The 57,671-nt window shown below is 51.9% G+C and carries 51 protein-coding genes (1 of these 51 running past the window's edge); 21 read left to right on the top strand and 30 right to left on the bottom strand.

Annotated elements, in window-relative coordinates; all coding sequences use genetic code 11:
* A protein-coding gene (locus tag VB741_RS07105) for a glycoside hydrolase family 10 protein (RefSeq protein ID WP_323364461.1) crosses the window boundary here: on the bottom strand, window positions 1-1,372 show its 5' portion. It extends 728 nt beyond the left edge of the window; 1,372 of the gene's 2,100 nt are visible here — the first part of the coding sequence; it begins with the start codon at window positions 1,370-1,372; the stop codon falls past the left edge of the window.
* Between the two features lie 710 nt (window positions 1,373-2,082).
* Between VB741_RS07105 and rpsO the strand changes: the two genes are divergently transcribed.
* Together rpsO and VB741_RS07095 are read left to right on the top strand one after the other, a co-directional pair.
* Entirely contained in the window at window positions 2,083-2,352 is a 270-nt protein-coding gene (gene rpsO / locus VB741_RS07100) for a 30S ribosomal protein S15 (RefSeq protein ID WP_323364460.1), read from the top strand.
* A 69-nt stretch (window positions 2,353-2,421) separates the two neighbouring features.
* Window positions 2,422-2,922 (top strand): PAM68 family protein, encoded by a 501-nt coding sequence (locus tag VB741_RS07095; protein ID WP_323364459.1) that lies wholly within the window; start codon window positions 2,422-2,424, stop codon window positions 2,920-2,922.
* 49 nt (window positions 2,923-2,971) lie between these two features.
* Here the strand turns inward: VB741_RS07095 and VB741_RS07090 are convergent, their stop codons facing one another.
* From VB741_RS07090 to VB741_RS07040, 11 genes are all read right to left on the bottom strand, one after another.
* Window positions 2,972-4,219, bottom strand: a complete 1,248-nt coding sequence (locus VB741_RS07090; protein ID WP_323364458.1) for a hypothetical protein — start codon at window positions 4,217-4,219, stop codon at window positions 2,972-2,974.
* Between the two features lie 123 nt (window positions 4,220-4,342).
* Complete coding sequence (locus tag VB741_RS07085) at window positions 4,343-5,467, bottom strand: HetZ-related protein 2 (RefSeq protein WP_323364457.1); 1,125 nt, start codon at window positions 5,465-5,467, stop codon at window positions 4,343-4,345.
* 396 nt (window positions 5,468-5,863) lie between these two features.
* Window positions 5,864-6,883, bottom strand: coding sequence for a UDP-glucose 4-epimerase GalE (gene galE / locus VB741_RS07080; protein ID WP_323364456.1), 1,020 nt, complete (start codon window positions 6,881-6,883; stop codon window positions 5,864-5,866).
* Between the two features lie 111 nt (window positions 6,884-6,994).
* Window positions 6,995-8,185, bottom strand: a complete 1,191-nt coding sequence (gene proB, locus VB741_RS07075) for a glutamate 5-kinase (RefSeq protein ID WP_323364455.1) — start codon at window positions 8,183-8,185, stop codon at window positions 6,995-6,997.
* A 345-nt stretch (window positions 8,186-8,530) separates the two neighbouring features.
* Entirely contained in the window at window positions 8,531-9,061 is a 531-nt protein-coding gene (locus VB741_RS07070) for a YqeG family HAD IIIA-type phosphatase (protein ID WP_323364454.1), read from the bottom strand.
* Window positions 9,062-9,226: 165 nt separating this feature from the next.
* Complete coding sequence (mltG, locus tag VB741_RS07065) at window positions 9,227-10,285, bottom strand: endolytic transglycosylase MltG (RefSeq protein ID WP_323364453.1); 1,059 nt, start codon at window positions 10,283-10,285, stop codon at window positions 9,227-9,229.
* Window positions 10,286-10,427: 142 nt separating this feature from the next.
* A complete protein-coding gene (locus VB741_RS07060; RefSeq protein ID WP_323364452.1) occupies window positions 10,428-11,003 on the bottom strand; it encodes a DUF3727 domain-containing protein in 576 nt (191 codons plus the stop codon).
* Window positions 11,004-11,087: 84 nt separating this feature from the next.
* Entirely contained in the window at window positions 11,088-11,510 is a 423-nt protein-coding gene (ruvX, locus tag VB741_RS07055) for a Holliday junction resolvase RuvX (protein WP_323364451.1), read from the bottom strand.
* A 22-nt stretch (window positions 11,511-11,532) separates the two neighbouring features.
* Window positions 11,533-12,708, bottom strand: a complete 1,176-nt coding sequence (locus VB741_RS07050) for an N-acetyltransferase (protein ID WP_323364450.1) — start codon at window positions 12,706-12,708, stop codon at window positions 11,533-11,535.
* 34 nt (window positions 12,709-12,742) lie between these two features.
* Window positions 12,743-13,915 carry a F420-0:Gamma-glutamyl ligase gene (locus VB741_RS07045; protein WP_323364449.1) on the bottom strand — a complete coding sequence of 391 codons (1,173 nt, stop codon included), beginning with the start codon at window positions 13,913-13,915 and terminating at the stop codon, window positions 12,743-12,745.
* Window positions 13,916-14,078: 163 nt separating this feature from the next.
* Window positions 14,079-14,543, bottom strand: a complete 465-nt coding sequence (locus VB741_RS07040; protein ID WP_323364448.1) for a CRR6 family NdhI maturation factor — start codon at window positions 14,541-14,543, stop codon at window positions 14,079-14,081.
* Window positions 14,544-14,778: 235 nt separating this feature from the next.
* On the opposite strand from VB741_RS07040, the gene wecB reads away from it, so the two are divergent.
* Window positions 14,779-15,900: a non-hydrolyzing UDP-N-acetylglucosamine 2-epimerase gene (gene wecB, locus VB741_RS07035; RefSeq protein WP_323364447.1), complete on the top strand. Its 1,122-nt coding sequence runs from the start codon at window positions 14,779-14,781 to the stop codon at window positions 15,898-15,900.
* A gap of 430 nt (window positions 15,901-16,330) precedes the next feature.
* Here wecB and VB741_RS07030 read toward each other — a convergent pair whose 3' ends face one another.
* Window positions 16,331-16,564, bottom strand: coding sequence for a DUF7219 family protein (locus VB741_RS07030; RefSeq protein WP_442786315.1), 234 nt, complete (start codon window positions 16,562-16,564; stop codon window positions 16,331-16,333).
* A gap of 405 nt (window positions 16,565-16,969) precedes the next feature.
* On the bottom strand, window positions 16,970-18,544 hold the full coding sequence (locus tag VB741_RS07025; protein ID WP_323364445.1) for an ArnT family glycosyltransferase: 1,575 nt from the start codon (window positions 18,542-18,544) through the stop codon (window positions 16,970-16,972).
* 184 nt (window positions 18,545-18,728) lie between these two features.
* On the opposite strand from VB741_RS07025, the gene VB741_RS07020 reads away from it, so the two are divergent.
* The 3 genes from VB741_RS07020 to VB741_RS07010 all read left to right on the top strand — a co-directional run bounded on the left by VB741_RS07020 (window position 18,729) and on the right by VB741_RS07010 (window position 24,008).
* Window positions 18,729-20,486 (top strand): ArnT family glycosyltransferase, encoded by a 1,758-nt coding sequence (locus tag VB741_RS07020; protein ID WP_323364444.1) that lies wholly within the window; start codon window positions 18,729-18,731, stop codon window positions 20,484-20,486.
* 152 nt (window positions 20,487-20,638) lie between these two features.
* Window positions 20,639-22,378: a hypothetical protein gene (locus VB741_RS07015; protein ID WP_323364443.1), complete on the top strand. Its 1,740-nt coding sequence runs from the start codon at window positions 20,639-20,641 to the stop codon at window positions 22,376-22,378.
* 118 nt (window positions 22,379-22,496) lie between these two features.
* Window positions 22,497-24,008 (top strand): hypothetical protein, encoded by a 1,512-nt coding sequence (locus tag VB741_RS07010; RefSeq protein ID WP_323364442.1) that lies wholly within the window; start codon window positions 22,497-22,499, stop codon window positions 24,006-24,008.
* Window positions 24,009-24,071: 63 nt separating this feature from the next.
* Here VB741_RS07010 and psb29 read toward each other — a convergent pair whose 3' ends face one another.
* From psb29 to hemF, 3 genes are all read right to left on the bottom strand, one after another.
* The gene (gene psb29, locus VB741_RS07005; protein ID WP_323364441.1) at window positions 24,072-24,815 is read right to left on the bottom strand and encodes a photosystem II biogenesis protein Psp29; all 744 of its coding nucleotides are present in this window, start codon (window positions 24,813-24,815) and stop codon (window positions 24,072-24,074) included.
* 213 nt (window positions 24,816-25,028) lie between these two features.
* Complete coding sequence (locus VB741_RS07000) at window positions 25,029-25,391, bottom strand: STAS domain-containing protein (RefSeq protein WP_323364440.1); 363 nt, start codon at window positions 25,389-25,391, stop codon at window positions 25,029-25,031.
* 417 nt (window positions 25,392-25,808) lie between these two features.
* Window positions 25,809-26,846 carry an oxygen-dependent coproporphyrinogen oxidase gene (hemF, locus tag VB741_RS06995; RefSeq protein WP_323364439.1) on the bottom strand — a complete coding sequence of 346 codons (1,038 nt, stop codon included), beginning with the start codon at window positions 26,844-26,846 and terminating at the stop codon, window positions 25,809-25,811.
* Window positions 26,847-27,270: 424 nt separating this feature from the next.
* On the opposite strand from hemF, the gene VB741_RS06990 reads away from it, so the two are divergent.
* The 3 genes from VB741_RS06990 (at window position 27,271) to rodA (ending at window position 30,550) form a co-directional block, all read left to right on the top strand.
* Window positions 27,271-27,828 (top strand): SRPBCC family protein, encoded by a 558-nt coding sequence (locus VB741_RS06990; RefSeq protein WP_323364438.1) that lies wholly within the window; start codon window positions 27,271-27,273, stop codon window positions 27,826-27,828.
* Window positions 27,829-28,116: 288 nt separating this feature from the next.
* Window positions 28,117-29,184, top strand: a complete 1,068-nt coding sequence (locus VB741_RS06985) for an Mrp/NBP35 family ATP-binding protein (protein ID WP_323364465.1) — start codon at window positions 28,117-28,119, stop codon at window positions 29,182-29,184.
* A gap of 109 nt (window positions 29,185-29,293) precedes the next feature.
* Entirely contained in the window at window positions 29,294-30,550 is a 1,257-nt protein-coding gene (gene rodA / locus VB741_RS06980; protein ID WP_323364437.1) for a rod shape-determining protein RodA, read from the top strand.
* Between the two features lie 24 nt (window positions 30,551-30,574).
* Here the strand turns inward: rodA and VB741_RS06975 are convergent, their stop codons facing one another.
* Window positions 30,575-31,438 (bottom strand): inositol monophosphatase family protein, encoded by an 864-nt coding sequence (locus VB741_RS06975; protein WP_442786314.1) that lies wholly within the window; start codon window positions 31,436-31,438, stop codon window positions 30,575-30,577.
* 115 nt (window positions 31,439-31,553) lie between these two features.
* Window positions 31,554-32,234: a HEAT repeat domain-containing protein gene (locus VB741_RS06970; RefSeq protein ID WP_323364435.1), complete on the bottom strand. Its 681-nt coding sequence runs from the start codon at window positions 32,232-32,234 to the stop codon at window positions 31,554-31,556.
* A gap of 182 nt (window positions 32,235-32,416) precedes the next feature.
* Here VB741_RS06970 and VB741_RS06965 point away from each other — a divergent pair, with 182 nt between their 5' ends.
* Window positions 32,417-33,109: a lysophospholipid acyltransferase family protein gene (locus VB741_RS06965; protein ID WP_323364434.1), complete on the top strand. Its 693-nt coding sequence runs from the start codon at window positions 32,417-32,419 to the stop codon at window positions 33,107-33,109.
* Here VB741_RS06965 and ald read toward each other — a convergent pair.
* Window positions 33,106-34,185: an alanine dehydrogenase gene (gene ald, locus VB741_RS06960; RefSeq protein ID WP_442786313.1), complete on the bottom strand. Its 1,080-nt coding sequence runs from the start codon at window positions 34,183-34,185 to the stop codon at window positions 33,106-33,108. The genes VB741_RS06965 and ald overlap by 4 nt on opposite strands.
* Before the next feature lie 231 nt (window positions 34,186-34,416).
* Between ald and VB741_RS06955 the strand changes: the two genes are divergently transcribed.
* Complete coding sequence (locus tag VB741_RS06955; RefSeq protein WP_323364432.1) at window positions 34,417-34,566, top strand: hypothetical protein; 150 nt, start codon at window positions 34,417-34,419, stop codon at window positions 34,564-34,566.
* A 481-nt stretch (window positions 34,567-35,047) separates the two neighbouring features.
* Here the strand turns inward: VB741_RS06955 and VB741_RS06950 are convergent, their stop codons facing one another.
* The 4 genes from VB741_RS06950 to VB741_RS06935 all read right to left on the bottom strand — a co-directional run bounded on the left by VB741_RS06950 (window position 35,048) and on the right by VB741_RS06935 (window position 40,456).
* Window positions 35,048-36,490, bottom strand: coding sequence for an iron uptake porin (locus VB741_RS06950; RefSeq protein WP_323364431.1), 1,443 nt, complete (start codon window positions 36,488-36,490; stop codon window positions 35,048-35,050).
* Between the two features lie 677 nt (window positions 36,491-37,167).
* Window positions 37,168-37,419: a hypothetical protein gene (locus tag VB741_RS06945; protein WP_323364430.1), complete on the bottom strand. Its 252-nt coding sequence runs from the start codon at window positions 37,417-37,419 to the stop codon at window positions 37,168-37,170.
* Window positions 37,385-39,298 (bottom strand): molecular chaperone DnaK, encoded by a 1,914-nt coding sequence (gene dnaK / locus VB741_RS06940; RefSeq protein WP_323364429.1) that lies wholly within the window; start codon window positions 39,296-39,298, stop codon window positions 37,385-37,387. Before dnaK ends, VB741_RS06945 begins: the two co-directional genes overlap by 35 nt.
* Before the next feature lie 240 nt (window positions 39,299-39,538).
* Window positions 39,539-40,456 (bottom strand): NAD-dependent epimerase/dehydratase family protein, encoded by a 918-nt coding sequence (locus VB741_RS06935; RefSeq protein WP_323364428.1) that lies wholly within the window; start codon window positions 40,454-40,456, stop codon window positions 39,539-39,541.
* A 556-nt stretch (window positions 40,457-41,012) separates the two neighbouring features.
* Here VB741_RS06935 and VB741_RS06930 point away from each other — a divergent pair.
* Complete coding sequence (locus VB741_RS06930; protein ID WP_323364427.1) at window positions 41,013-45,008, top strand: magnesium chelatase subunit H; 3,996 nt, start codon at window positions 41,013-41,015, stop codon at window positions 45,006-45,008.
* A 211-nt stretch (window positions 45,009-45,219) separates the two neighbouring features.
* Here VB741_RS06930 and VB741_RS06925 read toward each other — a convergent pair whose 3' ends face one another.
* The 3 genes from VB741_RS06925 to VB741_RS06915 all read right to left on the bottom strand — a co-directional run bounded on the left by VB741_RS06925 (window position 45,220) and on the right by VB741_RS06915 (window position 47,744).
* The gene (locus VB741_RS06925; RefSeq protein ID WP_323364426.1) at window positions 45,220-45,381 is read right to left on the bottom strand and encodes a hypothetical protein; all 162 of its coding nucleotides are present in this window, start codon (window positions 45,379-45,381) and stop codon (window positions 45,220-45,222) included.
* Window positions 45,382-45,654: 273 nt separating this feature from the next.
* A complete protein-coding gene (locus VB741_RS06920) occupies window positions 45,655-47,169 on the bottom strand; it encodes a hypothetical protein (protein WP_323364425.1) in 1,515 nt (504 codons plus the stop codon).
* Window positions 47,170-47,429: 260 nt separating this feature from the next.
* The gene (locus VB741_RS06915) at window positions 47,430-47,744 is read right to left on the bottom strand and encodes a hypothetical protein (RefSeq protein WP_323364424.1); all 315 of its coding nucleotides are present in this window, start codon (window positions 47,742-47,744) and stop codon (window positions 47,430-47,432) included.
* 341 nt (window positions 47,745-48,085) lie between these two features.
* Between VB741_RS06915 and VB741_RS06910 the strand changes: the two genes are divergently transcribed.
* The 7 genes from VB741_RS06910 (at window position 48,086) to mdh (ending at window position 53,858) form a co-directional block, all read left to right on the top strand.
* On the top strand, window positions 48,086-48,919 hold the full coding sequence (locus VB741_RS06910; protein WP_323364423.1) for a photosystem II manganese-stabilizing polypeptide: 834 nt from the start codon (window positions 48,086-48,088) through the stop codon (window positions 48,917-48,919).
* A 417-nt stretch (window positions 48,920-49,336) separates the two neighbouring features.
* Window positions 49,337-50,134, top strand: coding sequence for an RNA polymerase sigma factor SigF (locus tag VB741_RS06905; protein WP_323364422.1), 798 nt, complete (start codon window positions 49,337-49,339; stop codon window positions 50,132-50,134).
* 64 nt (window positions 50,135-50,198) lie between these two features.
* On the top strand, window positions 50,199-51,080 hold the full coding sequence (locus VB741_RS06900; protein ID WP_323364421.1) for a hypothetical protein: 882 nt from the start codon (window positions 50,199-50,201) through the stop codon (window positions 51,078-51,080).
* Between the two features lie 236 nt (window positions 51,081-51,316).
* Window positions 51,317-51,505: a photosystem I reaction center subunit IV gene (locus tag VB741_RS06895; protein WP_323364420.1), complete on the top strand. Its 189-nt coding sequence runs from the start codon at window positions 51,317-51,319 to the stop codon at window positions 51,503-51,505.
* Between the two features lie 56 nt (window positions 51,506-51,561).
* Window positions 51,562-52,404 (top strand): DNA-formamidopyrimidine glycosylase, encoded by an 843-nt coding sequence (locus VB741_RS06890; RefSeq protein WP_323364419.1) that lies wholly within the window; start codon window positions 51,562-51,564, stop codon window positions 52,402-52,404.
* Window positions 52,405-52,474: 70 nt separating this feature from the next.
* On the top strand, window positions 52,475-52,690 hold the full coding sequence (locus VB741_RS06885) for an NAD(P)H-quinone oxidoreductase subunit O (RefSeq protein WP_323364418.1): 216 nt from the start codon (window positions 52,475-52,477) through the stop codon (window positions 52,688-52,690).
* A 175-nt stretch (window positions 52,691-52,865) separates the two neighbouring features.
* Entirely contained in the window at window positions 52,866-53,858 is a 993-nt protein-coding gene (mdh, locus tag VB741_RS06880; RefSeq protein ID WP_323364417.1) for a malate dehydrogenase, read from the top strand.
* Between the two features lie 15 nt (window positions 53,859-53,873).
* On the opposite strand, the gene lipA is transcribed toward mdh, so the two are convergent.
* The gene (lipA, locus tag VB741_RS06875) at window positions 53,874-54,761 is read right to left on the bottom strand and encodes a lipoyl synthase (RefSeq protein ID WP_323364416.1); all 888 of its coding nucleotides are present in this window, start codon (window positions 54,759-54,761) and stop codon (window positions 53,874-53,876) included.
* 214 nt (window positions 54,762-54,975) lie between these two features.
* On the opposite strand from lipA, the gene VB741_RS06870 reads away from it, so the two are divergent.
* Window positions 54,976-55,581: a L,D-transpeptidase gene (locus VB741_RS06870; protein WP_323364415.1), complete on the top strand. Its 606-nt coding sequence runs from the start codon at window positions 54,976-54,978 to the stop codon at window positions 55,579-55,581.
* 293 nt (window positions 55,582-55,874) lie between these two features.
* Window positions 55,875-56,210: a hypothetical protein gene (locus VB741_RS06865; RefSeq protein WP_323364414.1), complete on the top strand. Its 336-nt coding sequence runs from the start codon at window positions 55,875-55,877 to the stop codon at window positions 56,208-56,210.
* Window positions 56,211-56,258: 48 nt separating this feature from the next.
* Here the strand turns inward: VB741_RS06865 and tsaB are convergent, their stop codons facing one another.
* Both tsaB and VB741_RS06855 read right to left on the bottom strand, forming a co-directional pair.
* The gene (tsaB, locus tag VB741_RS06860) at window positions 56,259-56,930 is read right to left on the bottom strand and encodes a tRNA (adenosine(37)-N6)-threonylcarbamoyltransferase complex dimerization subunit type 1 TsaB (protein ID WP_326522184.1); all 672 of its coding nucleotides are present in this window, start codon (window positions 56,928-56,930) and stop codon (window positions 56,259-56,261) included.
* Window positions 56,931-57,013: 83 nt separating this feature from the next.
* On the bottom strand, window positions 57,014-57,427 hold the full coding sequence (locus VB741_RS06855; RefSeq protein ID WP_323364412.1) for a hypothetical protein: 414 nt from the start codon (window positions 57,425-57,427) through the stop codon (window positions 57,014-57,016).
* Window positions 57,428-57,671: the final 244 nt, after the last annotated feature.

The following is a 57,671-nucleotide window of genomic DNA, read 5'->3' as shown; positions in this document are numbered from 1 at the left end:
GCCGGAGCATTTGGGAGGCCTCTGCCACAAATGAGCTCACCTGCTCTACCCGAAACTCTGTCCAAAGTTGCCACAGCTGTTGCTGTCGCCGTTGTTCTTGTGATGACAGGGATGGGTTGTTCCGAGGAGACAGGAGCGCTGGGTCTATGCCGTTCATATCCCGAAAGCGTAGCCGGGCGGCTGTGCCATAGCCGTAGGTCTGATCCGCCGCCGGGTCTTGAAAGGGATAGCGCACATAGTCAAAGTGAATGCCATCCACATCGTAGTTATTGGCCAGTTCCTGCAGCATGCGCATCAAATAGCTACGCACCTCTGGATTGGCCGGGTCCAAAAACGGTTTATCCTGGCCCACGGGGATGGCACGGCCCTGGCGGTCATAGGCAGCCCAGCCCGGATTGGCATTGAGCAGTGGCCCTGGATAGTTAGCGGGTAAATTTAACAGGTGGTTGTGACGACGGTTCCCGGCTGCAAATAGCCATACCCAAGCATGGACTTCGATGCCCCGCTCTTTGCCCAGTTTGACCGCTGAAGCTAAGGGGTCCCAGTGGCGGGTGAGGGGATTTTGCTGGGGAGCAATGCGACTCGGATAGATGGGATAGCCCGCATTGATCGTTTCAAAGAAAACCGTATTAATGCCCGCCGCCGCCAACCGATCAAACACCTGGGCTAAGTTGGCCTCGGAACGTGCCCGGACGATAGTGCCGCGATCTAACCACATGGCCCGAATTTCGGGTTGGGCCAAGGATTGCTCCACTGGAAAAGCATTCCAGAGGCCTTGCCGCGCTTCAATCCATCGACGGCGAGCCGTACCATAGTCACGCCGGGCGATCAACTCAGGCCAATCACTCAGGGTCTGCTGTGCGGTTTCAAGGGCTGGATGGGTGAGTGGGGTGGCAAGACTAGCCGCCCCCAGACTCGCGTTGAGGCTGCCTTCGGTACGAATAGATGTGAGGGCTAACTCTGTGGGTTGAGTACTGGCATAGCCCTGGAGCAATGCCCCTTCAAACCGGCCCATCAGGTGCTTCAGTTCATCCTGCATGGCCCGATCGAGATAGGGGCTAATGGCCGCATTGCCTGAACGAATATCTAACCCAGGGGGTTCAACATTATTGGCTGGATCCAGCGCGTCTAGAGCCAGTTCCTCACCGTTTAGTCCACCGTTTAATCCATCGCCTAACCCTGCCCATGAGTCATCGGAGGCCAAAGATCCTAGCGCCAGGCTGTCTGGAGTCACCTGAGATGATTCCCCTAGGGACAATGGTGACTGAGTTGCCTTAGCCGTACTAGGGACAGCCAGTAGCAGACCCCCTAACAAAATAGCCATAGTATGGCTGGCCAGAGGATGGGAGATAACAAGCGATGGATGAATCATGGGCAGGGGTAACAAGCTAAGCAAGATGATTGACGCAGCAAAAGCAATAGGGTGCCAAAAAACCTATGGGTTGGGATATTTTCAGTAACGAAAATGACGAAATTACGTAATTCCCAAAAGGACTATACCGAAGGAAGGCACCGTTCTGGCACAGGGTTTACCTGTTTGAAACGGCAAAATTTAGGAAATCTAATCAAATGGCTGAAAAAATCGGTTCATTACGCTGAACTAATGCCTAGGTGTCTGGACAATGCCTTGAGAAACTTTTTAGCAGGGAATTATTAAGGTATCTGCAACGGTGCCATTTTGTTCTTAAAATAGAACAAAATGGCACCGTTGCTATCCCTCTTTACATTCTCTGGCGGATTAGCCAGAACATAAGGCATATTTTTTCGTTGGCTGATTCCGTAAAGTTTCCGGTGGGCTGCCTGGGAAAAAGCTGTTTCATATTCAATCCGTTATCAGTCATTCGGTTAGTCTATGGCTTAAGCATGCCCAGATCCTTTAGCCCATGGTGCCTTTTGCGGCCTCGGTTCGGCTGAACCGAAGGAGTCATTTCTTCGCAGCATCGGCAGCCGTACAAGTTCTATAAATATCCAAATTGACTGGCGTTGCTGTAGTAAAATACAAAATCCTGCGTTGAATAGTGCTACTGTGCCTGTTCAAGCAAGTTCATTAATTCGTTTAATCGGCTGTAATCGGTAAGCTATATGGCGCTCCTGCAAGAACAAAAGCAAACAATTATCACTGACTACCAGGTGCATGAAACAGATACTGGATCTGTCGATGTGCAGGTAGCCATGCTCACTGAGAAAATTAACCGCCTGAGCAAGCACCTACAGGTTAATAAGAAAGATCATTCATCTCGTCGGGGGCTGCTGCGTATGATTGGCCGCCGTAAGCGCCTATTGGCCTATTTGATTCAGCAAGATGCTGAGCGGTATCGGGCTCTGATTAAGCGTTTGGGCATTCGCGGCTAAGGACCCGATAGTGCCCCGATAGTTGAAAGTCACGGCCCCATCTGCCCCATCTAGCATCTCAGGTGTTTTATGCCTTCGGAGTCTCAGCGTGAGCCGCTGCCCTTTGAACCTAAGTCCAGTAAGCAGTCGAGTGGTAAGGCGACCTCGTCTAATGATAAGCCCTTGCCTAAATCGTCCCCTAGGTCTCCAGGGAAAACGTCTCCGAGGAAGGAATCTGCTGCTGGTTCCGAGCGGGTTAGCAAGGTTGATGCTGGCATTCCCGAGGTGGTTAGCCGCCGGATGATGCGGCGCATGGCTGTGTTTTCTGGGGTACCTACATTTTTAGGTATGTCTTCGTTTGTCGTGGCTTATATCCTGCTGACCCGGCATATTGTTGAGTTTCCCAATGTCGTTGTGCTGCTGGTTTCCTTGGGCTTTTTTGGCCTTGGGGTGATGGGTTTGACCTATGGCGTCCTATCTTCTTCCTGGGAGGAAGAAGAAGCTGGTAGTTTGCTGGGGTGGTCCGAATTTTCCGTCAACTTCCGGCGTATGGTGCAAGGTCTGCGCAAGAAGCCATCTGCATCTGAGTAGCGAGGACTAGAGCCGGATTAGCCTAGCTTAATTAACTGAGGGCTAGTGTTTAGTCTGGCTCATCGATAATATCGTGCAGCTGTTGCTCCATCTGCTTCAGCATGTTCATAATTGCTGGCAGGGTTTTTTGTTTTGTATCTTGGGTATCTAAGTTTCGTTGTGCCTGGGTTCGGAGTTCATCGATGCGCTGCTGTAAGTCGTGGGCAATGCCTAGGGCATCGCGGCTAATGTTGTCAATTTGCTGCTGTTGGTAAAACTTGAGGGCTGCGCCGCGCAGTATTTGTAGGGTGGCTGCTTCACCATGCTCCCCTGGCGTGACTCGAAACCTCAGTAGGATGCGTTTCTGGTTGTGGATGCGTTCGATCTCGATTTGCTTGGGTTTTCGTACGGGAATCAATGAGAGGCTCATCATCCGTTTGAGTTCATTGATCACCCCTTGAAAGAGCTGGGGGGACACATCATCGACTACAGACTGCACCACACCGTCCTTGCTCCAGAGGATGCGGCAGGTTGCATTTTGGCGCTCTAGATAAAGTCTACCGATGCCTTCTTGGGTGATGATGCGCTTGAGGAGAACCTGGGTCAGTTCTTTGGGGGTCGTTTGGCTGGGACGAAAACCTGTTTCTGACGATGATGTTGATGGCTTTTCATCGGCAGTGTCACCATCGGGATCGGATGCTTCGTCTTTGAGTTCTATGGTGAGTGGGGCGGCTAGTGGGACAACGGGTGGTTCAGCCGCTTGGATAGCAGCTACAGGACGCTGTGGGGATTGCTGAGCATCCTGGTGGGATGGGGGTGTTGATGGTGCTGGACTCTCAAATTTCTCTGGAATAGGAGTCTTTGGTGGTTGGGTAATGGCTCTATGGGGAGCTTCAATGATCTCCGTTGGCGACTCGACCACTAGGGTCGGCAGTTCTTCAAAGGCCTTGGAATTGGAGACCGTCTGGGGCTGGGATGGCTGGGATGGCTGGCGACTTTTGGCTGAATGGCTCAGAAATTTTGAGAGGATCTCTCGATGCCAGTCGGAGGCAATGGGGCGCGAGACGATGGAGCAGTTAATGTAGGACACCAGGCGTCTGACATAGTCAGAGGCGGAGTTGTCGTCAGGGTTAACCATGCCTAGGTTTAGGCTGCTGCCCTCAATTGAAAGGGGCAGAACCTGATAGTAAAGGCAGGCTTCAAAGGGTAGGATGCCTTCTATCAAGAGAAACATTTGGTCTAAATCTGCCTTGACTTCCGTCTTTTGAGGACCGGGCAAGGGGGGGGATAAGGCCTTATCTTCGGGGAAGATTGACATGGTGACTGCCTAGGAAGGAATAACGAACATCAGGGTACAGGCACAAGGATGGTGATGGGAAAACCTGTCCATGGGGTACCCATGCCTGTTGCCCGAAGACAACCTTCAAGAGTCCTATTGTGGCTAGGTTCGTAGATTTTGGGCGGCTAGGTAAAGCTTAGCCCATTCGCCCATGACCTGTTTAGATTTACACCCTAGTTTTTGTGCGATCGCATCCACATCACTTCCCTGTTTTAACTCGGAAAGGAGTTCCTGTTGGGACGGTTCTAACGTTTGCCAGTAGGTTTGCCATTGGCTGGCTGTTAACCCCAGGTCGTGGTCCGTGAGGGTGGTTTTTAGCCAACCTAATACCAGTTCTGGCTGTTCTTTAAGGGTAAAAATGCGAATCGCGTGATAGCTGATTTTCTCCCGTAGTCGATATACCTGATTAATCGATAGGTCGAGTTTTTGAGCAATGCTTTCTTGGGTATAGCCATGCAGGTGTAGCTCTAACCATTGGGTTGCCGTATCCCCTAAGGTTTCTTGCAAATAATCGGTAAAGCTATCTTTAACCGACTGCCGGGCCCGCTGAGTTTCCTCAAAGGCCTGCTCCTGCTCATATTTGCCGACGGCTTGCAGATCAAACAGGCTGATGGTGCTATCGGTATCATCGGTGCCAATCTCCTCTGAAATCAGCTGAATCAGCTGGGCTCCAGGGACTTGGGTCATGCCCCCCCGCTGGGAGCGCCGTAGGTAGTTGACAAAGCGATAGACAATCAGCGGTTGATTCCGAATCGGTCGGAGACAATATTCTTCGATGGTCGCCATGGTTAGCAGATTACGCAGCTGGGGACGCTGGGTAATCTTAGCAATCCAGCTCATCTGCTGTTGTAGATGGCCATCGCTCTGGAGCATTTCCTGGATAATTTCCTGCAGGACATCCTTTACCTGGCGCTGACGATCACGGCTCAGGGCAATCCATGTACGGATTTTGCTCCGCACCAGAAATAGGCCCCCCAGCTTTTTCATCAGGGTTTGATAGGCCCGATCCGGGGTTAATCCCCAGTAGGTTTTGTAGAAAATGCGATAGCGATAATCCATCGCCTGGGTAGCAATGGACAGATCCTTGCGAGAAAGCTCTTCAAATCGTTCAATGTTTTCGCCGCAAAGCCACTGGTTAATAGCTGTGTGGGTATCTGGACTTTGATCGGGCAAATCAGACTGAAGCCGTTGCTGCCATTGATTGACGATTGTGGTTGCCACTGTCATGGGTGCGCCTGCTGCTGATTAAAGATTGCCCTTAGCGAAATGCCATGGGAAAGGATAGATGAATGATTTGCTCATTTTAGTCCACTCAATCCCTTGAATTATCTGGATATATTTACTTTTCCCCATTTGCGTATTTTTCCCTAAGGCCACTGGGGTAGAAAGCACGATGGAAAAGCTTAGAACAGCCAGTAAAAATACTGATGAACCAGACTTCTTATCAGTACTTCCTCAGCTAATTTATTCCGGAAAGATTAATGGGCCGCCATTGAGCCGTTCATTTACGTTGGAAAGATTAGAAGGGGCCGCCATTGAACCGTTCATTTATCTTGGCAAGATTTGAAGGGGCCCCCATTCAACCGCTCATTTAGCTGGGAAAGATTTGAAGGGGGGCGCTCTTTAGGAACCATGGCGCTGTTGATGCCATTGCCAAGCATGGCTAATGATGGTTTCGAGATCGGCGTATTGGGGCATCCATCCTAGCCGTTGACGGGCATGGTCGCTGCTGCCAATCAGGCTGGGGGGGTCCCCAGGGCGACGCTCACACTCTATGGCAGGAATGGCATGTCCCGTGACCTTACGGGCTGTTTCGAGCACTTCCCTGACGGTAAATCCATTGCCGTTACCCAAATTGATAAAGGCGGTCTCGCCACCATCTATCAAATATTTCACCCCTTTAACGTGGGCATCGGCGAGATCGGTCACATGGATGTAGTCCCGGATGCAGGTGCCATCACGGGTGTCATAGTCGGTGCCGTAGATGGAGATGTGGTCCCGTTGTCCCAGGGCTGTTTGCAGGACCAATGGAATCAGATGGGTTTCAGGATTGTGGTCTTCCCCTAGGCGACCTTGGGGGTCTGCTCCGGCTGCATTGAAGTAGCGAAAACATACCGACTGTAGACCGTAGGCTGCTTGGAAATCCTGGAGCATCATCTCCACCATGAGCTTGCTGCTGGCATAGGGACTAATGGGATTTTTGGGATGGTCTTCTGGGATGGGGACGGTTTTTGGGGGGCCGTAAATTGCACAGGTGGAGGAAAATACAAATCGCTTGACATTGGCTGCTTCCATGGCCTGAAGGAGGTTCAGGGTGCCGTAGACGTTGTTGCGGTAATATTCTGCCGGAGCGGTCACCGACTCACCCACGGCGATATAGGCGGCAAAGTGCATCACAGCGACAAAGTTGTACTGGCCAAAGAGCTGGTCCAACAGGGCACGATCCGTTGTGTTGCCTTCTACTAGTTTGGCGTTGAGGTGTTGCTTGACCAGGTCTGGATGGCCATATTCCAGGCTGTCTAAAATCACCACTTGATAGCCCGCTTGCTCCAGGGCTAGTACGGCATGGGAACCGATATATCCAGCCCCTCCCGTGACTAAAATTGCTGGCATCGATGGCGCTGAGGTACTGGAATTAGTCATAGAAAGTATTTTTAAGAGTTAAGTTATGGAAATAAAAATAGTCATACAGCCCTAGGACCTGGGTGAGTCATATTATTGTTGCCGGTTTGACTACGGCGTATCCCAACTAAGTTAATGGGGCTGCTCATCTGCTGCCATCGGTTTTATTTCAGACCCTAGGGTGTCAGGATTTAGCACTAAGTTATCTCGATGCACCACGGTATCGGCACCGTCATAGCCCAAGATCATGGAAATTTCACTAGAACGACGTCCGCGAATCTGCTGAAGTTCATGGTGGTTATAGTTGACCAGGCCCCGGGCAATTTCTTGTCCGTTGCGATCGCACAGTACCACCGCATCCTGGGCCTGAAAGTCCCCCTCAATGGCCACAATCCCGGCAGACAGTAGGGATTTCCCCCCCTGGCCAACGGCCCTGGCTGCCCCCGGGTCTAAATATAGTCGTCCAGTCGGTTGCAGGCCATTGGCGATCCAACGTTTGCGGGCATTATTCGGTTTGGGCTGGGGGGCAAATTGGGTGCCTAGGGGTTCCCCTGCCAAAATCTTGAGAATATTATCTGGAGACTGGCCGTTGGTAATGGCCATGCGAATTCCCGAACTGGTGGCAATGCGGGCCGCTTCCAACTTGGTGATCATGCCGCCGGTGCCCCAGGCTGAGCCGCGATCACCCACGTCAATATTCAAATCCTCCAGATCTTGCACCCAGGTGATGGGGGTGGCATCTGGATTAGCCCGTGGATCGGCGGAATAAAGCCGATCCACATCGGTGAGTAAAAACAGCCAGTCGGCCCCCACCAGGCTGGCCACCAGGGCCGACAGCGTATCATTGTCACCAAACTTCAGTTCCTCTACGGCGACGGTATCATTTTCGTTGACGATGGGAATAACATTCAGCTGAAACAGTTGCTGAAAGGTGCGATAGCTATTCACATAGCGGGAACGTTGCATCAAATCGCCCCGGGTGAGCAGTACCTGGGCAATGGGCTGGTCCAGCACGGTAAACAGATCGTCATAGACCCGCATTAGCCGTCCCTGGCCGACCGCCGCCACCGCTTGTTTTTGTTCAATGGCCTTGGGCCGTTCCCTTAGACCCAGACGGGCACAGCCCACCCCTACAGCCCCGGAAGACACCAAAATCACCCGATGCCCCTGTTGTCTCAGCTGGCTGAGGGTTTCTACTAAACGGGCCAGCACCGATAGGGCTAGCTGGTTATCGGACCGGGTCAGGCTAGAGGTGCCGATCTTGACCACGATGGTTTGGGATTTGGCCGGTTTACTCTTGGCCAGGAAGGGTGATGCAGTCACGAAAAATTATCGGGGGATGGGGGAATGAGGCAAACAATGATTCGAAAATAGAAAAGGGGTACAGCCAAGGCTGCCCCCCTTTCTAATAGTCGCGCGCGTTTATTAATTCAGGATCTTTATAAAAGTGCGATCCGATTGAATGCAATTATCGTCGCAATAAAATCATCCTGATCTGGGGTGGCGTAATCTTTTTTTTAGATTTCATTTTGGCCCCTAGTCTGTGGGCATAATCTTTTTTTAGATTTTTATTGTGGCCCCTAGTTTGTGGGCATAATCTTTTTTTAGGTTTTTATTGTGGCCCCTAGTTTGTGGGCATAATCTTTTTTTAGATTTTTATTGTGGCTCCTAGTCTGTGGTGGTCAAAACCACCCCCAGACGTTTTGAGAGCCAAATTTCAGCATTGCGTAGGCATTCCTTAGGGGAATGGGAGCCCTTGGTGGAGCCCATGGGCTCCACTAGAACCGTAAATAGGCCCAGGCGATTACCCCCTAAAACATCGGTAAATAGCCGATCGCCCACCATGGCAATTTCATGGTGGGGCAGCTGCATATCATCCACCGCTTCCTTTAATTTACGGCGGGAGGGTTTACCCGCAGCGATGTAATAGGACGCTACCCCCAGGGTGTTGGCAATGCGACTGATGCGGCTATAGCTGAGGTTATTGCTGACTAGTACGACTGGAATCAGGGCTTGAATTTGCTGCAGCCACTGGCACACATCTTCCAGGGGCTGGCTTTGCTTAAAGGACACCAGGGTTTCATCCACATCTAGAATCAGCCCCTTTAGCTGGTGTTGGGCAATCAGCTCCGGAGTGAGTCTTAAGATAGATCCCCCCAGAGCAAGGTCAGGTTGTAAAAGTCGGCCCCAAGATGTCATAAGGTTGGAAAGTGAGCACAGCCCACCAGGCAATAAGGTTGGAGAGTGAACATAGCCCACCATTCAGTGGATAGTCAGTAGCTTATGGTTGGCTGGGTTGAGCCATGGGAAAGCCGCCATCAACCAAATTATTATTTCCCATGTTTCCCATAGCTTAAAGCTGTTTTACAAATCATCCCCGAGTTCAGCATCAATGCGATCGCGAATCTGGTTTTGGGCATTTTCATGCTCAGCCAGGGAACGGCTAAACACATGGGTGCCATCATAGCGGGCGACAAAGTAGAGGAACTCAGTATCCGGCGGGTTTAAAGAGGCTTCTAAACTGGCAATGCCGGGGCTGGCGATGGGTGTGGGGGGGAGTCCCAAGTTACGGTAAGTATTGTAAGGGTTGGGGGTATTGACCTGGGCTAAGGTCAGGGGATTTTCTGGAGTTTGGGTCACCCCCAGGCCATATTCCACCGTGGGATCTGAGCCTAGGCTAATGCCTTCCCGGAGGCGGCGAGCAAATACACCGGCAATGGTATCTCGCTCTTCGGCCACCACCGATTCTTTCTCAACGATGCTGGCTAAGTTGACCCACTCTAGCAAGGAGTAGGGACTGGTGGTTTGCTGGTAGGCCGGTAGGGCCACCTGCTCAAACCGCAGCAGCATCACATCCACAATCCCGTCGGCATCAATTTGCTCGCTGGGGATTGAATAGGTATCTGGATAGAGAAAGCCTTCCAGGTGTGGCAACCCCTGGGGCAACCATGGAAACTGGTCATAGGGAATGGTCTCGGTGGCGCTGAGGAACTCCTCGGCGTTGACTAACCCCTGAGCTTCGAGGGCCTCCGCCATCTGGGAGCGATTCCACCCTTCAGGAATGGTAAAACTGGTTTGAACGACTTCCCCAGTCCAGATTTGGTCAGCAATTTCTGGGAGGGTTTGGGTGGGCGATAGGGAATAGGTGCCAGCTTGGAGGCCCCCCTCTCGGTTTTTAAATCCCTGGAGCCGATTCCACACTTTCCAGGCTGTGGTGGAGCGGATCAATCCGGCGGCCTCTAAGTCTTGACCAATTTGTTGGGCCGCAGTCCCCGTGGGAATTTGAATTGTCACTGGCTGGGCCACATCGCTAGCCAATACGGGCCGTTTGGCCCAGCTCCACCAGGACCAACCTTGCCAAGCTGCCACCCCTAAGGCCACTGGAAAAATGCCAATATAAAATACTCGCTTGAACCAACTCATAATTCGTTTAGGCAAACCTTGGATGGGGACCGGTTTTAGCGTTGAGTAGCCTAGCTGTTTTAGGGCTGGATAGCTCAGCTACGGTGGGTTGTCGATTCGGTTGAGCGATCACCTGGCCCCCATGCAGAATTCAGCTTCGGAATTAATCTAACCCCTCAAACAGCTGATCTTCAATTTCAGGTTGCAGTCGCTCGAACTCTTCAGGGGACAGGAGGGCTACCTGGTCAGCCTCAGTCCGATAGGCAAAAAACAGTAGGGGCTCTAGGGGGGTGCAGGCAACGTAGCGCTGTTCGCGATAGTAAAACTGCGCCAGCATTTGAAAATTGTCGGTGCCTCCTTCGTCATCTACCTCTAGGGCAAAACAACTATCGTCTTCAGCCTCAGGGATATTACCTACGGCTGTAAGCGTATAAGCACTACGGTGTAAGGTCAAGTCTAATTCTGCTAAAACCGCCCGAGCACTGGGAAATAGCGGATCTATTTCCTCATCTTCAATGTCTGCTAGGGTATCATCGTCGTCCTGCCAGCTAAAGATTTCAATCGGGGCAGAGACGGGGAGTAGCAGCAGATACTCCAGTCCTGAGTCGGTCAGGGTGATGGCTTTTTCGACATAGCAGGGCAAAGAATAACCCAGGTCATCGGTTAGGGTGACGATGGATTGGCCGGCTTGAAAGTCAGGGGACTGATCGGAGTTTTGGTTTTGGTTTAGATTCGGCATTCGTTGTATGTCACGGGGCAGATGCCCGGAAGATTTGAGGGGGTGCAGGCCCTGCAGAGGTTTGGCAAACGCTAGGGGGGATAGTCAAGCCCGAGAGCGATCTAGATCTAACCACTGTTGCAAAATAATAGCAGCCGCTCGCCGGTCAATTAGTCCCTTATCTTTGTCGATGGGGCGACGTTCGGCCTGAAGTTGCTGTTTTGCTTCTAGGGATGTCAGCCGCTCATCCACATAGGTGACTGGCAGGCTTAGGGCCTGGGCCAATCGCTTTGTAAACTTTTGGACCCGCCGGGCCTGATTGCCTAGGCTGCCGTCCATGGTATAGGGCAAGCCCACCACCAGTAAGGTGGCCTCTCGTTGGCGCGCTATTTGGCTTAGTTGCTCAGTGACGTAGACGAAGGATTTATTGTCAATGGTGGTGAGGCCGGTAGCAATTAGACCGGTGCGATCGCATCCTGCCACACCAATGCGCTTACTGCCAATGTCTAAACCCAGGACAGAAATCATCGTTCGTTGTTTTAACCCGGTTTTAACCCGCCGTTCCACTCGAGGAATCATCCCGAGTCGGATGTCTTAAGCCAGGGTTAGTGGCATCCCAAAAGAACCGACTGGGAATAGCTTTGCCGGAGGAGGGCTGCAGCCCCTGCAACACATCCTGCAGTCCTTCCATGGATACAGCCTTGGTCTCACGCACTTTGTGCCATACGGAGCGGGACATCATCACGGTATGTTCCACTTCGGTGGCATTAATTTCCCGCAGATAGCTCTCTCGCTCGGGTTGATAGTCCAGGGAAGCCAGCTGTAGGGACTGGTTGGGGGAACCGCTGATCACCTGGGCCATTTGGGTCATCAGCTCCGGATATAGCCAGGTATAGGCCGGATGTACCGTCAGCTTTGCCCGGTTAGATTGGTCGGCTGCCTGGGCCAAGCGGAGGCTAAAGTAGCCGATGGCCACTTTGCGCTGGGGCTCAAACACATAGGCCGAGACTGATTCTGGCTGGCCTAACCAGCGGCGGGCCTGGGAGCGCACATGGGCCATGGGGCGATGGCGAAAATCCTGGATCTGGTGATCGAATACCTGCCGCAGCTGCGGCGGCATCGATGCTGTTTCTAAGTGATAGATCAGCTGGGCGTCAGCATTACTGACCGGCAATAGGTTGGGTAAATCGGGTTCGTGTTCCGCTAGGCTGACGATTTCGTCAGCGGCGATGGACCAGTAGGTGACATAGGCCAAGGGCTGGAAGCCATTTTGGCGATATAGGGCCAAGCCAAACTTGTCGTGGATGCTGGTTTCACTGATCCACGTATGGGCTTCGACAATGTTTTCAAAGCAGTGGCGCAGCAGCAGGCTACCCAAGTCTAGGTTAAGGGACAGATTCTGCTCGGCGACTGCGTTCACCATAACCCGGTCAACGCGCCAGGTGCTGCGGGTGGAGTTAAAGGGGGAAACCTGAATGACGCCCTGGGTGCTGTGCTTGCGTCCCGCCGCAAAGGTAATGCCCTTGGGCTGGAGCGGATTGACTAACCGCGATAGCCGCTCTAAGGACGATAGCCCGAAGCTGCGCCCCGCCTCTGGCAACGGCTGATGCTTGGTAAATGCACCGCAGGTCACCACCTCTGAGGCCCCGTCAGGCATCAGCTTGTCTGAATCGCGAAAATGTACGGGACGAATCGCAATGGGTTCGGAGGGGGGAACGGGTGTCATAGGACCGCAATAGGACTGAAATACATGAGAATCCTTAGGATTTTGGATGAATCAGGACCACTGGGGTCTGTTCATCGGCATTGCCCGCTGGATTGTCCAGGAGAGCACTGGTAATTAAGTCTAAGTCGGCGCCCGGTGTGGCTGCTAATATCTTAACCGCTTTCAAATCATTGACGTCGACAATGGCGGCTTTCAGGCCAGTGGCATCGTAAATGTCTCGGACAATTTGCTCAGGGTTTTGGGGGCCCAGGACGATGAACTGGTCATAGGGGGGTAATGTCCCCGTGACATCGTCAATCAAACGGGCCTGATCGCCCGCTAGTTCATAGAACATGCCGGGCCGACCGAAGAATTTCTTTGCGATCGCACCCACCACAAAGGCATAAACCACCCGCACCGGACCCACCAAGTCCACCAGGGTCTGCATGCCGCAGGCCGTTGCCAAACTGGATGTGGGCATAAAGAAATAGCAAATGCGCTTAGCCACCCAGCCCGGTTTGATGTCGCTCGGGTGTCGCCAGCGCCCCTGCATAATGGCCACGGGAGTTTCGCCAATGGTGACAATATCCCCTGGCTTGGCATAGGGTTCCACGTAGCGCTTCACTGTGTCGATGGGGCTGTCCAGGGGGCCCAGCAAATGGGTGGGAATAGGTAGCACTTCGGCCCTGGGGGTGGAACGCCAATTTTTGGGGGCGTTGGGGTCAGGAAATTTGAGCGGTACCACCACATTGCCCTGCTTGGGAATACGACCTTCCGGGCCATAGCTCAGGTAATGAACCTTTACCCATAGGGCTTTGAGATCAGACAAGTCGGGGCCTTGAATATCCACCGTCACCTTAAGGCCCGTAGATTTAGCCGTTTTGACAATATAGGCAAACCAGTAGTTATCGGCTCTAGCCGGAGCATCCTTGTGGTTAGACACCAGGTGGGTGGTGACCTTAATGTCTTCCAGGCTGGCTCCCGACAGCAGCTTAGCTTCCACCGAAATTTCCGGCACCATAATTTCCAAGGTGCGGGTGAGGTTGACCAGGGCGGGCTCCCCTTCAATCACATAGTGCTGAGGCTCTCGGGTGGTAATGGTCCACTTGCCAGACTCCAGCTCCAGCCGATTGCCTGGACGACCCTGATACTGCCGTTCAATCAGTAGCCAAACCAATAGCACCAGCACTATCAGTAGAATCACCAGCGTGCCCAAAATCCCTGCCATTAAAGGGGTACTCCTTTGCCATGTAAATGGATCGTGTATCGGTGGAGATCAACAACACCCGTTTATTGACACATCCGTAAGATTTGTATCGTACTCTCGGGTCCGAAGCAATCAATCGGGGATTGGTTCAGCCCAAACGCTTAACTAATAAAGCTCCATCGGTTTAGCTCAACAGCTCAAACAGGCTATTGTCTAGTTCGTAGCCCAGGGTGCGCACCATCAGCTTCAGTTTTTCAATTCCATCAATTTGTTTATCCTTTAGCCATTGGGCAATGGTAAACACCTTACCCATGACAAATATTTCTAGGGCCTCGGGGTTGTAGCGAATGCCATCTAGGGGGCTGAACTGGTGGGGCACCAACATAGCTGCATAGCGACCTAAATCACCGGATTCCACCTCTAAAAAGAGCGGTAGCCAAGGATAATGGCTATCCAGACGCAGAAACCACAGTCGCACCTCAGGCACTTCAGACAGTTCCCGAGGATCGTTGGCATCGCGGGGGTAGTCGATTTCAAACCTGAGTTTAAGGTCGGTCTGGTGCCAGTCAACTTGACTCAGGACGGTGTGGGCTACCGCTAGGTCCAGGGTCTGGAGGTGTGTAGCACTGACAACAATGGATTGAGACATTGCAAGCAGATGAAACAGACTAACAGTGTGCCTTGCTGTGGAAGACTTTACTAGGGGTATTTTGTCCGGGGCGTTTTTCTAGGGCATTTGCCTGGGGACATCTTTAGGGAGGCACCTGTACGGAGGCACTGGGGAAAGAGTTCCTGTTTCCAGCCCCCAGGTCACGATTGACCGCATTCATTCGTTATATTCATTTTCCATACCTATCCGTTCTATCCATCGGTTTTAATTTTCCATGACTCCATCTCCTATTCGTGTATGCATCACCCTGGGGACACGCCCCGAGGCGATTAAACTGGCTCCGGTGATTAAACAGTTTCAGAAAACACCTGGCTTTGACACTCAGGTCGTGCTCACGGGACAACATCGGGAGATGGTGGATCAGGTGATGCAGCTGTTCGAAATAAAGGCTGATCGTGATTTAAATATCATGCAGCCCCAGCAGACTCTCTCGGATATTACCTGCCGCAGTTTGCAGGGTCTCCAGACCCTGTTTGCTGAGCTAGAGCCGCACATTGTGCTGGTCCAAGGGGATACCACCACCGCCTTTGCCGCTGCCCTCGCTGCGTTTTACCAAAAAATTCCCGTGGGTCATGTGGAGGCTGGACTGCGCACGGACAATATTTTGGATCCGTTTCCTGAAGAGGCGAACCGGCGGTTGGTGTCTCAAATTACTACTCTGCATTTTCCCCCCACCGATCAGTCAGTGGCAAATCTGGCGGCTTCTGGGGTGAGTGGGACGGTGCTGAAAACTGGTAATACGGTGATCGATGCTTTGCAGACTGTGGCGTCTAAGGTTCCGGTCTGTGATGTGCCGGGGCTGGACTGGGATCAGCACCGGGTGATTTTATCGACGGTACATCGTCGGGAGAACTGGGGGGAGCCGCTACAGGGGATTGCCCAGGGATTTTTGCAGGTGTTAGATAAGTTTGAGGATGTGGCCCTATTGCTGCCGCTGCATCGTAACCCCACCGTGCGAGAACCCTTAAAGGCGGCTCTAGAATCTCACCCTCGGACATTTTTGGTAGAGCCCCTCGACTATAGCCAGCTGGTGGGGGCCATGGGACGCTGCTATTTGCTACTGACGGATTCGGGTGGCTTGCAGGAGGAGGCCCCTGGTTTGGGTAAGCCGGTGCTGGTGCTAAGGGAAACGACGGAGCGGCCAGAGGCGGTAGACGCGGGTACGGCCAAGCTGGTAGGTACGGATCCGGCCGTGATTACCGCGGAAGCGGCCAAACTCCTGAGTGATCCGGCAGCCTACAATGCCATGGCCCGAGCCATCAACCCTTTTGGGGATGGGAAGGCCTCAGAGCGCATTGTTCAAGCAGTGCGGGCGCACTTTAGTCGGGACGTGTGATGGCAATAATTCAAGCGTTGCGGGCGCACTTTAGTCAGGACGTGTGATAGCTATAGTTCAAGCAGTGCGGGCGCATTTTAGTCAGGACGCATGACGGCCATAGTTCAAGCGTTGCGGGCGCACTTTAGTCGAGACGTGTGATGGCCATAGTTCAAGCAGTGCGGGTGCATTTTAGTCAGGACGGGTGACGGCCATAGTTCGAGCCGTGTGGGCGCACTTTAGTCGGGACGGGTGATGGCCATAGTTCAATCGTTGCGGGCGCACTTTAGTCGGGACGGGTGATGGCCATAGTTCAAGCGTTGCGGGCGCACTTTAATCAGGACGCATAATGGCCATAGTTCAAGCGTTGCGGGCGCACTTTAATCAGGACGCATGATGGCCATAGTTCAAGCAGTGCGGGCGCACTTTAGTCAGGAAGGCGTAGCGTAGGTCAGGACTTTTTGGGTCCTTCTCCCTGATTCCTGGATTGATCTAACAAGCTCTTTTTTGAGGATTTCAGGGATTTCCACAGCTCCTTAATTTTCCCATAGGCATCTTCCGAGGAAATTTTTCCGCCTGTTTCAAGGTTGCAAATCAGTGAAACTCGATTGGCAAATTCTTGCAAATTGGAATTAAACACCATGCGCTCAGGTGTAAATTCGCCGTGATAGGGAGCACGGGGCATGATGAAATTTTCTTTTTGTTTCTGAGGGTCGTCAGCCAATGGAGAGTCCTCTGGATTAATGGAACTATTGAGTAGATGGAACTATTGAGTAGATGGAGCTTGGTTAAGATCCAGATGTTGCGATCGCTGTTTTTGCGATCATAGCAGTGTCCTTCGATTAAGCTTCATTATCGTATTTTAACCAGCTGGTCTTACTCATTCAGGCATGTGCTGTATTGTCCGATTGAGGGGAGTCTGACCTATTCTTGCTCTGGACCTGTGCCGAGCACTGGAGGTCTGTTACTTGGATCGCAAACGGCTGAAAACATTCAGCCGTTTGCTGCGCCCATAGCTTTTGTACCTTAAGGGTTCTAGCGATCAGCATTGAGATTAAATTGAGATTAATTATGGGCGTCTAGCCATATTTCACTCAGCAAGTGTCTGAATTAAGACCATACCTTCAGCTCGACCGATTTCACGGTGTAGGGGCAAGTTTGCTAGGTGGTGGGCTTCGGCTAAGACATACAGATTGGGTTCTTGCCAGCGGTCGAGGAGGGGTTGGCCGGAGAGGGGGGGGATATTGCGATCGCAATAAAAATTCAGACTAGGTCGCCCATAGCTAAACGTCGTCACCACCTCAGCGTCAGCCGGCACTGTTTGATTGATCAATGCCGCCACCGGATTTACCCTATAGGCCTCATTCAGTTCCCATAGCCAAACGTCCGATCCCATGAGCAGAAACAGCGTTAGGTACAGTCCCATCATGAGGGTGAGACACCAACGGGACTGACGCTGCCACAGCCGCCAGCCAGCCCAACCCACACTCAGCCCCAACACAATGCCAATGGCAACCAGGGTAGGTTGATGGTCTACTATGCCCAAATAGGTGCCCCCACCCAACGCCCCCACCGCAATCAATGTGAGCAGGCCCACGGCCCAGCGGGGTGGCTGGTGCCAAACCTGGTGCAAATAGCCCCCAATGGCCAAGGCCACAAATGGATATAGCGGCATGATGTACCACGGCAGCTTGGTCCCCATCAGGGAAATGGCCCCCAGATACAAGCCCGTGCCCACAAGCACCAGCTGTCCCCAGGGCCGATGTCGCTGTTGCCAGGCCAGCACTACACCACCAGGCCAAAATATGAGCCAGGGCCAGCTATATTTCAGCAGCTCCATCAGGTAATACCAGGGGGGATGCCGGTGATCTTCAATGGCCGACGTCACCCGATCAAAGGACTGGGCCACAAAGTGCCCCTGCCAGTACACATCCCCATAGCGCACCAGTTGGGCCCCGTACCACAGCACCACTGGCACACTGCCCAGGGCCAGCCCCAGCCAAAAATAGGGGTTACGTAATAAGCTGCTGGAGGTTTCCCTAGCGGTTAACGCTTGAACCCCAAAGAAAACCAGCGCAATCAGCCCCAACAAAAGCACTAAAATTCCCTTGGTAAGGGCAATTAACCCCAAGCTAATACCCAGACCCAGGGCATACCGACGCTGCTTTCTAGCCTTCAGGCCCCACAGCAGCACCAGCAAAAATAGCGTCACCGCCACCCCATCCCTCATGGCTAGTCGACTGTGGCGCACTACCGGCAGCAGCGTTAAAAACACCCCCGTCGATAGCAGGGCCGGTCGCCGTTGGTCAAAGACCTCGCGGCCCACCCAGTACAGCAGCGGTACTGCCAGGGCACTGATCATCGCTGGTAGCAGACGAGATGTCCAGGCTGAAACACCTCCTGGACCTAGGTAGCCCGTCGCGATTAACCATTCCACAAGGGGCGGTTTATTCAAGTATGGCCCCCCGTAAAGGGTGGGATAAATCCAGTCGCCGCTAGCGGCCATGGCCTTGGCCACCGAGGCGATGGTGCCTTCATCCCAGTCCCGCAGGGGCAGCGTGCCGAGCCGCCACAGGTATAAGCACCCCGTGGCCAACAGCAGCCATAGGCCATCCACCACCCCAGTACTAATGGCGCTAATCGGCGGGGCAGGACGGTTTGACAAGAGCTTTGACAGCAAGGATTTTTTCACCTGAGCACCAAGACAATGGCAAAATATAGCTTTGCGTCCATAGTTCACACCGTTGGTGAGGGCTAAAACCGTTAAATAATAACGGCTATGGACGGCATGGGCGGCTAAATGTATGCAGCCGCTTGCGATCTAAGCCCTATCATAATTCCTCCCCCCCATGACCCCCTGGCAATTGGGGCCTGACCGGCTCACTCAACGCCTCCAATCCGTGGTCCTGGCACGGCGATGGCACTGGCTAATACTGTTGCTGTGGATGGTGCCCCTGCTGCTGGTGGACTTTTTTGACCTCGATCATCAGAGCCTCATGGCCCACGACGAAGGCCTCTATGCCCGCCGTGCCAGGGTGATTGTGGACACCGGAGACTGGATTCATCCCTGGGAGACGCCCCAACATAAAACCCCTGGCCCCTATTGGCTGGTGGCCCTGTTTATCCAACTTTTGGGTCGCCACGAGGTGGCCGTGCGGCTGCCCAGTGTGTTGGCCAGCATAGGCTGTATCTGGCTCACCTATGCTATTGGTCGCCGTTTACTGACGCCGACGGCGGCCCTGCTGGGGGCAATGTCTCTGGGGGTGGCTCCTCTATGGTTGCAGTACAGCCGTTTGGCCACGCCCGATGTGGTGTTTACGGGGCTAATTTTGCTGGCGGTATGGCTGCTACTGGGGGCCGATGCCCAGCCATCATCTCGCTCGCTATCCCGCCTACCTGCCTACTACCGCTGGCTTTGGTTTGGTGCCGGGGCCACCCTGGGCCTGACGGTTCTTTTCCGCAGTGCTTTGGCTGCGGTACCCCTGGCCTGTCTACTGCCCTATTTGCTCCTGTCTGGACGGCACCACTTGAAACAGTGGAGTTTTTACCTCGGGGGGCTGGTGGGGCTGCTGCCCACAGCCATTTGGCTTTGGCTGTGTTGGCGACGCTATGACATGGCGGTGATCAATGCCCTGATCAATTTTCCGGTAAGTCAAGGGCTGACCACCGATCGGGCTAAATCTCCCCTGTTTTACCTGTTCAACCTAGGGGTGAATGATTTTCCTTGGGTGTTTTTCGCCCTGGCAGCTGTGGTTTTGTTGCTGGTACCGTTGGTGCGGCGGTCAACGGTCAAAGTTAGTTCCGAAGCTGGCTCTAAAGTTAGTTATCTAGGCCGGCCTCAAGTTTCCTTGCTACTGTTCTATCCTGTGTTCTATTTGGGCTTGCTGAGTTTTGCCTCCACTAAGCTGCCCCACTACGCCATTCCGACCTATCCTTTCTTGGCCCTATTGGCGGGGTATGCCATGGATCGGTTAGTTCACCCTGAGGTTAGTTTTGGGGCTGAGGCTGGGCCCAGGTCTGGGCTCCCTGTCACCCTCAAACGATTGCTGGGGCTGGTCAATGGTTTGCTGTTGGTGCTGGGCCTTGTGCTGTTGGTGGCGGCTGGCTTGGCCATGGCCACCCAGGTTTTGCCGAGTACCTCCGATATTCGCCCCTACGTCCCCATTGCCATTGCCCTGGGTTTAGCCTGGTTGGTAGCTGGTTTGCTGTGGTTTAAGGGATGGTTCAAAGGGCAGCCACAGCAGGGCCGTTTAATGGTTTGGCTGATATGTTTGCTGTTGGGGCATTGGTTGAGTTTGGTGGTGGCTTGGGGGACCGCTGAACTTGGCAATATTAATCCTGAGATGAAAGCTCTGTTAATTCGTCAGGATATTCAACCCATATTGCAGACCGAGGTGGTAGATTTTTCCCCCGGTCTCAATAGCAAACGCAGTACATTACTCAGGTTTTATACCCCCAACCCGGGGCAAAAGTTGTCCAATTTAGAGAGCGTTGCCCCCCAGGACTATCTTTGGATTGAGGCGGGCGAGCTGTCTAGCTTGCCCAAATCCCATCAGGTTTTAGGGCAGATTCAGCAGACCCATTTGGTGAAAATTCTGCCTGAGTAACAACGTTTGGGTGACTACTCTGTAAAAGTTTAAGAATTTGGGGATGACCTCAATGAAATACTGCTATAGCCTCTGATTTCGTCTCAACGTTTCGCCTCAACATTAAGGCGAAATCATGGGCCAGGGTCACTTGTGTTTAAGGCGATTGCTCCATGTTGGCTAGGTTGTTTATGCCCCAGGATATTTCCCATCGCCCATTGAATATCCAGTGGCGGATCCAGTGGGGCATTGGGTTGGGGGTGAGTCTGCTGTTTGCCTTTTTTTATGGTTGTCTGGCCATGCAAAAAGGCTTTTCCGGGGACTATGTGGTCCAGGATGATGCTCGTCACTATCTGTTTTGGATGGAGCGGTTTCGAGATGCCAGCGCCTTTCCCAACGATCTGATAGCGGATTATCTGCAGGCGATTGCCCCGGTGGGCTACAAGTTTTTCTACCGGTTGGCTAGCTATGGTCACTTAAGTCCAGAGTGGCTGGCGAAGGTGCTGCCGACGGGGCTGGGTATGGTGGCGGCTGGCTATTACTACGGTTTAACCCTGGCGATTTTTCCGGTGCCCCTGGCGGGGGTGATGGCGTCGGTGATGCTGAGTCAGCATCTGTGGTGTACGGATGATTTGGTGTCGGCCTCCCCCAGGTCGTTTATTTATCCTCTGGTGATCCCGCTGCTGTTTTATTTTGTGCGGCGGCAGTGGGGGCTTAGCCTCTTATTTCTGGGGCTGTTGGCTCTGTTTTATCCGTCTGTGGCCCTGGTGGCGGCCACGCTGTATGGGGTCCATGCGGTGGATTGGCAAAAGCTGCCGGGGCTGTGGCGTTGCCCTTGGCGGGCGTTGGTGATGGGGCGCTGTTGGGTTGCGATCGCAGCCCTCACCCTCACCCTACTTTGCATTTTGCCCACCTATTTACTGTCCCATGACTATGGCCCCGTGGTGACTCTGGCCCAGGCCCACACCATTCCAGAACTTCAGCCCAGTGGTCGCCATGCTTTTTTTAGGACCGGTCCATCGCGCTATTGGCTGATGCTGTACGGCGGCCATGGAGCCATCCTCAAGCGCACCCTGTTCACGCCGATTACCCTGGCGGCGGCCCTATTTTTATGGCCCATGCTACTCCGGCGACGCCGGTTTCCCAGCCTTAATGCCGTGCAGCCCACTGTGTATGTGTTGGCCGAACTGACCCTGGCGGCCATGATTTGGTTTTTTCTGGCCTATGGTGTGGCCTTTCGGCTGCACCTGCCGGGCCGCTACACCAGCCACTGTATTCAGTTGGCTGTCCCTATTTTGGCGGCCATCGCTTGGGTGTCGCTGCTGGACTCTGGGGGGCTGCAGCGGCGGCGCCTGAGGCAATGGCTGGTGGCAGGGCTGATTTTAGTGCCCCTGTTGTTTTACTATCCCCTACTGCTCAAGAACTTTCCCAAAACTCTCTATATGGCGGGCCACGAGGGGCCGATTTATCAGTATTTACAAACCCAGCCCCAGGCCAGCCTAGTGGCGTCCCTAGACTACGAAGCCGACAACCTTCCCACCTTTGCCAAACGCTCCGTGTTGATGGCTCCAGAGTATGGCACCCCGTTTCACCTGGGCTATTATCGGCAGATGCGGCAGCGGGCAACGGACCTCTTAGCCGCCCACTATGCCGCTGACAAGGCCACGGTGAAAACCTTTGCGGATACCTATGGGGTGGATTTTTGGCTGGTGCATCGGGCGGCCTTTACCCCCGATTACTTGGCTAACCATCGATATTGGTCCAATAACTATTCATCGCCCCTGCTCCAGCCTGCCATTGACCAGATGGAGCAGGGCACAGTTGGGGTCCTGCAAACCAACCTCGACCGCTGCGCCGTAGTGGAGACGGCTAACTTTTGGCTCGTGCCGATGGACTGTGTTCTCGGTGATTAGGCGGGGGACTAGGGGGCACGGTTCCTTGCCATTAGGGGGTGCCATTGGGGATTTCAGCTGCCGCTATTAGCGATCGCAGTTCGGAGTATGATCAATGCGCTCCTGAGTCTAGTAACCCATGACGTTTTCCTTGCCCCGCTGGCTAGTCGCGCTGTATAAATCGCCGTGGGCCGCGGTGATGATCGTTGCTGTTCTGGGGCTGATGGGCAGCCTCAACCACAGCATGTGGCGGGATGAGATGAATGTGTGGCTGATTGCGCGGGATAGCCCATCCTGGTCGGCTTTTGTGGAGAACATTCACTACGACCGGGGCCATCCTGGTTTGTGGCACCTGCTGGTGGCGATGCTCTATCACCTGTTTGGCCATCCCATTGCCATGCAGGTGTTTCACTGGCTATTGGCCATGGGGTCGGTGCTCCTGCTGTGGCGCTACAGTCCGTTCAAGCAATGGCAAAAGTGGCTGATCACCTTTGGCTATCTGCCATTTTATGAGCATTTGTTGATCGCCCGTAACTACGCTGTAGCGATGCTGTTGCTGTTTGCGATCTGTGTCCTGTGGCCCCAGCGGCAGCGGGCCTATTGGCCCTTGGCGGGGCTGCTGGTACTGCTGGCCAATAGTAATGTGTATGCGTTGTTAATAGCGATTGCCCTAGCCCTGACCCTCGCCCTAGAGCTGCCATGGGAAACCAAACTCCGGCGTAACTGGCTCGATATTATTTTCAGTGCAGCCCTGATTACGGCAGGCTTTGCCCTAGCTCTCTATTTCATCTTGCCCCCCAGCGATGTGGCCAGTCAGGCCCTGGGGGCCTATACCAGTTGTTTCGACCTCCGCCAGGGCCTCAAAGCCATTGGCCGGGTGTTTGGTGGCTACTACATCATCATCCCCAATGGAGCCCGCTACTTGGATCTTGCCGTTTGCGGGGCGATTGCCTTAGGCTCTTGCCTACTGGTCATCCTAAAGTTGGCTAAAAAGCCCTATGCTTTGGTGTTTTACCTGCTGGGCAACGGCGTTATCTTAGCCTTTACCTACGCCAAGTTTATGCCCAGCGCCATTCGCCACTATGGCAACTTTTATTTGGTGCTGATTGCTGCCCTGTGGCTGGCTCACCACTACGCTCCATCCCCAGCCATCATCCGCTATGTTCCTGCCCTGGATCAGGGGATGCTGCCTTACCATGATTGGTTTAATCGAGTATTTGCCCTGATTTTGACCGCCCATTTTCTCGGCGGTGTCTTTCTCTTTGCCATGGACCTGACTATCCCCTATTCGGCCAGTCGGGTGGCAGCGGCTTATATGCGCCAGGCGAATCTGCAGGATGAATTTATTGTGGCCAGTCGCGATGCCCAGATGGCCTCCCTGAGCGGATATTTTAATCGGCCATTCTACTACCCAGAACGCCAGGCCATGGGCAGCTACACCTTATTTTTCAAAGGCACGCGGCGTGAAGTAGGGGAACCAGAGATTCTGCAACAGGTTCAACAGCTCCTGGGGGAGCACCCCAAAATTCTTATGGTGTTGAACGAGGAGCTGAGAACCCCGACCCCAGGGTTAACCGTTGAACCGATCACATCCTTTACCAGGGCCTGGCAGGATGAAGAATACTATCTCTACTGGGTGACCTCTGAATGACCCAGAGCCCAAGCCTATTGCCGATTGAATTTAGGATCAGCAATGTCCAGGTTCTAGGCGGTGTTAGGATTCCGATCCACCATCGGTAGAGTCATCTGAGTCGGCAGTGGTTTTAGCTGGTGCGGCAGTTGCTTCGGCTTTGGCTTGGGCCCGCTGCTCACGTTTCTTCCGCTCGGCTTCCAGAATGTCTTTCATCACTTCCTGGGCCTGGACCATTTTGGCCAGGTTGCTGCGGTACATGTCCAGATCCTTCTCGACTTTCTCCGTCGGTAGGGCTAAGAACTCAGCCGCAGCCTTTAACAACTCCTCCCGCTTGTCCTTATCCTCTAAGGATGACGTATCCACGATTTCAAACAGGGTGTAGAGACCGACAGCCATGAGTCGGGTGTATTTAGCACTGGCCTGATTGGCCACCAGGTGAAGTTTGCCCTGCAGGCTATCACCGCCAGTGGTTTTAGCATTGCTAAGCTGGGTATTGAGGTCGCTCAACGATAGACCTGAAAGGTCGGCCTTGAGGGAGTCAACCTCCTGACGGTAATGCTGAGGGTCGCTGCCTACGGACTGGCAAATAGCCGAAAAAATAGATTCCTTATCTGGCTCGGGTTCATACCCCACCATAAACCGATCAAAACTGGTCACAACGCCCAGGGCATAGAGGGGATTATGGACAAAATCAGCATTGACCGACAGTAAATGCATTTCCACCATCAGTTCTTCCACCACTCGCCGGTAGAGAGAATTGATGGGGCGAGAGTGGTAGTTGTAGAAGGCTCGCTTGGTGTCGGAAACCGTACGGAGGTTAGTCACAGGTGGGGATATATAAAATGCTAGACATCATTATTCTACTTACAGCGATCTTTTGCCAAGAATCCTAGACCCTAGGCTAAATCGTGTTTCTGTGATGGATGCCTATACCACCTTAACGAAAATCAGTCGCCGATCTAACAATATGGCACCGATTATTTTGTCCCATGGGTCTGGCTTGCGATCGCAATTGGCTGCGATATTTCCAGGATGACTCTAAAATGCCATGGGTTCAGGGGCTGCTTGAAGTGCTTCGTCCTCGCTGTCATAGATGGCAAATACAGAATCCATCATGGTGACTTCAAAGACCAGTTTTGATTCTGGATGCACGTTGCAAAGCTTAAAGCTGCCCTGGGCTTTATCCGCATCCCGCATACCTGCGACTAAGGAGGTCAAACCTGAACTATCGATAAAGTTAACCTTGCCCAGATTGACGATGATGTGGGGGGTGGTGTTGCTAATACATTCCTGTAACTTGAGCCGAAACTGCCAAGCTGTGGTGATATCAAGCCTCCCCTGGGGCAAAAAAACAGCGGTACTATGATGGCTGTCTGGTGGGGTGACAATTTTCTGCTCCATGGTAACTGGTCCTTAGATATCTAACGTCGTTGCTGTTGGTCTCAAGAAACGCAAATCAGGACTTACGTTCGTATAACCCATCATGCCCTTGACTGCATTAGAAAGGTATGAAAAGTTTTGTGCTTACGACAAATGGCTGATCTTCTTTTGCTTGTCCTACCGATGAAATACTGAGTGATTAGGCTGTTTATAGATGAACATGCTAACCACATCTGCATAGGAATACGGATTTACTCAGGATATCTACATAGGCAAACGAATTTACTCAGGATATCTACGTACGTTGTTTAATGCAATGTTATCGGACCCAATTTATGAGCTTCTTCGTAAAGACTTATGTAGTTCACCCCGGGCCAAACTATGTTGACCCGGGGTGAATACTTTATTGGTGAATGCTTTATTGAATGTGACCCTGTCTTAGGCTTGCCAGTTAATCCAGTCCTGGGGCTTAAGGAATACTTCATAAAGCTTGGCTTCAGGAGTTCCTGGTTCAGGTGAATAGCTATATTCCCAACGCACCATGGGGGGTAAAGACATTAAGATGGACTCGGTACGACCGTTGGTCTGTAAGCCAAAGATAGTGCCTCGGTCGTAAACTAAATTAAATTCAACATAGCGACCGCGGCGGTAGAGCTGGAAATTGCGTTGCTCTTCTCCATATTTGGTATCCCGACGCTTTTCGACGATGGGTACGTAGGATGGCAAAAAGGCGTCGCCACAGTCGATGGCAAACTTGAATAGGTCTTCCCAGCTGCGCTGGGGTTGCTCGCCCAACTGCTTACTGTGCTGGGCTGCAGGTCCATCTGGGTTTGGACCGCGATATAGCTCACCCGCACCGTCTTGATAATCGAAGAAGACGCCACCTACACCACGGGTTTCCTCGCGGTGCTTGAGGTAAAAGTATTCGTCGCACCAATGTTTAAACGTGTTGTAGTATTCGGGGTGATTGCGATCGCACGCCCCTTTTAAAGTGCGATGGAACTGCGCCACATCTTCCTCAAAAGCATAGTAGGGTGTGAGGTCAATACCGCCCCCAAACCACCAAACTGGGCCTGCCTCAAAGTAGCGATAGTTTAGATGAACCGTAGGAATATAAGGACTCCGAGGATGCAGCACCATGGACGTTCCCGTCGCATAGAAGCCATGACCTTCGGCTTCGGGACGCTGCATCAAAATGGATGGAGGCAGACGATCCCCCCAAACCTCCGAAAAGTTAACGCCGCCCTGTTCAAAGACGCCACCTTCCTTCATCACTCGTGAACGACCGCCACCACCATCGGGACGGGTCCACTGATCTTCCATAAACTGGCCGACACCATCCACCTCAGCCAGCTTCTGACAAATACGATCCTGAAGCCCCTTAAACCCTTGGCTCACACGCTCGCGTGAATCACTGGGAGGGGCAGATGGAGTAGAAACCTTCTGCGTAGAATTCTGCGTAGAAGCGGTGACCATGGCGATCCAGAGCTAAAAAACAAAATTGAAAAGAGTTGATACTGCTGACTCTATACCCATTGGCTCCATCACCATGGAGGGCCGCCAATGGAGAGACCAATCCCAAAACCTATCCAAATCAATCGGTTAGAGAGCAAAGTCAGTAATGATAATTAATCACGATTTTGGACCTTTTTAACCAAGTTGACACACAGTGTGACAATCCTTGACAAAAGCTCGAAGCTATGAGGGAAGACTGTTTTCGCCTCTACTTCTAGGATAGCCATGGTTAGCCATGGGGAGATGGTTAACCCAGGGTTAAAATGTCTTCCAAGATAAAAAAATACGTGTTCAACGCCCAATTGACCGGTCTATTTGCCCAACCGCATTGACCGAGTTTCGGACGGCAGGGAAGCGATTCATCTGGCAGAACGCCCGCGCATCTATGCTTCGACTCTGGTTCCAGTCATTTAAACGGCATTTCCATCTCCCCACCCCCGAGGCGGCCCGACAATCCGTCCTAGCCCAGGGAAACCAACGAACGCTGGAAAAACATTATCAGGTCAGCAGCACGGCTTCGGTAGAAGCGCTTTGGCAAAAAATGAACGACTTAGCCGGACTGGCCTCCTGGCATCCCCTGATTACCGGTACCAATGCTCCCAATGGCCAACAGGCTACACCAGGTCTAATTTATCGAGTATTTACCCGCTGGGTGCCGGTGCCGATCAAAATTTTTGTAGAAGGTGTGTTGCCCGGGGAATATATTAGTCTGCGTATTTTCCCCGTGCCAGGGTTAGAAGAACGCTCCGTCTACCGCCTCGAGTCCGCCCTGTGTGGCACCCAAATTTCTTACTCCATTGAACTTAAGGGGTGGCTCTCCCCCGTCGCTTGGTCGTTGTTGCGCCCTTATGCCGCCAGGGTGGCTGCTGCCCTAGCCCAAGCAGCAGAACAGGCGACCACCTCAACCATGGTGCCCCAGCAGTATCGGGATATCTTTAGCTAACTTAGCTAGCAGGGTTTTTCCAGGGAACACCTGTGCATCATTAAATTCCGGCATTAGGCATGAAGCCTTAGAATGGATGGCAAACATAACAATCTGCTGCAGTTTTTCTGCCAGTTGTGCCGCCCATGGCTGTTGTGCTCTCTCTGCTGGAAGTTGTGCCGCCCATGGCTATTGTGCTCTCTAGCTTTCAGCACTCACTTATGTTGTGACCTATGGGCGCAAAGTTATATCCATTTCCTTTAACAATTTCTCCGTTCACACCCATTTTCCCAACCTTTTCCAACCATGATGCCGACCACTGAGGCAATTTTGGACGTGCTGCGTCCTGTTCAAGATCCTGAGCTACAAAAAAGCTTGGTAGAACTCAACATGATTCGCCATGTGGCCGTCAACGAAGGTCAGGTGAGTTTCACCCTGGTGTTAACCACGCCGGCCTGTCCGCTCAAAGAGTTCATCGTTGAAGATTGCGAAAAAGCCGTTAAGACCTTGCCCGGTGTCGTATCCGTCGCGGTGGATGTGACCGCCGAAACCCCTCAGCAAAAGTCCCTACTGCCCGATCAGCAAGGGATTGATCAGGTCAAAAATATCTTGGCCGTCTCCAGCGGTAAAGGCGGTGTTGGCAAAAGTACTGTGGCCGTCAACTTGGCCGTATCCCTGGCTCAAGCAGGGGCCAAAGTCGGTCTGCTTGATGCCGATATCTATGGTCCCAACGCCCCCATTATGATGGGACTAAAGGACGGTAACGTGGTGGCTCGGGATGGAGCCAATGGCCAGCAAGAACTAGAACCCGCCTTTAACCATGGCGTCAAGCTAGTATCCATGGGCTTTTTGATCGATACCGATCAACCTGTGGTGTGGCGTGGTCCCATGCTCAATGGCATCATTCGTCAGTTTTTGTACCAGGTGCAGTGGGGCGAGCTAGACTATCTGATTGTAGATATGCCCCCAGGTACCGGTGATGCCCAGCTCACCATGGCTCAGGCGGTGCCTATGGCTGGCGTGGTGATCGTCACCACGCCCCAGGATGTGGCCCTGGCCGATGCCCGTCGTGGCTTAAAAATGTTTGAGCAGCTAAATGTACGCATATTGGGCATCGTGGAAAACATGAGTTATTTCGTTCCCCCCGATATGCCCGACAAGAGATATGACATTTTCGGCTCCGGAGGCGGTGCCAAAGCCGCCGAAACCTTAGGTGTTGCCCTGTTGGGATGTGTTCCCTTAGAAATGCCTGTACGGGAAGGGGGAGATGAGGGGATCCCGATTGTATTGGCCCAGCCCGATTCAGCTGCCGCCAAGGCCCTCACTAAAATTTCTCAACAGGTGGCTGCCCAAGTCTCGATTGCAGCCTTGACCTAGCCTGCACCCGTAGGCCTGCACTCATTCCGTGGAGACGCTCCATGGTCTGTTTTCGGCCTGTCTCCGCACAAAATAAAAATATCGTCTCTTTCCCCTTGGTTTTGCTTGTATGGCTCAAACCACCTTCCTTGGTAAATGGTTCTATCGCTCGTTGCATCCCTGGCGAGGCATTGACTGGTTTTTGGTAATGTTGCCCATCGGCATCACGCTGTTTTCTAGCCTATTGATTGCCAGTACCCGGTTGTATACGGGGGAGGCTGGTCTGGCCTGGAACCACGTCATCATGTGTGTGGTGGGTGTGGTCCTTTGCATGTGGTTGGCCCGTACCCGCTATGAATCTTTCCTGGAGTGGCGCTGGGTAATCTATCTCGTCACCAATATATCCCTAGTTGCTGTAATGCTGATCGGCACCGTGGGTAACGGTGCCCAAAGCTGGATCAGCATTGGTAGTTTTAACATTCAACCCTCGGAGTTTGCCAAGGTTGGCATCATTATTACCCTGGCCGCCACCCTAAAAGACCGCGAGTCAACCACCTTGGGTGGTTTACTCAAGGCCTTGGCCATTACCTCTGTGCCCTGGGCCCTAATCTTTTTGCAGCCCGACCTAGGCACCTCTCTGGTATTTGGAGCCATTGTTCTAGGGATGCTCTACTGGAGCAATATGAATCCAGGCTGGCTATTACTGTTGGTGTCTCCTCTGGTGGCCGCCATTATCTTTAGCCTATCGGTGCCCGTGTGGATCGGGTGGGTAGTGGTTACTGGGGTGGTTGCCTGGATTACGTTACCCCTGCGCTGGTATAGCACCCTGATCATTGTCGTGATCAATTCCATTGCAGGCAAACTGGGGGAACTGATGTGGGGGCTGCTGCATGATTATCAGCGGGATCGTCTCACCCTGTTCTTAAATCCTGAGCAGGATCCCCTTGGGGGTGGCTATCACCTGATCCAGTCCCGCATTGCCATCGGGTCAGGGCAGCTGTGGGGACGCGGACTATTCCATGGCACCCAGACCCAGCTGAGCTTTATCCCTGAGCAGCATACGGACTTTATTTTTTCGGCCTTGGGGGAGGAGATGGGGTTTATGGGCGCCCTGGCCATGGTGCTGGCCTATTGGTTTATCTGTCTGCGGCTGATTATCATTGCCCAAAATGCAAAGGATAATTTTGGTTCCCTGCTGGTCATTGGCGTGCTGTCGATGATTGTGTTCCAGGTGGTGGTCAATATTGGCATGACCATTGGTTTAGCGCCGATTACGGGGATTCCGCTGCCCTGGATGAGTTATGGACGATCGTCCTTGCTAACGAATTTTATTGCCATTGGCATTGTGGAGTCGGTGGCGAATTTCCAGCATCGGCTCAAGTTTTAGGCGGGGGTGTCTTATGGCAGGTTGCTACGTTGACAAGGCTGCCAACGCCGCCAACAGTTTTCTATGCACCTCCGGTGACGAGCCCACGACCACCCCAGGCCACTGATAATCGTCACAATCCCTGAGGGCAGGCAATTCATGGCCCTGGTGGTCTGTCACCACATAGCCCATTTCCTTTGCCATCCAGCTCAGGGCACCTCCATCAATAAACTTGCCCGCCGCTAAAATTGCTCCGCTCAGGTCCCCTGTCATCAGGCCATTGGTATTGGGAATCGCTACTTCACGGGAATAGTCCGGTTGGACACTAATCACATCAAAGTCTTGCCGTAATGTCTCTGCTAGATAATCCATTGTCCAACTTAGAATGATCTGGTTTTTAGGCGTTTCTATTTTTAAGGGCTGGCAACTATCCAGGTCATCCGCGAGGGAGCCACGGAAGGTGCCCTCGCCTCGCAGGCTGTAGTAATACTCATTGAGGGCTGGACTGAGGGCAATCACTGCTTCAAAGTCGTCGCTATTGAGAATGGTGAGAATAATTTGATAGTTGGGATGGCCATCCATGTAGAAGCGGGTGCCATCGATGGGGTCGAGGGTGACTAGATAGTCATCCTGGGAACCTAGCTCAATGGACCGAAAATATTTGGTGTTGTAGGTTTGGGCAAATTCTTCGCCATAGAAGCGAATATCTGGAAACAACGATAGGAGTGTTACTTCCATAAAGGTTTGAATGGACAGATCCGCGTCTGTCAGGGCCTCGGCGAAAAAATTATTCTGTGCGGCTACCTTGTCAGGTTGCGCGCCGATGCTTGCCTGGATTTTGGTGGCATAGCCTGCCGCCACCTTTAGATGGGGCAACAACGCCGATAAAATCTCACGGGGTGTGGGCATGGGTTTGGCTGTGGGTAAATACGTCTGTAGACGATTGGTACCACAAAATCTGAGGTGGATCAGTTTTCTAGAGGCTGGATGCTCAATGACATCCTCCCCCGCCCGATTGTTTGCCTTACTGACTACCACCCATCGATGCATCCAATGCTGCTGCTACCACATAATGATTTTCGTCTTTTTGAAGCTTTGATAAGAGCGCTGCTGCTTGTGGATGGTCACACCCAGTTAAGGCGGTTGCAGCCCGCCAGCGATCTCGCCAGATCGGGCTAACGGCCAGGGACGTTAGAGCATTTAAGGCTTCGGCTTGCAGAGGGGACATGAGCACCTGCCGCAATGACAAAATGGCTGTTTCCTTTACAGTCTGGGTGGAATCATTCAACGCTTTGAGGGCGATCTCAAGGAGAACATCAGGATGGTTGCTCTCCTGCAATATGGATAGTATGGTCTGCCGCAGAAGCCAGTTGTCATTGGCCTCAAACATCTGGATAAGCAGGGGGATGGACGGGTCGCCAAATTCGTAGATGGAATTGGCCATCTCTGCTAGCACATTGGCATCGGTTTCGGTTGCGATTAACGCTTGCAGGCTATCGAATGCGGTCTTGTCTGGAGCCTGGTTACCGAATCCCATGGCGGCTAAACGTCTGAGCAAAAAGGAACTATCTTGGGACAAACGCTGCAGAATGGGTATGGCGACAGCGGCCGGTTGAGTCGCTAACGTATTGAGGGCAGTGATTCGCACATTGAGGGCAGGCGCACGTAAGTCGTCCTCTAGCTTGTCAAGTTCGTCGGGTGTCATGGATGTTTGGTAGAGGGTGGTCCTCCTAAAGCGTTAGCTTATATTGAGGCTATGTCAATTCGGTGTGGCTGATCACCGGAATGGTTTTAGCTGAATTTTTTGATTAATTGCCCCCTGGGTGGACCGCCTTAATCCCTAAATCAGCCACACTAGCGTCAGGTTCAATCTCATTCTCAATGATTATGGATGTTCAAATAGCGGCTTACCACAGCCTGCGATGGCTGTTGCGTCCTTTTTTGCTGAGGGGAGTTGAGATCGCAACCCACGGCATCAACCACTTACCCCAGCGTGGGGCGGCTATTCTTGTTTGCAACCACCGCTCCGACACCGACGGTTTGCTCATGACCTTGGCCCTACCGCGCTACATCGCCTGGATAGTTGCCGACTACATGATTGCTATTCCTGGCACTAGTCAGTTGCTGAAATGCACCGGCATGGTCCCCGTCAAGACAGCAGGAAACCCGACCCCCTCATCAATAAAAAAAGCACTCCAGCGACTACGCCAGGGAAAACTCCTTGGCATTTTCCCAGAGGGTGAAGACTACATCTTTAATAATGACTTTGATGCCCCATTAGCCGAGCTACAACCGGGCTTTGCTCACCTTGCCTATACGGCTCAGGTGCCGGTTATTCCGGCTGTGATTGTGCCCAAGGCCGAAAAATTAGAACCCCTCACCATTCCGCCTGCGGTACGCCCATATCTAGAACAGCATTACGATTGCACCCACATTCAGTCCATTGTCCGTTATCGCTCCGCCGATGTCAGAATTGGTAAAGCCATTTCCTTAAGGCCAGTGGCACGGCTGACTAAACAGGAGCAGGTGGGCTGGCTAAAAATGCAAACCCGCCAAGCGATGTTAAATTTGCAATCTTAAACTAAGTCAGGGAATGTGGCTTTTACCGCCGGATGTACGAGCTGATGATTCACCACATTGAGTCCTTCAGCCAGGGCTGCATCTGTGTCTAAGGCCCCTAGCCCCATTTTGGCTAGCTTCAGTACATAGGGTAGGGTGCTATTATTCAGCGCTTCAGTCGCTGTACGGGGGACGGCCCCTGGCATATTGGGGACACCGTAGTGCAGTACCCCCGACTCTACATAAATGGGTTCACTGTGGGAGGTGGGTCGCACGGTTTCAATGCAGCCGCCCTGGTCCACCGCCACATCGACGATTACGGCCCCTGGGGGCATGTGTTGGACTTGCGATCGCGACACCAACGTCGGCGATCGCCGCCCCGGCACCAGCACCGCACCAATCAATAAATCCGCCTGACTCACCGCCCGTTCAATATTGGCGGAGTTACTGTACAACAGTGTCACCCGAGACCCGAACAATTCTTCCAGCTGATTTAACCGATCCAAATTGATATCGATCAGCGTCACATGGGCCCCAAGGCCGATGGCCATTTTGGCCGCCTCCGTCCCCACAATGCCGCCCCCCAGCACCACCACCTGGCCTGGGCTAACGCCAGGAATACCCCCCAGCAAGATACCCCGTCCCCCCTGTTGCTTTTCTAAAAATCTGGCCCCAAACTGCACCGATAGCCGCCCCGCAATGATGCTCATAGGGGTGAGTAAAGGCCGCTGCTGATTTTTCTCCACAGTTTCGTAGGCGATGGCCGTGGTACCCCTGTGGATTAAGGCTTCCGTCAGTTCGCGACTGGCGGCTAAATGGAGGTAGGTGAACAGTAGCTGTTGCTTTTGCAGATAGTCATATTCCTGGGGTAAAGGCTCCTTCACCTTCACCACCATGGCCTGCTGCCAGGCCTCAGATGCAGTGACAAGATGGGCCCCGGCCTGTTGATAGTCGGCGTTGCTAAACCCGGCTCCCACCCCAGCATCAGTTTCTACCCTGACCTGATGTCCCTGTTCCGTCAATGCCCGGACACTGCTAGGGCTGAGTCCCACCCGAAACTCTAAATTTTTAATTTCCTTCGGTACACCAATCTGCACAGGCATCTCCAATTTGAAAGGGTTGGTCTGAAAGGATTGGGTTTCGAACTAGGCCACGGCCATCGCGGTGGACTTCGCCCCCAGCTATAGCTTAGCGCTGTTAATCAACGGAGAATTCTCCTGAGACTAGAATTCCTCAAGGGGAAAACTCATTGACTAACGCTCCCTTTGATAGTGAGAATAGGTGGGTATAACGCCGCATTTAAAACCGTGACTGATATTAAGCCTTCCATGAGTCCTAAGCTTGAACGCCCCAAAAAAGGGTTTAATACCTATGCGGAAAAGCTCAATGGACGAGCCGCCATGGCCGGTTTTTTGATTTTGATTGCAATTGAGTATTTCACCGGCCAAAGCTTTGTTTCCCTGATCGGTCTCAGATAATCCCCCCACTTGATACACAAGCGATATACCAAGAGCGTGGGTGAACAATTCCTTTTCCTGGGGGTCAGGCAAAACTTAAGCCCCTGACGTTTGCAGACTATTTGAACTACGAGGATGGTTCAGAGAGTCGGTATGACCTATTGAGCAATGGCGAACTCGTTTCAGTGCTGAATGAGTCTGAGGAAAATGACTATTTGGCAATGGTCTTATCTATGAAGCTGTCAGCCCTGATTAACTTCAGGTTGATTAAGCCTCATCCGTTGACCATGGAAGTTGATCCGGTGGGTGATTGCTACAAAAAATGTCGGCCTGGTTTGGTTGTCCTTGAACCTGAGCATTTGCTGTCATGGGCTCTCCCATAGATAAGAAAAAATGGATGGGATAATCGTCCCGTCCCAATCAAAAAGCTGATAAGCAAAGCCGCTAGCTAAATACCAGCGGCTTAATGGGGGGTGTGAGAAATCGAGCAGGTAACAACCTTTTAGAAATTGAAGGTGGTGCGTACAACCCCAATTACGCCGTCTTCATCGTTACCATCGACACCATCGGGGTCAGCGTAGATGACCGCAGGGGTGATGGTCAGGAACTTATTCAACTTAATCGCGTAGAATGCTTCGATAATGATGGGGTCAGAATCAAAGTTAAAGGGTGCATTGTCGTTATCAAAGGCGTCTCCACCGTAGATGCCTAACTCGTTGCCAGGGGCAAGGAAGTCGGAGATTGAGATCCCAACCTGCCATTCTTCTTGCTCACCTGCGCCATCTTTTCCTTCAATAAAGGCGTAGTAGCCGCCCAACTCGAAGGCTCCGAAATCGAGATTCAGCAGACCACCGATCAGAAAGTCGACAGTTGTGTCGGGGTCTTCACCGTCCTGGAAGGTGATAGCTGCGTCAATTAAACCATCGCTTAGATAATTGAGCTGCACCAGGTACTCATATTCTTCGAAGATACCTTGGGTCGCATCTTGACCATTATCGGTGGAGTAAGCCAGGTCAAGAATAATGTTGTCGGTGAGCGAGATATTAGTACCAATGGCGAAACTGCCATCTTGGTCAAAGGCGGATTCGAAGAAACCGTCTTCACCAAATTCAGCCACTGCATTAGTGTCGTAGGGCACAATGTTACTACTGTTGAGCTGACCGGCAGAACGACTGTTTGCCGCAATTTCTACATCGATGCGATCACCCAAAGGAAACTCATAGGTAATGTCATCGATCTGTACGTTATCTTCACCGCCACTGCTACTAGAATCTGCTAACCCATCGATTAGGAAATCGTTGGGAGCATCCATGTCATCAGCACCCTGTAGCCTTATCCGTAGCCGGTCTTCGCCCGTAAAGCTAGTATCAAAGTTCAATCGAGACCGGTATTCGAAGGTGACTTCATCAGAACCATCGGGGGCTTCGAACGGGATGACAAGCTGACCAACGAGCTCACCCTTTAGCTTAGTGTTGGTAGAGAACTGGTTAGCTTCTAGTTCAGCTACGTCAGCTTCTAGAGTGTCAACGCGACCACGGATGGTAGCCAGCTCAGCTGCAAACTCTTCCTGCAGGCGACGGATAGTGTCGAGGTCATCACCATCACCGATAAGCTGAACGATCACGTCCAAACAAGCGTTCAAACCAGCGGCAAACTCATAACGAGTCAGGGCACGGTTGCCACGGAAGGAACGGTCGGGGTAGCCCTCAAGACAACCGTACTCTTCTACCAGGCGCTGCAGGGCAGTGTAGGCCCAGTCAGAAGGCAGAACGTCAGATAGCTCAGAAACGCTGGTTACTTGAGCAAGCTGAATAGTTGAATTGTTTAAAGAGGAACCGTCGGTGGACACTGTGTCTGCTGCAACAACATATCCCGAGGTTGCTGTTAGTAAACTGGCTGAAGTAGCACCTGCCAGTATCAGTTTGCGCATTGAGTTAGAAATCATGGTTTTTCCTTTACTACCACACATTTGAATGCAGCATTCTCTATCACCTAATGAGAGTTTTTCCGGAATAGATCGCACAAAATTTTCCCTGAGACCAACGTCTTAGGAATCGTTTCTGTTTACCTTTGGGAGTAATCAGAAAAGGGCTATCTACTTAAGCAAACGTCTACTTAATTGGCTTGGGAAAATGCTGAGACTAGTAATGCCGTTGTCAGGAAATCTGCTCCAGATTTCCTGACAACGGCATTACTATATGTGTGCTTCCTGAACCTGCCATGAGAGCTTACGTATCGTAGGCTACAAGAAAAACGCTCATTGATAGATCACAGGCTATAAAAAAATGGCTAATTGTGAGAAGGGACTGAATCTATGCTTACGTAGCAAGGACAGCAAAAAAGGTAAATTGTTTTACCATCTAACCCCTTGCTCGGCTGCCGACGAGCAGCCATGGCCGGTTTTTTGAATTTGATTGCAATTGAGTATTTCACCGGTCAAAGCCTCGTTTCCCTGATCGGTCTCAGATAATCCCCTTCTACGGTCAGGATGTAACTGGGAAATTGGAGGGCTGAAACCAACCGCTGATTTTGTAAAATCGTTTGTCGCTGATGGCCTTCGGGTTCAGAATCACGAAACATCACGAACCATATGGGGACCTGGCGGGTGGCGATATTCAATACTTAATAGTCTTTAATGTCTGCTGCTGCATATAAGCTGGCTTTAAGGCTCAGATCTTGCTTAATGCTCGTATCAGCGACTTCAATCATTATTCGGGCGGCACTTTCATGCAAAAAAAGGTGAATGGTAAAACCATCCACCCCCTTGCTAGCCGGAGCAAGTTTGTCGGCTATGCCCGGCAGCTGTTTTGTTAAAAACGAGCCGCCGGGGTGACTGATGTTACTTGTCTCCTTCTTCTGAGAACTCAGCGTCAATTACATCGTCATCACCGCCGCCGCTGGGGGCGTTACCACCGCCAGCAGCGCCCGCATCGGCAGCTGCAGCCGTGGCATCAGCACCACCATAGATGTTACTGCTGAGGGCAAATAGTGCCTGCTGTAGGGACTCGGTACCCGCTTTGATTTTGGTGGCATCGTCAGATGCGATCGCATCCTTCAGACTAGCAATCTCAGCTTGAACCTTAGACTTGTCTTCTTCAGAGACTTTGTCCCCCAGCTCGCCCATCTGCTTATCAGCCTGATAGACTAGCGAGTCGGCCTGGTTCTTAATGTCGATCTTCTCGCGCCGTTCCTTATCCGCGGAGGAATTAGCCTCGGCATCCCGGACCATGCGATCCACCTCATCGTTAGACAGTGTGGATGCGCCGGTAATGCTGATGGACTGCTCCTTACCCGTGCCCTTGTCCTTGGCAGTGACATTCAAGATACCGTTGGCATCAATGTCAAAGATCACCTCAATTTGAGGGACGCCTCGAGGAGAAGGAGGAATGCCGTCTAGCCGGAACACACCCAGGTCCTTGTTGTCGTTGGCCATTTCCCGCTCACCTTGCAGGACATGGATTTCAACGTTAGTTTGACCATCCACAGCGGTGGAGAACACCTCAGACTTTTTGGTGGGAATGGTAGTATTTCTGGGGATCAGCTTCGTCATTACGCCACCGAGGGTTTCCACACCCAAGGATAGGGGGGTGACGTCCAGCAGCAGAATGTCCTTAACTTCACCAGCCAGAACGCCCCCCTGAATCGCGGCCCCAATGGCCACAACTTCATCCGGGTTAACGCTTTGGTTCGGCTCTTTACCTAAAATCTTGCTGACCAGATCGTGCACCGCAGGAATCCGGGTGGAACCACCCACTAGGACGATTTCGTTGATGTCGCTCTTGGCGAGCTTGGCATCGCGGATAGCATTTTCCACGGGCACGCCACAGCGGTCGATCAGGTCAGAGGCCAATTCCTCAAACTTAGCCCGAGTCAGGGTGAGGTCGAGGTGCTTAGGACCGTCCTGGGTGGCAGTAATAAACGGCAGGTTGATTTCAGCCTGGGTGACGCTGGACAGCTCAATCTTGGCTTTTTCAGCGGCCTCAGTCAGTCGCTGCAGCGCTTGCTTGTCCTTCCGTAGGTCAATGCCCTCTTGGGCCATAAAATTCTCGGCCAGGTAGTCTACGATCTTTTTGTCAAAGTCGTCTCCTCCCAGGTGGGTATCCCCCGAGGTGGATAGTACTTCGAAGACGCCGTCTCCCACTTCTAGGATGGAGACGTCGAAGGTACCACCCCCCAAGTCAAACACCAGAATGGTCTCGTTACTCTTTTTGTCTAGACCGTAGGCCAGGGCGGCGGCGGTCGGCTCATTAATGATGCGCAGAACTTCTAGACCCGCGATGCGGCCCGCATCCTTGGTGGCCTGACGCTGGGAGTCATTGAAGTAAGCCGGAACGGTAATGACGGCTTGGGTCACTTGGTCGCCGAGGTACTTGCTGGCGTCGTCCGCTAGCTTACGGAGAACCTGGGCCGAAATTTCCTCAGGGGCAAACTGCTTATCTGCGTTGGTACATTCAATTTTGACGTTGCCGTTTATGTTGAGCACCTTGTAGGGCACTTCTGAAGATTCGTTGCCTACTTCATCGTGGCGACGACCAATAAAACGCTTAACCGAGTAAAACGTGTTTACTGGGTTCATGACGGCTTGGCGCTTAGCGATTTGACCCACTAGACGGTCGCCGCTCTTGGCATAGGCCACAACGGATGGCGTGGTGCGAAAGCCTTCTGCGTTGGCGATTACAGTGGGCTTACCCCCTTCCATTACGGCGACTACAGAGTTTGTAGTCCCCAAGTCAATTCCTACTACTTTTCCCATATCAATTGCTCCGGCTGATTAACTCGTTTAGCGTTGCTGGTGTGCGATCGGGATCTAATGGGAGCGTTCTGATGGCTGAAATTCATCTCAGCTCGATACATCCCACGGACCAGCAGCGTCCTTGCTTTCAGCTGAACCATTAAATGGGTTGCTTGAAAGCTCACTACTATAGTGCTAATCCAAAGCCATTCCCTGAAGGGGGGGTTACCGAACCTGAATTTCGGTTGTGGGGCGGGTGGGCTAGCTAGAGGCCAATATTTGTTCGTCTAATTCAAAGTCAACGGTTTGCTCTGTACGACTGTAGTCATGGCGGTAGGAATCCCTGAGGCCCTGGACTAGGCCGTAGCGAGGGGTCCAGTCTAGCTCCTGTTTGGCTTTGTCAATGGCGGTGAAAAAGTGCTGCACCCGCATGGGAAATGCTTTGCGTTTACCAAAGTCAAATTGTTTTGGATCGTAGTGGCGAATGTCTGGGGCGGGTTTACCCATGGCTTCTGCGCAGGCCAAGGCGAGGCCGTCAAAGGTGACGTAGCGCTCCCCTGAAATGTTATAAATCTGCCCGATGGCCTTGGGGTTATCCAGGATAGCTACCATGGCTTGGGCCAAGTCTTCGCAATGGCCCAGCTGGGTGATGGCTTTGCCGTTGCCGGGGATCATTAGGGGACGGTCGTAGCTGAGGCGGTCGAAGAACCACTTTTCCAGGGGGTTATAGTTCTGGGGGCCATAGATGTAAACCGGACGGATGGCGGTAAAGGGGATGCCCCGCTGTTTAAGGTAGGCTTCGGTGTGGTGCTTGCCCTTATGGCGACTGTTGGGATCAACGGCATCGCCCTCCATGTGGGGCATTTGCTCACTTTTTAGATACACCCCGGCGGAGCTGACATAGATAAATTGTTGGACGGTGTGGCCAAAGAGTTCGATCAGGGGCTGGGTGTCGCTGAGTTCGCGCCCGTTGTTGTCGTAGATGGCGTCAAAGGTGCGGCCCCCTAGGGCGGTTTTGAGGGCATCAGGGGATGTGCGATCGCACATCACCACCTCCACCCCCTCAGGACCAGGACGATTCCCTCGGTTGAGCAACGTCACCTCATGGCCTGTGGCCAGCAATAACCGAGTCAGGTACACCCCAATAAACCGTGTCCCACCCATCACCAAAATTCGCATAGCCAGCCATCCCAAAAAGATCAGAGAACATTTCCCTACCTCCAGATCTTATGGAAGATTGTTTCACCCGCAAAGGTTCCTATGGCAAAATCCCTGGACTGCCATTCAGGCAGTCGATCAATTGATCGATTAACAAGATGCCAACAAAACTCACTTACATAGACCGAATTTTGTCAACTCTTATATTTTTACTTTATTTGAAGTATAAAGTTAGTAATGCTCTCAGTTAATGTAACAAATTCGTTACCTAAAAAACATAGGCAATATGTAATTTTGTATCGCATCCATAGCTGTATCCCTAGTCAGGCGGGATTTTCTGATACAAACACAATAGGTTTAAAACCCCTGTTTAGATGTTATGGAATGTTTCTTATTACAGTAGTCTGTTCACTTTTGTAAAGCATTTTTGCAAAGGCTTTTGCGATTACTAGGGGCGATATGGACCGTCTAAAAGAGTCCGATCGTTAACGTGCTGAATTCTGTATGCCCATCGGCAATCATTACCCCTGATTTAGATTTAAAGAAGAGAGAACACCCGAGGAAGGAGTCAAACTGCATGTTCACCAACGTCAAGCCCACCGTGAGACACATCTCACCCGAGAACCTTGGCGAACGGTCCTTGATGAAAGTGGTTTATGTCGTACTAGAGCCACAGTATCAAAGCTCTCTATCTGCAGCCGTTAAAGCGATTAACGCTAACAATCCCCACATTGCAGTTGAGATCAGCGGTTATCTAATTGAAGAGCTGCGCGATAACGGCAACTACGAGGCGTTTAAAAAAGACGTTTCTGAAGCTAACGTCTTCGTCGCTTCCCTAATATTTATTGAAGAACTGGCTGAAAAGGTTGTTACGGCCGTCACTCCTCATCGTGACAACCTGGATGTGGCCGTAGTCTTTCCCTCCATGCCCCAGGTGATGCGCCTGAATAAGATGGGCACCTTCTCCATGGCCCAGTTGGGGCAGTCCAAGAGCGCCATCGGCGAATTCATGAAAAAGCGCCGCCAAAAACAGGGCGGTAGCTTTGAAGACGCCATGCTCAAGCTCCTGCGCACATTGCCAAAGGTGCTCAAATATCTGCCTTCTGACAAGGCCCAAGATGCCCGTAACTTCATGCTGAGTTTCCAGTATTGGCTGGGGGGCTCCCCTGAAAACCTGGAAAACTTCATGCTCATGCTGGCCGACCGCTACATGTTCGGTGACAAGCAAATTGAAGGTGCTCCCAAGAGCATGGATTACCAAGAACCCGTCACCTATCCCGACACCGGTATTTGGCACCCCCTCGCCCCCACCATGTATGAGGACATCAAAGAGTACCTCAACTGGTATAGCTCTCGCCAAGATCTCCCCGCCTCCCACAAACGGGAGCAGGCGCCGTGTGTCGGTTTGGTGCTGCAGCGTACCCACCTAGTTACTGGGGACGAAGCCCACTATGTGTCCATGGTGCAGGAGCTAGAATACCTGGGGGCTCGGGTGATTCCTGTGTTTGCCGGTGGCCTAGATTTCTCCAAACCCGTAGAGCAATATTTCTATGAGCCCGTTACCCAGGAGGCCATTGTCGATGCAGTGGTTTCCCTGACCGGGTTTGCCCTGGTGGGTGGTCCAGCCCGCCAAGATCATCCCAAGGCCATTGAGGCACTGCTACGGCTGAATCGGCCCTACATGGTGGCCCTGCCATTGGTGTTCCAAACCACTGAAGAATGGGAAGACAGCGACCTCGGACTGCACCCCATTCAAGTGGCCTTGCAAATGGCCATTCCAGAACTCGATGGTGCCATCGAACCGATTGTGGCCTCTGGGCGTGACGGCTTGACCGGGCGGGCCATCACCCTGCAGGATCGGGTGGCCGCCATCTCCCAGCGAGCGCTCAAGTGGGCCAATTTACGCTGCCTGCCCCGTGCCCAGAAGAAGCTAGCCATCACTGTCTTTAGCTTCCCCCCCGACAAAGGGAACGTGGGTACCGCTGCCTATCTCAATGTCTTTGGTTCCATTTACCGAGCCATGGAAGACATGAAGGCCGGTGGGTACACCATTGACGGCATGCCTGAATCTCCAGAAGCCTTAATGCTGGAGGTGATTAACGATGCCCAAGCCCAGTACAACAGTCCTGAATTAAACATTGCCTATCGCATGTCGGTGGAGGAGTATGAGCAGCTAACGCCTTATTCCAAGCGCTTAGAGGAGAACTGGGGCCCCCCGCCAGGTACCCTCAATACCGATGGTCAAAACCTACTGGTATACGGTAAGGCCTATGGCAATCTATTCATTGGCGTACAGCCCACCTTTGGTTACGAAGGTGATCCCATGCGACTGCTATTTTCCCGCTCCGCCAGTCCTCACCATGGTTTTGCTGCCTACTACACCTTCCTCGAGAAAATCTGGCAGGCGGATGCGGTGCTGCACTTTGGCACCCACGGTTCCCTAGAATTTATGCCCGGTAAGCAGATGGGCATGTCGGGGCAGTGCTACCCCGATAACCTGATTGGCAGCATCCCCAACCTCTATTACTACGCCGCCAACAACCCCTCCGAAGCCACCATCGCCAAGCGTCGTGGCTACGCCCAAACCATCAGCTACCTGACCCCCCCGGCTGAGAATGCGGGCTTGTACAAGGGATTGAAGGAACTCAGTGATCTGATTGGTTCCTACCAAGGACTTAAGGAAGGCGGTCGGGCAATTTCCATTGTCAACGCCATTATCGAAAAGGCGCGTCAGGTCAATCTAGATCGGGATGTGGCTCTGCCTGATGTGGAAGATGCCAGCGAAATCAGCAAGGAAGACCGCGACACCATCGTGGGCAAGATTTACATCAAGCTGATGGAGATTGAATCCCGTCTGCTGCCCTGTGGTCTTCATATTATTGGTAAACCTCCCACCGCCGAGGAAGCTGTAGCCACATTGGTGAACATCGCCAGTCTCGATCGCGAGGAAGAGGGGTTCAAGAGCCTGCAGCGGATTATCTCTGAGAGCATTGGCCGTGACATCAATGAAATCTATCGCAATAGCGACTTGGGGGTTTTAGAGGATGTGCAGCTGCTGTTCGAAATTAATGAAGCCACCCGTGCTGCCGTTGGTGCCATTGTCAGTGAACAGCTTGATGATGAGGGTCGGGTTTCATTAAAGACGATGCTGGAGTTCTTCAACGTCGGTAAACGTAAAGAACCCTGGGTAGAAGCTCTTTATAGCCTGGGCTATAAGCAGGTGGCTCAGGACGCTCTCAAGCCCCTGTTTGAGTATCTACAGTTTTGTCTGAAGCAGGTCGTCGCCGATAACGAGTTAGCCTCCTTACTCAGGGCTTTGGATGGTGAATACATTCTGCCGGGTCCCGGTGGTGACCCTATCCGTAACCCGGATGTGTTGCCAACGGGTAAAAATATCCATGCCCTAGACCCTCAGTCTATTCCTACGACGGCGGCAGTGCAGTCCGCAAAGGTAGTGGTTGATCGGCTACTAGAGCGTCAGCGTCAGGATAATGACGGTCAGTATCCTGAGACGATTGCTTCGGTGCTTTGGGGCACTGACAACATTAAGACCTACGGGGAGTCCCTGGCCCAGATGTTATGGTTCGTCGGCGTGAAGCCGGTGCCTGATGCCCTGGGTCGCGTGAATAAGCTGGAGATTGTTTCCTTAGAAGAATTGGGACGTCCTCGGATCGATGTGGTGATCAACTGCTCTGGGGTGTTCCGGGACCTATTCGTTAACCAGATGGCCCTGCTGGATCGGGCGGTAAAAATGGCGGCTGAAGCAGATGAGCCCCTAGAGATGAACTTTGTCCGGAAGCATGCCCTGAAGCAGGCTGAGGAAATGGGGCTGTCGTTGCGGGAAGCTGCCACTCGGATTTTTTCCAATGCGTCGGGTTCCTATGCGGCCAACGTCAACTTGGCGGTGGAGAACAGCACTTGGGAAGAGGAGGCTGAGCTACAGGAAATGTACCTGACGCGGAAATCATTTGCCTTTAATTCAGACAATCCTGGGGTGATGGATCAATCCCGCGAACTGTTTGAGGCGTCGCTAAAGACCGCTGATGTCACCTTCCAGAACCTGGATTCTTCCGAAATCTCCCTGACCGATGTATCCCACTACTTTGATTCTGACCCTACGAAGGTGGTCTCTAGTCTCAGGGATGATGGCAAGAAGCCGACATCTTTTGTGGCGGACACCACCACGGCGAATGCTCAGGTACGGACACTATCGGAAACGGTGCGCTTAGATTCCCGAACTAAGTTACTCAATCCCAAATGGTATGAAGGGATGTTGGCTAATGGCTACGAAGGTGTGCGTGAATTATCCAACCGTTTGGTCAACACCATGGGTTGGTCAGCGACGGCTGATGCTGTGGACAACTGGGTTTATGAGGATGCCAATACCACCTTCATCGAGGATGAAGACATGTGTAAGCGTCTGATGGATCTTAATCCCAACTCATTCCGTCGGATGGTGACCACATTGTTGGAAGTCCATGGTCGGGGCTATTGGGACACCAGCGATGAAAATATTGAGCGTTTGCAGGAACTCTATGAGGAAGTCGAAAACCGCATTGAGGGTGTGGAATAGGCGATTGCCTCGGGTAACTGCGTCAGGTTGGTTATTGGCCTGATTGAGCCTAATTCATCTGTCTTTATTCTTTGAACTAGGCGCCCCGGGTCTTTTGCAGATCTGGGGCGCTTGTCGGTTTACAAAGTTTTCTCAATTTAGGGGCGGTTTTGACCAAGCATTGATTTAAATCAATGCTTGGTCAAGGGATTAATCAATGTGACAATTTCATTTACGTAACACATTTAATTGCGGCGATAAAAACACTCTCGTACGCTGTGGCCAATGTGCTGATGCAGTCAGCATATTGATGTGCCACATTGGCGGTGACATGGACGTTATGGCGCGATGTTTCTAAGGGACAAATTCCCCTAGTCAATGTGACAGATGCCATAGATAACCGTAAACGTTTGAGGATGTGAGGTGACCACAGTGAGACATCGTTTATGGCATGCTTTCGCGCTTACCGCTGGTCTCTATTTGTTATTTGTATTTCACGCCCTGAATAATAACTTGACCCTGAAGCCATCTCAGTCTAGCCAGAACTTTCATGCGATCTTGTCGCGTCTGTTGTTCTGAGGGAAGATCGTCTCTGCTACCTTTGCCCTTATGACTTTGGCCATATTATTACCCTGGCTTTGACCGCATTCTCTTAAGACACATTGGTCTAGGGCAGGGCGCAAAACTTCCTCACCCGATCAAATTCTGGATCTTGCCAGGAATAGGCGAAGTGACTAACTGATTGAATGTTGGGAGCTGCCTGCTGAATGGCGGCCATTTGAGCTTCTAGGGATGGCCGATTATTGATCGATTTGCCCCACACCCCCGCCAAGGCTGGGCGAACATTGTTGGCACTATTCTGCCTCAGCACCATCTGTACATCTTGCACAATGCATTGGGGGTTGCCACAGATGCTATAGGCCATGGGGTGCCAGCTAATGGATTTGGGAAAACGATTCCAATGCTGGAGTCGGGAGTCGTAGCCCTGGGTGCCAACGGGTTGATTCGCGGTAGGGAAAAATACGGTTCCTACGGGAATATTTTGTTGTTTTACTTGCTGGGCGACGGTATTGAGAAAGTCAATGACTCCCTGAACTGCATGGGCCACGCTCAATCGCCATAGCTCTAACTGCAGGACTGGACGACGCACCGATGCGGGCACCTCACTAGTGCTGCCAGATGGTTGACGACTTTGCCAGAGGGGTTCTGCTTCATTGGGGAACTGTTGGTCGACTTTTACCAGGTCTCCGTCGGTCAGATACCCTCGGGAGAGAAATTGTTCAATCAGGGCTCGACCTTTATTGTTTAAACCTCTCTGAATCAATGAATTTTGGGCGGCACTGCCATAGATCCATAGATCTTTCACTTGCCCCGCTACGGAGTGGCTGCCGATACCTCTAGGGTAGCGAATGTAGTCGAACAGGACGCCGTCTGGTTTGCGCTGCAGTACGAGGTCTAGCATGCGACGGTAGTCGTCTTGGGCTTGGTAGTTATAGGGGTCGATAAAGATTTCTTCGATGTTATTACTGCCACCCCGACTGGCAAATGCTGAGGTGGTTTCGCCCAGGCCATTGCGTGCCAATGCCTGTTGCCGATCGCTGCGTTGCCCATAGGAGTAGCCAAAATTCATGGTAAACATCCAGGCATAGACTTTGAGGCCGCGCTTATGACCTGCTGCGATCGCATCCGCCAACAGATCCCGATCTTCATAGCCTCGTTGCTGTATCACACTGGGCCATACGGTCCGATTATCCCGCTGGGGAATGAGTAACTGACCGTTATAAAACGCTTCAACATAGATTTCGGTGTACCCCAAATTCATCACCCGATCCATCAGGGCATCGAGCACCCCTGGCCGCAGATCGCAGGGATATAGCCGAATCCAAGTCGCTTGCTGGCGTGGCCACTGGCGCTGACGGCAGGTTTTTAACAGATCGCCATGACGTTTCACCAGGTTGTCGTACTGGGCGATTGCCGCCACGTCCCCATTGGCCGCCTGTTGACGCACCGCTTCCTTAGCATCCACTTCCGCCTGGGACAGTTGGCAATATTGATTCAAATTACCATCGCCCACCTGAGCAACACCCGGCATGGGCCAATGGACTAAGGCCACCCCTAGCAATGCTGCCAAACAAACTGTCAAAAAACGACGACTTCTGCCCAAACGCCGAAGACTTACCATGGCTGTGAACTATCACGATTAACAACTAAACTCGGCTCTGTTGCCGAAACACAGGGCAGCTCAAATCGACTTCTTAATCGACTTTGGGGAGTATGCCATCCCCTAGAAATAACCACCCAAAAGCTGGCAGATTGTATCACCCTTTGCCCAGGGCCCGGTCCTTGCCCCACGTTAAAACCCAACCAAACCGTCCTCCAGTTGACTTCCTGAAAGAAAAACAGTTTGCCTAGGAACTGAGCTAACTCAATATCAGCGGTGCCTTAATCTTCAGACGCTTCTGGTGGGAGAGCCGACATTTTGAGCAATTCTGTGAGTTTCATCCGTTGAATATAAGGCCATCCACCATTCACCTCAATATCCTTAAGTAAGGAATACAGCCCGTGGCGATTAGCCGGTAATGCCGGTTGGAAGAGGTTTTCCCGAATATCTCGGTGGAGGGCTTCCAGCTGCCTCAACAGGACCAAGAGGGCTTCGCAATCGTCCGCCCTCTCCTGGGCCGCTATCTGAACAGCCAATCGAATTTTCTCAATGTCAGCAGCTTGCCCTTGGTTGGCGTCTGAAGCGTACGATTCCATCTAGATAAATTAACCCTGATATCACCAAAACCTAATGATGCAGCCACAGTGTAGCCCAAATTAGTCTACTCGCTCGTCCCATTACAGCATCTGACTGAGCCCAGTTAGTCCACCAGCCAATGCACCAGATTTGGTAATTTTCAGCATGCACCGGGGACTCGGCCGTGTAAAATACTTTCGGGAAGGTTAGTTGGCTATCCTGAGCGCGGCTTCGGTCAGCCTACTGAAACAGGCTTTCTGATATAGAAAGCTTTAGGCATAGGCAACGTCACAAGTCCCAAGTCGGTTCTATAACCACTGACAAATTTTCTTACATAAATGCTTTTTGTTTGAGGTTGACCATGAGGTATCGTGCCCTAATCGCTGCATTTCTAGCACTCTGCATGGGTGTATTAACAGCATGTAGCGATGTTCCTAGTGCTAACGGTGATACGCCCCTGACCTACGATCAGATTAGAAATACAGGATTAGCCGGTAGCTGTCCTCAGATTTCTAGCGTTCGTCGCGGGGAGATTGCTATTGAAAACGGACAAACTTATCAGATTGCGGGTCTATGCTTGGAGCCAACTAGCTACTTTGTCAAAGAAGAGCCTGCCAACAAGCGTCGGGAAGCTGAGTTTGTTGCTGGTAAGTCCTTAACCCGTTACACCTCTAGCCTAGATCAGGTACGTGGTGAGCTATCAGCTGCCAGTGACGGTAGCTTGGTCTTCAAAGAAAAAGATGGGATGGATTTCCAAGCGGTTACCGTGCTACTGCCCGGTGGCGAGGAAGTTCCCTTTCTATTCACCATTAAAGGCTTAATTGCCAAGACCCAGGCTGGCTTAAGCTCCGTAACATCATCCACTGACTTTGTCGGTGAGTATCGTGTACCGTCTTATCGCACATCCAACTTCTTAGATCCCAAGGGTCGAGGTTTGACCACAGGTTATGACACTGCCGTAGCTTTACCGGCTGGTGGCGATAGTGAAGAGCTAATCAAAGAGAGTATGAAGTCCTTTAGTGTAGGTACAGGCTTCATTTCTCTCCAGGTTGAGAAGGTTGACAGTGTCACAGGCGAAATTGCTGGCACATTTGAATGTGATCAGCCTTCTGACACAGACATGGGGACTGCTGCGCCCTCTGAGGTTAAAGTCCAAGGCTTGTTCTACGGTCGCGTAGAAACATTGGATGCATAGCTTTTCCTAGCAGCTCGTGCTGATTTGTGTATCTCTATCTAATGGGTTTTCCTAGAAAATAGATCTTCAAAGGATGGATAGCTCTCCAGAGTTATCCATCCTTTTTTGCTTTGAAAATTCCCCCTCCAGATAAAGCCTCCATAAAGAATGGGGGGCTAATGGTAGTTTTACCTGCCTAATGCAACGTAGACTTCCGCATATATGCGATTACTCAATCAATTTTTGACCGAGTAATCTGGGCCTGATGGGGGTCATCTGTGATTTCAGTCACTGTGATCTTGATCTATGGTGTTCACTATTGAATCATTACCTTAAAATTACAGTTCGTTTCCTGGTTTACGGTTTTTGCCATTCGTAGCTCATACTGTCTCTATCCCAACGGATATGGCAGTGGGCCTATCCTTCAAAGGGGTTCCCATGTCGTCTTCCAAACTTAACCAAGCGCTTAAAAGCGAAACTCTGGAGTTGTTGAATGATTATCAAAAAAAACGTTCACCTGAGTTGCGCAATAAACTAGTCCAACTGAACCTTGGTTTGGTCCGGCGGGAAGCTCATCATTGGCTCTATCATTCCAATGAGAGCTTTGATGACTTGATGCAGGTGGGTAGTTTGGGCCTAATTCGAGCCATTGAGCGCTTTGACATGTCCAAGGGCTATGCATTCAGCTCCTTTGCCATTCCCTACATTCGAGGTGAAGTTCAGCACTATTTGCGCGATCGCAGCGCTATTGTTCGCATTCCAAGACGATGGCAAGCGTTACAGCACCAATCGGCCCGAGCTATTCGCGAACTCCAAGAAACCTTAGATCGTAAGCCCACCGATCAGGAAATTGCCAATCATCTAGAAATTACGGTTCAAGAATGGCAGGATGTGAAGCTAGCCAGTCGGAATCGTTCACTTCTGAGCTTAGATGCCCCAATTCAAGAAGAAGGCAGTGGCTCTGCCTCTTTGAGTGACCTGCTACCTGATCCAAAGTATCGGAGTTTCCAGCTGGCCCAGGAAGATCGCATTCGACTCCAGCAGGGACTAGCCCAGCTAGAACGTAGAACTCAAGAAATTTTAGAATTTGTCTTTTTACACGATCTGACTCAAAAAGAAACAGCTGAACGCCTCGGTATTAGTGCCGTAACCGTGTCTCGTCGAGTTAAGAGTGGCCTGAAACGGTTGAAGGATTTAATGGCCCCCAGTGAGGAAGACGGAAAGGATTTTGTTTGAATCCCTATGCATTTGACATAACTTGATTTATACTTTGCGAACAAAAGTCCTTGGAGGATGAAAGATGCAACGTCTGCTCTTGGTATTGCTAATCACGACTGGGGCAATTTCCCTGAGCGGTTGTGGGTTCTTTAATCGCAACAGCGATGTTACTGAAGATCCAACTGCCCCAACGGATCAGGGAAATACACCGGTGGTCAAAATACCCGATCCTAAGCTCCCTGGTCTTCCAGAGGGTGAAGAGTCTGGCAATTTAGTTGAAGTTTCAGCCAACTCCCCGACCGTGGTTGCCCGTGATTTGATTCAGTCTACTGACCCTAATGAACGCACCATCGGTGTAGAGCGCACTCGTTCTGATCCGTTTGCAGGGTTGACCATTCCGCTGATTCCGCCTCAGCCCATTGAAGTGCCCGGTTCTGAGGCTACTGGCGGCGCTAATAATCGAGGGGTGGCTGCTAGCTCTAACTTCTCTCCAGGTTCAACTGCTGCTCGTGCAGCAGCTGCTGGTTCAACAACAGCTGCTGCTGGTAGAGGAGCCTCCTCGGCCCAACTGACGCGCCCAACGGTGGCAGGGCAACGCCAGGTGGATTCGCGTTTTCCAGAGATAGCCGCGTTACCTGAAATCCCCCAACCGACCATTGCCAGAGCTGTGCGAGTTTCAGGGGTGATAAATATTGGTGGATCCCCCTATGCCATTGTCCAGGCACCGGATGAGGTAGAACGGTATGTCAGACAAGGGGAGCGGATTGCTGGGGGAAGCGTAATTGTCAAACGCATTGATACCAGTGCCCTGGAACCGCGAGTGATTTTGGTTGAGAATGGGATTGAAGTAGAGCGTTTTGTTACCCCTGCTGCAGATGCGGTTGAGGATGTACCCGCATCAACTCCTTCGGATGCCTTGTCTACCATCAGCGGGCTGCCAGAGCTGCCAACACCTGGCATTTAATTGGTCTTATTTTCCTTTAGGAATAGTTCATTTCATTCCATAGGAGCTGCTAGTGATTCAAACTAGCGGCTCCTATTTTTATGGGAAAGATTTCTAAAGAAATATGTCTAAAATCTTCGATATGCAACAATTCTTAAATGCTGACAATGTGAGTTCGGTTCTGAGGAGTAGTACCCTGGGGAAAGGTAGCTTGCTGCTCGCATAAATTCCCGTCTTTGAACAAGAGAGGCCTATTCATGGTTAAGCGTGGATCTAAAGTACGTATCCTGCGGAAGGAATCCTATTGGTTTCAAGATACTGGTACCGTTGCTTCCGTTGACCAAAGCGGTATTAAGTATTCAGTTGTTGTTAGGTTTGACAAGGTTAACTACGCTGGCGTTAACACCAACAACTTTGCTGAAGCCGAATTAAAGGAAGTCAAGTAGAGCTTTTAGCCTAAGGTGGCTTGGTAGAATTAGCAGAGTTGTTTGTCTAATGTACCTTGCCAGAACTTCCTGAGGTAGAAACTGTCCGACGAGGGCTCAGTCGAGTTACTCTGCATCATCCTATTAGGGGTGGGGATGTGCTGTTAGACCGCAGCATTGCCCACCCCATTTTTGTTGAGGAATTTTTGCCTGCCATTATCGGCGCTGAGATCCTGGCATGGCAGCGGCGGGGAAAATATTTATTGGCGGCATTAGGGCGACAGAATCAACCGGTTGGTTGGTTGGGATGTCATCTGCGCATGACGGGACAACTATTGTGGGTGCCCCAATCAATGCCTGTATCCTCCCACTGTCGCGTTCGAATCTTTTTTGATCATGATCGAGAGCTGCGCTATGTTGATCAGCGTACTTTTGGCCGTTTGTGGTGGGTGCCGCCAGGGGTGCCGCCCGAGCAGATTATGACGGGGCTGCAGCGTTTAGGGCCAGAGCCCTTTGCCGATGATTTTTCCCTGGACTATATGCAGCTCTGGTTTAAACGCCAGCGGCCGGTAAAAAATGCCCTGCTTGATCAGGCTATGGTGGCGGGTATTGGCAATATCTATGCCGATGAGGCGTTATTTTTGAGTGGGATTCGGCCAAGGGTGAAGTGCGATCGCATTTCCCGTCCTCGGCTTAAACGTCTCCACACCGCCATTCGCAAAGTCCTTACCGACAGCATCGAAGCCGGGGGTACCACCTTCAGCGACTTTCGCGATATCCATGGCACCAATGGTAATTACGGTGGCGTAGCCTGGGTCTATGACCGGGAGAATGAACCTTGTCGTGTCTGCAGCACTCCCATTCAGCGGATTAAACTGGCCGGACGTTCAGCCCACTATTGCCCCAGTTGTCAGAAATAAACCAGGCCAGGCGCTCATGCCATGGGTGATTTAGGCGCGATAATAGGGTGACCAGTTATTTTGTAATGTAATGGCCATTAAAAAAGGTACGTTTGTACGAGTTGTGCGGGAAAAACTAGAAAGCAGCGTGGAAGCCACTGCCAGTGATACTCGGTTTCCCCCCTATATCTTTAAGACCCAAGGAGAAATCCTCGATATCCGTGATGACTATGCCCTAGTAAAATTTGGCCAAGTCCCCACCCCTAATATTTGGTTGCAAATAGCGCAACTCGAAGAATTTAAATAAAGTCAGCCATAAAGCCAGAAACAAAACCAGATCTTCCAGCTACGTATTAATAAGAATCCCATGGGATTCCCCCAGCCTGAGGGAGCTCTCGCCAAAATGGACATATCAACCCACTTAGTGAACCGTCTCTGGGCGCGACTTTGAAGGTGCCCTCAATCGGTCTAGTAGGAGTCCTATGGTAGTAGCTAGTTCATCCCTTCAAACTGCAGTTATTAACCCAACTGCCATCACCATTCCCAAAGTTACCGTTATTGGGGCGGGGAATGTCGGTGCGAGCCTTGCCCGCAGTTTACTTTCCCAAAACCTGGGTCATGTGGTGCTGTTGGATATTGTTCCAGGCCGTCCCCAGGGGCTAGCCCTGGATATGGCTGAGGCCTGCCCCCTAGAGGGCTGCACCCATCACATCACCGGTACAAACGACTATTCAGATACCGCCGGTTCCCAGGTGATTGTGATTACGGCAGGATTGCCCCGCAAGCCAGGCATGTCCAGGGACGATCTGCTGAAAGTCAATGGCAACATTATTTTAGAGGTGGTGGCAAATGCCTTGCCCCATTCGCCCGATGCCCATTTCATTCTGGTGACCAACCCCTTGGATGTGATGGCCTATGTGGCTTGGCAGGCCAGTGGTCTGCCTCCTAATAGAGTGATGGGCCAGGCAGGGGTGTTAGATTCTGCAAGGTTTCGCACGTTTATTGCCCACGAACTGGGTGTACCTTCCCAGGATGTATCGACCATGGTACTTGGGGGCCATGGTGATTTGATGGTGCCCCTGATTAGCCACACCACCGTCAGTAGTATTCCTCTGACAGAACTGCTGCCCGCCGAAAAAATTCGACAGCTGGTGGAGCGTACTCGTCAAGGCGGTGCGGAAATTGTGAATCACCTCAAAACTGGAGGCGCATTCTATGCCCCGGCAGCGGCTACGGCCACCATGGTGGCCGCAATTCTCCAAAACCAATCGGCAATTCTGCCAGTATCCGCCTATCTAGATGGCTCCTATGGCATCAAAGACATCTACTTGGGGGTGCCCTGTCACCTTGATAGCAGTGGTGCAGCCTCAGTGGTGGAACTGTCCCTGACTGAGGAAGAACAAGCGGCCCTGGAAGCCTCTGCCCAGTCAGTTAGGCAAACTTTGAAAAAAGCGCGATCGCTATTTTCCTTCTAGATCGGCATGGGTGATCTAAACGGTTTGGGGGCGAGGACGCGGATGTTCAGTCATCAGCCGTCGGACTTCTTCCGCATGGTAAGAACTGCGGGTGAGGGGGGACGATACCACCTGTAAGAATCCCATGGCTTTCCCGACATCTCGCCATTGGTCAAACTGTTCAGGGGTGACGAAGTCTTGCACACTCAAGTGCTTTTGGCTGGGTTGTAAATACTGACCAATGGTGAGAATGTCACAGCCCACGGCGCGTAGATCCGCCATCACCTGGCGAACTTCCTCGTCAGTTTCCCCCAGGCCCACCATGATGCCTGACTTGGTATAGGCCCAGGGGGCTAACTCACGGGTGCGCTGCAGTAGTTCAAGGCTGCGTTGGTAGTCCCCCTGGGGCCGCACCCGCTTGTAGAGTCGAGGGACGGTCTCCGTATTGTGATTCATCACCTCAGGGGCCGCCCCTAGGATGATTTCCAAGGCAGTCCAGTTGCCGCACAGGTCAGGAATCAACACCTCAATGGTGGTATCCGGCGAAAGCTTGCGGGTTTCCTCAATGCAGCGCACAAACTGGCTCGCGCCACCATCGGGCAGGTCATCCCGGTTTACTGAGGTAATTACCACATGGTTTAACCCCAGGCGCCGTACCGCTTCCCCTAGGCGAATAGGTTCGGTGGGGTCCAATGCCTGGGGCTTTTTCTCAAAGTCGATGTCACAGTAAGGACAGGCCCGAGTACAGGCGGGTCCCATGATTAAAAATGTGGCCGTTCCAGCATTAAAACACTCACCAATATTGGGGCAAGAGGCTTCTTCACACACTGTGTTGAGGGCCAGGTCTTGCAAAATGCCCTTGACATTGCCAACTCTTTCCCACTGGGGTGCTTTGACTCTCAGCCAGTCTGGTTTAACGGTCACACTACCTTGCCCTTACGAATTTGCCTGCACGAACGGAGTTGCTCTGTCAGCTGATTTAACAGCAACCATGATTCTAACAACTTAAGGCAGGGACAACCGGTCTTATAGCCAAGGCTATGGGCGCTGCAATCGGCTGAAAGCCTGCAGTCGCCTGCTATAGTAGCCATTAGAATGGTAGGCCTTACCTTTTACATTGTTTCTAGACTTTTCTGGCATGCAAGGTCTTCATCCCTTAGCACGTAGCTTTGCCCTACTGTGCATTGGTTCAGCCCTCGGCTTAGCCCTGATCGAGTGGCGTGATCCTTTTGGCTGGAAGGTGGCTGATGCTAGACCAACCCAGGCTGTCAGTAACGTCAGCACCCGTGTGCCATGGGTCTCAATCATGAGCGGTCGTCGACCGCTGGCGGCTAATCGACTGCCAGCCCTCCCCTCAGACACCCATATTGTGCTGCAGCTGAGTGAGCGGAAAATAGATGTCTATCGCCAGGGTGAAGTGATCAAACAGTACCTTGTGGCCGTTGGCCAGGCTGAGTGGGAGACCCCCGAAGGTACCTTTACGGTGATTCAAGCCCAAGAGTATCCCACCTGGCAACACCCCATCACCGGAGAGATCATCCCCGCTGGCAAAAATAACCCGTTGGGTTCACGTTGGATTGGTTTTTTGTCCAGTAGTGATGGCGAAATTGGTTTCCATGGCACCAACGAAGAACGGCTGATTGGTGAAGCCGTTTCCCATGGTTGTGTACGCATGCTCAATGAAGACATTGAGGATCTGTATACCTATGTTGAAGTGGGCACCACGGTTATAGTGAAGCGCTAGAAAACGAAGTTTTGCCCCCTATTTTCTACAGAGGCAAAGTCCATAGACTCAAAATCTCTTCGATGGGGTCAATACAACGCTGATGGACGAGACAGAACGCATCAAATCCCTTAGCCTAAGGTATAGACCATGAACGAAGTTTGAGAAATTTAACGAAACCTAAACTGCATCCACGTTGGCTTCTGTAGCTTTATCTGTAGGACAACAGCCCTTTGGTATGTGGATCAAAGGTGGATATCTAAATTTCTGATGCCTCGATGGCTGTGGCGTCTCTGGTGAGTAATTTTTATCCAATGACTTTTGACCCAGCTTGGATTTCTGGCATATTTCTCTGGGCCCTAGCGCTTTATCTGATGTTTTCACCGTTGGCGGTGCGGTTGGTGGGGGTGTTAGAGCGACAGGCCATAGGTTGGCTAGACGCTGCCAATCGGAAAAATACCGCCGGTCCGGCGGAACTCTATGGTTCGGTGGTGAGCATTGTGCCGTTTATATTGGCCGGTGGTCTGTGCAACTATCTGCTGGATATTGGCTTAGGCCATAGCTGGACCCTGAGCTTTGGCATCATTGCCTGCATGGGTAGCGGTGTGTATGAGTTGGGCCGTCGAGATGGACAGGCCAATCAAGATTGATCGCTCTAGACAAGCCCTCTCCCAAGACTGCTCCTTGAGTGCGATCTGTCAGGACGTGACGGGGTGTTGGCCATAAAACGGAGTGACCTCTCGCCAATCAGGGTTTTGAGCCGTTTGCCACTGACCGTGCCCAAGGGCCAATAGGGATAGGGTGGTGTCTGCCAGACCCATGCCGGGTTCTAGGTATATCTGGGTCAGTGGTTGAGTCCATTGGGTTTGCTGTAACTCCCAGGCTGCTGCGGGTAAAACGGTGTCTTTTACCTGGGTGAGTAAGGTGTCTCCGGTCCATTGGTAAATTGCTCCATACACAGCTCCTCGTTTAGCTGGCATAGTAATAGCCACATCCATCGTCTGCCCAGGGGGATAGTTTTTGTCTTCAGACTTGGGGCTGTCGGTCGTCACCCTATTGCCCACAATTTTGTAGTGGGCGGCAGCGGCTAATGCGGAAATACCAAAAAGGGGAATATCTAACTGCTGGGCCAGGGTGCGGGCGGTGGCTACGCCAAGACGAGTGCCGGTAAAGCCACCAGGGCCGATGCAGACAACGATAAATCCTAGATTCTGCCACTGTTGAGGGGCTAGAAAACCTTGGAGTAGGGCATGGAGCTGGCTGGATAAATCGCGACCGAGATCCCAAGTTTGATGGCGATGGATCGTATCGAAATCACTGATGGCTAAACCCAGCTCAGGGGTGGAAGTGTGAAGCGCCAAGCCGAACATTTCTTTGAGTAATGCCTGCAAACGTTGTTATGGAGAGTCTTTGGCCTGATGGGATGGACTCTGCCCATTAACGTTACCAGACTCTAGTGATTCTTTTCGGAGTCTAGGTCTTTAGTGGCTGCAAAGTAGAAGCCTAGGACTAATGTGCGGTTTTGCCACTTTTTGAAACTCACAGACCGCAGAAACATTAGATAGGCAATGTAGCCAACAAAGAGACCGATCAATGAGGATTCTAAGGAACTTAAACGAACCGCATTTACCATGCTCACCAGGCACAGGAGCAGACAACCTAGGGAGAGGTTGCGGTACATGATGTGGGAGGCCATAAATGAATCTGCGGTTGCGATAGAGGGGCTATCTCGCTCGCGTAGATAGGCTTGGAGACGACTGTCCAGCCAGTCCGACTTTTTGGGGAAACCAATTTTTTCGCGCAGTTGCAATACCAGACGGTCTTCGAATTCTAAAGTGTAGGGCTGATCTGGGCTTAGCTGTTTCAAGACTTGCTCTCTCTCCGTAAGCTGAGTGCCAAAGTACGTATATTCAAGTTTGAACAGGTTGCACAAACTTAGAAAATACTTCCAACTCAAGCCCTGGATAGTGCCACCAATGATATACAGCAATTATAAATTCAAAATGTAATATTTGATACAGACGCGCGTGCCCAGTAAATGGGTTTTAAGAAATAGTTGAAACCTAGCGTGTGGGTCGGGTGCATCTCTATGGAAAATATCGGCATCAGCC

The sequence above is a fragment of the Leptothoe sp. PORK10 BA2 genome (assembly GCF_034932105.1).
GTDB lineage: Bacteria > Cyanobacteriota > Cyanobacteriia > Phormidesmidales > Phormidesmidaceae > Leptothoe.
The sequence above is the reverse complement of the archived record's forward strand: the minus strand, read 5'-3'. Positions and strand labels throughout refer to the sequence as shown.

Bases quoted from the DNA above. Each gene is read 5' to 3' on its own strand.
- VB741_RS06910 (WP_323364423.1), top strand. From the start codon at position 48,086: ATGAGGTATCGTGCCCTAATCGCTGCATTTCTAGCACTCTGCATGGGT.
- dnaK (WP_323364429.1), bottom strand. From the start codon at position 39,298: ATGGGAAAAGTAGTAGGAATTGACTTGGGGACTACAAACTCTGTAGTC.
- VB741_RS07015 (WP_323364443.1), top strand. From the start codon at position 20,639: ATGTTGGCTAGGTTGTTTATGCCCCAGGATATTTCCCATCGCCCATTG.
- VB741_RS07095 (WP_323364459.1), top strand. From the start codon at position 2,422: ATGCCTTCGGAGTCTCAGCGTGAGCCGCTGCCCTTTGAACCTAAGTCC.
- wecB (WP_323364447.1), top strand. From the start codon at position 14,779: ATGACTCCATCTCCTATTCGTGTATGCATCACCCTGGGGACACGCCCC.
- VB741_RS06975 (WP_442786314.1), bottom strand. From the start codon at position 31,438: ATGCCCACACCCCGTGAGATTTTATCGGCGTTGTTGCCCCATCTAAAG.
- VB741_RS06965 (WP_323364434.1), top strand. From the start codon at position 32,417: ATGGATGTTCAAATAGCGGCTTACCACAGCCTGCGATGGCTGTTGCGT.
- rodA (WP_323364437.1), top strand. From the start codon at position 29,294: ATGGCTCAAACCACCTTCCTTGGTAAATGGTTCTATCGCTCGTTGCAT.
- VB741_RS06920 (WP_323364425.1), bottom strand. From the start codon at position 47,169: ATGGTAAGTCTTCGGCGTTTGGGCAGAAGTCGTCGTTTTTTGACAGTT.
- VB741_RS07045 (WP_323364449.1), bottom strand. From the start codon at position 13,915: ATGGCAGGGATTTTGGGCACGCTGGTGATTCTACTGATAGTGCTGGTG.
- VB741_RS06885 (WP_323364418.1), top strand. From the start codon at position 52,475: ATGGCCATTAAAAAAGGTACGTTTGTACGAGTTGTGCGGGAAAAACTA.
- VB741_RS06870 (WP_323364415.1), top strand. From the start codon at position 54,976: ATGCAAGGTCTTCATCCCTTAGCACGTAGCTTTGCCCTACTGTGCATT.
- VB741_RS07060 (WP_323364452.1), bottom strand. From the start codon at position 11,003: ATGCCGAATCTAAACCAAAACCAAAACTCCGATCAGTCCCCTGACTTT.
- rpsO (WP_323364460.1), top strand. From the start codon at position 2,083: ATGGCGCTCCTGCAAGAACAAAAGCAAACAATTATCACTGACTACCAG.
- ruvX (WP_323364451.1), bottom strand. From the start codon at position 11,510: ATGATTTCTGTCCTGGGTTTAGACATTGGCAGTAAGCGCATTGGTGTG.
- mdh (WP_323364417.1), top strand. From the start codon at position 52,866: ATGGTAGTAGCTAGTTCATCCCTTCAAACTGCAGTTATTAACCCAACT.
- VB741_RS06950 (WP_323364431.1), bottom strand. From the start codon at position 36,490: ATGATTTCTAACTCAATGCGCAAACTGATACTGGCAGGTGCTACTTCA.
- VB741_RS06895 (WP_323364420.1), top strand. From the start codon at position 51,317: ATGGTTAAGCGTGGATCTAAAGTACGTATCCTGCGGAAGGAATCCTAT.
- VB741_RS07040 (WP_323364448.1), bottom strand. From the start codon at position 14,543: ATGTCTCAATCCATTGTTGTCAGTGCTACACACCTCCAGACCCTGGAC.
- galE (WP_323364456.1), bottom strand. From the start codon at position 6,883: ATGACTAATTCCAGTACCTCAGCGCCATCGATGCCAGCAATTTTAGTC.
- VB741_RS06925 (WP_323364426.1), bottom strand. From the start codon at position 45,381: ATGGCATCTGTCACATTGACTAGGGGAATTTGTCCCTTAGAAACATCG.
- VB741_RS07000 (WP_323364440.1), bottom strand. From the start codon at position 25,391: ATGGAGCAGAAAATTGTCACCCCACCAGACAGCCATCATAGTACCGCT.
- VB741_RS07020 (WP_323364444.1), top strand. From the start codon at position 18,729: ATGACCCCCTGGCAATTGGGGCCTGACCGGCTCACTCAACGCCTCCAA.
- VB741_RS06970 (WP_323364435.1), bottom strand. From the start codon at position 32,234: ATGACACCCGACGAACTTGACAAGCTAGAGGACGACTTACGTGCGCCT.
- VB741_RS06990 (WP_323364438.1), top strand. From the start codon at position 27,271: ATGCTTCGACTCTGGTTCCAGTCATTTAAACGGCATTTCCATCTCCCC.
- hemF (WP_323364439.1), bottom strand. From the start codon at position 26,846: ATGGTCACCGCTTCTACGCAGAATTCTACGCAGAAGGTTTCTACTCCA.
- VB741_RS06930 (WP_323364427.1), top strand. From the start codon at position 41,013: ATGTTCACCAACGTCAAGCCCACCGTGAGACACATCTCACCCGAGAAC.
- VB741_RS07010 (WP_323364442.1), top strand. From the start codon at position 22,497: ATGACGTTTTCCTTGCCCCGCTGGCTAGTCGCGCTGTATAAATCGCCG.
- tsaB (WP_326522184.1), bottom strand. From the start codon at position 56,930: ATGTTCGGCTTGGCGCTTCACACTTCCACCCCTGAGCTGGGTTTAGCC.
- VB741_RS07050 (WP_323364450.1), bottom strand. From the start codon at position 12,708: ATGACACCCGTTCCCCCCTCCGAACCCATTGCGATTCGTCCCGTACAT.
- VB741_RS07030 (WP_442786315.1), bottom strand. From the start codon at position 16,564: ATGCCCCGTGCTCCCTATCACGGCGAATTTACACCTGAGCGCATGGTG.
- VB741_RS06935 (WP_323364428.1), bottom strand. From the start codon at position 40,456: ATGCGAATTTTGGTGATGGGTGGGACACGGTTTATTGGGGTGTACCTG.
- VB741_RS06915 (WP_323364424.1), bottom strand. From the start codon at position 47,744: ATGGAATCGTACGCTTCAGACGCCAACCAAGGGCAAGCTGCTGACATT.
- VB741_RS07070 (WP_323364454.1), bottom strand. From the start codon at position 9,061: ATGACATCTTGGGGCCGACTTTTACAACCTGACCTTGCTCTGGGGGGA.
- VB741_RS06900 (WP_323364421.1), top strand. From the start codon at position 50,199: ATGCAACGTCTGCTCTTGGTATTGCTAATCACGACTGGGGCAATTTCC.
- VB741_RS07085 (WP_323364457.1), bottom strand. From the start codon at position 5,467: ATGACAGTGGCAACCACAATCGTCAATCAATGGCAGCAACGGCTTCAG.
- VB741_RS06905 (WP_323364422.1), top strand. From the start codon at position 49,337: ATGTCGTCTTCCAAACTTAACCAAGCGCTTAAAAGCGAAACTCTGGAG.
- mltG (WP_323364453.1), bottom strand. From the start codon at position 10,285: ATGAGTTGGTTCAAGCGAGTATTTTATATTGGCATTTTTCCAGTGGCC.
- VB741_RS06865 (WP_323364414.1), top strand. From the start codon at position 55,875: ATGACTTTTGACCCAGCTTGGATTTCTGGCATATTTCTCTGGGCCCTA.
- VB741_RS06955 (WP_323364432.1), top strand. From the start codon at position 34,417: ATGAGTCCTAAGCTTGAACGCCCCAAAAAAGGGTTTAATACCTATGCG.
- VB741_RS06985 (WP_323364465.1), top strand. From the start codon at position 28,117: ATGCCGACCACTGAGGCAATTTTGGACGTGCTGCGTCCTGTTCAAGAT.
- VB741_RS07090 (WP_323364458.1), bottom strand. From the start codon at position 4,219: ATGTCAATCTTCCCCGAAGATAAGGCCTTATCCCCCCCCTTGCCCGGT.